Consider the following 57,671-nt stretch of genomic DNA (forward strand, 5'->3'; position numbering starts at 1 on the left):
AATGATATTTTAGTGACGCAAGATTACGGATTAGCCTCCCTAGTTCTGCCAAAGGGCGTTCGAGTGTTACATCAATTAGGCTATGAATATACAGGTGAAAATATGGACGGCTTGTTGGAACAGCGTTATTTTAGTGCAAAGGTTCGAAAAAGTGGCGGACGTACAAAAGGGCCAAAAGCCTTTACGCAAGCCGACCGTGACAAATTCAAGGAAAAACTTATCGAGTTAATCGAAGAGAAGCGTTAGCCAAGCTGTGATAAAAAAATAATGGTTGTTCTGCTCGGGTCTGGAAGCTAAAGCTATTACTAAGCGTGCGATCGCAGAATCAATCAGGTACAAAAGTCTGCTTTCAGCGGTACAGATAAATCAATAAAATAAACCTTTCTGCAATAAGGCATCCTTAATTGAATGTCTTATTTTTGTATCTAGTTGAGTCAATAAAAGGAACCAGAAAGCTTGGTAGAACAGCCTTGCTAAAATTTTTTGCTTGATTCATGATTTGTTTCTATTCGGACTAACGCTTTTATGCTAAAATATGGAAGAGCTATTTTGAATATCCTTGTTGAATGCAATAATAAAAATTATTTAGCTATATGGGCTAGTCGAAAAAAAGATGAAAATTGAATGTGACAAAGAGCATCACAGTCAATTTTTCCTATTTTCTTTTCAAGGCTAAATGAGCTCTTTCAGCTTTAAAAATTATCTAGCTTCAAGAGCTAGCCTCTCGGGAAAAAGATAAAAACTGAATGAGACAAAAAACGTCTCAGTCATTTTTTCCTATTTTCCATTCAAGGCTAAATGAGCTCTTTCAGCTTTAAAAATTAGGAGGAAAAGCATTTGAAGATTACATTACTATATGGTGGGAGAAGTGAAGAACACGATGTCTCTATATTATCTGCCTATTCTGTTTTAAATGCGATTTATTATAATTATTATCAAGTCCAGTTGGTCTTTATCAGTAAAGAAGGACAATGGGTTAAAGGTCCACTCTTGTCAGAAAAACCTGAAAGTAAGGACATTCTTAAGCTGACTTGGTCTGACGATGGGGAAATAGATAAATGGGGCGAATTTACTGGTAAAGTGATTCAACCTTGTGACATTCAAGAAGAAGAAGCGATCGTTTTTCCTGTTTTACATGGGCCTAACGGTGAAGATGGTACGATTCAAGGCTTTTTAGAAACGATCGGAATGCCTTATGTGGGAGCTGGCGTGTTGGCAAGTGCCAACGCAATGGACAAGATCATGACAAAATATCTATTACAAACAGCTGGGATTCCTCAAGTACCATTTGTACCCGTCCTAAAAAGTGATTGGAAAGAAAACCCTAAAAAAGTATTTGAGCAATGTGAAGGTTCATTGATTTATCCAGTATTTGTCAAACCTGCTAATATGGGTTCTAGCGTTGGAATCAGCAAAGCTGAAAATCGTGAAGAGCTGCAACATGCTTTAGAAGAAGCCTATCGTTATGATTCTAGAGCGATTGTTGAGCAAGGAATCGAAGCCCGCGAAATCGAAGTAGCAATTTTAGGTAATGAGGACGTCAGAACGACATTGCCGGGCGAGATCGTCAAAGATGTGGAATTTTATGATTATAATTCAAAATATATCGATAACCAAATTACGATGAAAATTCCAGCAGAAGTGCCGGAAGAAGTGCACCAAAAGGCACAGGAATTTGCCAAAAAAGCGTATACTATTTTAGATGGCAGTGGTTTAAGCCGTTGTGATTTCTTTTTGACTAGCAAAAACGAGCTATTTTTAAATGAACTGAATACAATGCCTGGATTTACAGAATTTAGTATGTACCCATTATTGTGGGAGAATATGGGTTTGAAATACAGTGATTTGATCGAAGAATTGATTCAGTTAGCCTTAAATCGCTTCAAACAAAGACAAAGCTTTTACGAAAGATAAGACATTAAAAGGGAGGAAGCAAAACGCAGCAGTTTTGTTTCAGCCCTTTTATGTATCGTTTAATGACAAGAGGTTAGAGCTAACTTAATTTTAAAGGAGAGAAACCAATGAAATTGACTTTTTGGGAAGCAGCTAAAGTGACAAAAGCTACGAATAATTGGAAACAATGGACAGATTTCGAATTGACTGGCATTGAATTTGACAGTCGACTGATTACACGAGGTAATTTGTTTGTTCCGTTAAAAGGTGAGAATGACGGGCATTCATTTATTGAAAGTGCAGTGAGCAAAGGTGCTGGAGCAGCATTTTGGAGTTCGACAAAAACAGCGCCTGACCAATTCCCAATTTTACAAGTGGCGGATAGTTTAAAAGCAATGCAGGATTTAGCTGTATATTATTTGAAAAAAATGACGCCCACAGTGATTGCAATCACAGGAAGCAATGGTAAAACAACAACGAAAGATATGACAGAAGCTGTTTTGGCGCAACAATTCAAAACATATAAAACCCAAGGGAATTACAATAACGACATCGGACTACCGTATACTATTTTACATATGCCTGATGCAACCGAAAAATTGATTTTAGAAATGGGCATGGACCATGCACACGAAATTGATTTTCTATCACAATTAGCTCAACCAGATGTGGCGGCTATCACCATGATCGGTGAAGCACATATTGAAAACCTTGGCTCAAGAGCCGGAATCGCACAAGCAAAAATGGAGATCACTGCTGGACTTGCTGTTAATGGCTTATTGATCATTCCAGCAGACGAACCGTTACTACTGCCTTTAACTAAGGAATTACCGCAAACAATCAGCACATTTGGTTTAGAGCAAGCGGACTGCAAAGCCACGATCATTGAAGCACAAAAAGAGTATACGACCTTTAACATCAGCGGCTCAGATACGTTATTTACGATCCCAGTTCCAGGTAAATACAATGTTGGAAACGCCTTGATTGCAATTAGTATTGGTCAATGGTTTAAGCTTACCGAAGAAAAAATCCAAGCTGGTTTAGCTGATTTTCAACTAACCAAAAATCGGACTGAATGGCTAAAAAATAACTTAGAAATCGAAATTTTAAGTGATGTATATAACGCCAATCCAACAGCAATGAATTTAGTTTTGGATAGTTTCAGTCAAATGCCCACACTAGGACATCGGGTAGCAGTTTTAGGAGACATGCTTGAGTTAGGACCAGATTCAGCTAGAATGCATGCCTCTGTCAGTGAACACTTAAACCCAACTGAAGTCACAGATGTTGTCTTATATGGCGAGCAGATGCAGGCCCTGTATAATGCGCTAACGAAAAAATACCCGGAAAGTCAACTTCATTACTTCAAAAAAGACGAAAAGGAACACTTGATCAATGCATTAAAATCAATTCTTAAACCAAAAGATATGGTTGTTTTAAAAGCAAGTAACGGTATGGGTTTAAATGAAGTCGTGACAAAACTTCTCGAAATGTAGTGAGCTTTCATAAAACTTGCTGAAAATATAAAACTATGCTAAAATTACCTATTGCCGAAAGATCGAAGTAGATAAATCGAAAGTACCTATTGAAGATACTTTTCTATCATATAAAGATTAAAAAAGCTAAACGAACTCGTTTGGCTTTTCTAGTGCCTGTAGCTTCATAAGGTGGATTTTTCGGTAACACTAATGAGAAAATAAACTAAACCTATGTAGAAGGTTTACTGACTCCATAAAACATTTTCAAAATTAGTGAAAGTCAAATCACCTGTAACACCATTTTTAGGAGAATCTATTTCTTCTGCAACAAACACTATTTAGGAGGATATCATTTGAAATTTAAAGAACTAGGCTTAGAACCAGACTTATTGGCAGCAATCGAGCGCTCAGGATTTGAAGAAGCAACACCGATTCAGGAGGAAACAATCCCTCTAGCATTACAAGGAAAAGACGTAATTGGACAAGCACAAACCGGAACTGGTAAAACAGCTGCCTTTGGTCTTCCAATGTTACAAAAAATCGATACATCAAAACGTATGTTGCAAGGAATCGTGATTGCGCCAACTCGTGAGTTAGCGATTCAAACACAAGAAGAATTATACCGTTTAGGCCGCGATAAAAAAATCCGCGTTCAAGCAGTTTATGGCGGAGCAGATATTGGCCGTCAAATCCGTGGACTAAAAGAAAACCCACATGTCGTTGTCGGAACACCTGGACGTTTATTGGATCACATCAATCGTCGCACGCTAAAACTAGATACAATCGAAACGTTAGTTTTAGATGAAGCAGACGAAATGTTAAACATGGGCTTCTTAGAAGATATTGAAAAAATTATCTCTAAAATCCCGTCAACTCGTCAAACATTGCTATTTTCAGCAACAATGCCGCCAGCAATCAAAAATATTGGCGTGAAATTCATGAAAGAACCAGAACACGTGAAGATCAAAGCAAAAGAAATGACAGCTGATTTAATTGATCAATACTATGTACGTTCAAAAGACTTTGAAAAATTCGATGTAATGACGCGCTTATTAGACGTTCAAACACCAGAATTGACAATCGTATTTGGTCGTACAAAACGTCGTGTAGACGAATTAGCTCGTGGTTTAGAAGCTCGTGGATACAAAGCTGAAGGCATTCACGGAGACTTGTCTCAACAAAAACGTATGAGCGTTTTACGTTCATTCAAGAGTGGCAACTTAGATATCTTAGTAGCGACAGACGTTGCAGCTCGTGGGTTAGATATCTCAGGTGTAACACATGTTTATAACTACGATATCCCTCAAGATCCAGAAAGCTATGTTCACCGTATCGGTCGGACTGGTCGTGCTGGAAAAGGCGGAATGTCCGTTACTTTCGTGACACCAAACGAAATGGGCTACTTGCATGTTATCGAAGAATTAACGAAAAAACGTATGACACCATTACGTCCACCAAATGAACAAGAAGCTTTTAAAGGACAACTAGGTGCAGCAATCGAAACGGTTGAAGAAAAAATGGCAGAAAATGGACTAGAAAACTACTTACCTGCTGCGAAAGATCTTTTAGAAAAATATTCTGCTGAAGATTTAGCAGCATTATTACTAAAAACTATTTCTAAAGACCCATCAGATGCTGTCCCAGTAAAAATTACACCAGAACGTCCATTACCATCAAATAAAAAAGGCTTCAATAAAAACAATCGCAGCGGTGGCGGTGGTAATAGCCGTAACCGTAATAAAACTGGCGGTGGCGGTTACCGTGGCAACAAAAATAACAAAGGTACTGGAGCTGGCGGCAGTGGAAACGGCGGCGGCTACAACAAGAGCAAAGACAATCGTTCAGCAAAACGTCATAACGATAAAAAACGTAGCTTTGTTATCAGAGACAACTCAAATTAATAAATTCGTAAAAAGTAGAAATAAGCAGAAGCTCGCTTCGGTTTAACTATTTATTGAATTTTAAGAGGGTAAAACAGAGCTTGCAGGCTTTGCTTTACCCTCTTTTGTTTATTTTGTTTAATCCAGCTTCAAGAGCTAGCCCTTCGGAAAAAAGGTGAAAATGGAACGAGTCCAAAAGCACCACGGTCAATTTTTCCTATTTTTACTTGAGATTGGATGAGCTCTTGCAGCTTTTTATTAATTTTTACATTATTATGTGGAAAAATTGTTAAAATTTGATAGAATAAGAGTAATTTATAAAATAAAGGAGAGGACTTGGAAGAATGATCAAAGGAATTGGTATAGACATGGTAGAACTTTCAAGAATCGAAAAAATTATCAATAACAAGTCTTCTTTTGTACAACGAGTTCTCACCAATGATGAATATGTCCTCTTTCAACAATTACCGCATAAACGTCAAGTTGAGTTTTTAGCAGGGCGTTTTGCCTGTAAAGAAGCATTCTCTAAGGCGTGGGGCACTGGAATCGGAAGTGTGGGATTACAGGATATCGAAATCTTAAAAGAAGATAACGGAGCGCCTAAAGTGACAAAGTCTCCCCATGAAGGAACGGTATTTGTTTCAATTTCACACACGGATACTTTTGCGGTCGCTCAAATCATTTTAGAAGTTGATTAAAAATTTACGGAATAAAGGTTGGAACGAAAGCTATAGTTCAGCGTTCACTGGAATTTTTACGATGTGACAAGTGAACTGCGATAGCTGAAGGATTTCCGTTTCGATCATAAAAGAAAGAAGGATACAATACATATGGCAGTAGGATGGCATCGTCCCACAAAATTAGTGATCGATACACAGGCAATTAAAGACAATGTTTACAGTGAGGTCAAACGAATGCCGCAGGGAACGGAATTATTTGCGGTAGTTAAAGCAAATGGCTATGGGCATGGAGCTATTCAAACGGCTAAGGCAGCCATTAAGGGGGGCGCTACCGGGTTTTGTGTAGCAATCTTAGATGAAGCAATAGAACTACGTGAAGCCGGCATTACAGAGCCAATACTCATTTTGAGTGTTGTGGATGTTTCTTACATAGACTTGCTGCTGAAATACGATCTATCTGTCACAGTGGCGACTCAAGAATGGCTGGAACAAGCAATTGAGCAGTTGAATCATATAGAGAGACAAACACCATTGAAAATACATATAAAAGTCGATACAGGTATGGGACGCATTGGTTTTACGACACCGAGCGCTGTAAAACAAATCGTTGAATTGGTACAATCAACGAAGTCACTCTTTTGGGAAGGGGTATTCACTCATTTTGCGACAGCTGATGAAAAAGATACAAACTATTTTGAAAAACAAGCGCAGCGTTTTAAGGAAGTCTTAGCAGTACTTTTTGAGTTGCCTAAATACGTTCATGTCAGTAATAGTGCAACAGCGCTTTGGCATCCTGATAATGTGGGGAATATGATTCGGTTTGGTATAGCGATGTATGGCTTGAATCCATCGGGGCAAGCGTTACCAGAGGTATATCCCTTGAAACCTGCGCTTAGTTTGGTATCCCAATTGATTCAGGTCAAAGAACTTTCCACAGGGGAAGGAATTGGTTATGGAAATACTTATACGACAACTAAAAATGAATGGGTTGGTACTGTCCCAATAGGGTATGCAGATGGTTGGTTGCGCCACTTACAAGGTTTTTCAGTTTTAGTAAATGGTAAAGAGTGTGAAATTATCGGAAGAATTTGTATGGACCAATGCATGATTCGCTTACCAGAAAAAATGACAGTGGGTACAAAAGTCACTCTGATTGGACACGATCATGGGGCAAATATCACAATGCAGATGGTGGCAGATCAATTAGAGACGATCCATTATGAAGTAGCATGTACGTTTTCTGAACGTATGCCAAGAGAGTATAAATAGAATAGGAGGTTTCAAATGGTCAAAAGGGGTGACATATATTTTGCAGACTTATCCCCTGTTGTAGGATCAGAACAAGGGGGAGTACGTCCAGTACTAGTCATACAAAATAATTTAGGAAATCATTTTAGTCCGACGATTATCGTAGCGGCGATTACAGCAAAAATGGCTAAACCAAAATTACCGACACATATAGGGATCAATTCTGAAGAAACTGGAATCGAGCGTGATTCTGTCATTTTATTAGAGCAGATCCGCACCATTGATAAAATACGATTAAAAGAAAAAGTTTGTCATTTAGGGATAGAAATCATGGATTCTGTCGACCGGGCTTTAGGAGTTAGCGTGGGAATTCATGAAGCAGAACTAGAAGAAGAAAATCTTGGTACATATCATTGAAAGTATCGGGTATTAATGAAAGAACATAAGACATAGTCGATTTTTGTCAGCAATGCCAAAAAAGATGCCTGAGACAATGAAATTATACGTGTAGTCACATTGTTACTTACTTATATTGTTATTTTTCATTATTTAGTCAACAGACGCTAAAATACTGATATCAAGCACAAAGATAGGAGAAACAACTAAATATAAATGATTTTACTCGATTCAAATAATAAAAAAATGCTAAAATTTATCAAGCGCCCTGCTGTTTTTATTGACTTTTTCATGAGTTTATAAAAAAAAGTTGGCAATAACGCAACGTAATGTTACAATAAACTATGTATAATTGGGTGGAAAGTGGATAACTTTCAAAAAATAGATATATTTAGTGTTTTTTTATTAAGGGATAAAGGAGTTTATATTTGATGACGATTTTCATGTTCGTGTTAGTAGTATTGTTGTTTCTTTTTTTCAGCTATCAGCTGTATGTTCGCTTCCAATTGGAGAGCTTAGATTCTGATAGTCCAAAGATGAAACGTAAGATCAATTTTTATAAGTATCAAGAGAACAACCGATCATTATTATTTTTGATGATTGCAGCAATTATTTTTTGCTTAATATTGTTTGGGGTATTGTACAATCAAGATACTTTGAGAAAAGATAATAAGGATTTAGAATTGAAGATAGAAGAAATCAAGGATGCCAGAGGCGGAGCTTCTGGTGCTGAAATTGAGAGCTACAAAGAAAATGCATTGAAATTGACTGAATTCCCTTGGAAAAAAGTCGTAGAAAGCCGAGATGCTCAAGCATTAGACAACTATGAACTTCAACTTATAAGAGATTGGCAGCCCTTTTTTGGAGAAGCGAATGTAGCGATTATGATCAGTCAAAAAACGGAAACAGTGACAGTTTCAGTTTTTCCAACAGCGTTGACATTTAATGATTTCCAAACAGCTGAAAAAAATATTGAGACCTTTCTCAAAGAGTTACAATCTGTAAAAGAAATCACAATGATCGATTTTAACTTTACATATCGAGATAAAACCAACAAACTTTCTAAAAAATCGATTGTTTATACAAGAGCATCGAAAGACAGTAACTTAGAAAAAGTAGAACTAAACAAATAGAGTAGGAAAGAACTAAAAGACGGGGTGTAAAAGCGCATGGCAAAGAGACGGCTAATCAAAAAAATAAATGAAGTATCTGAAGAAGAATTAACACAAGACGTAGATTTCAATTCAGATGATGAACAACAGCCTGTTGCAGTGACAACAGCAAATAATAGCAGCTTACTAGCTGAACAAGAACAAGAGATTACACGCTTAAGAGAACTGATTGAAGAATACAGAATGCAAGAATCTGAATTTGAACAAAACAAAGAAGAAAATTTCCGTTTATCTCAACAAAACAAACAATTAGTAATCAAGGTTGAAAGCAATCAAGATGAACTTGAACGATTGAAAGAGAAAAACGATGATCTAGCAACACAACTAAATCAAAAAGAAACAGAAGTCTTTGAACTAGAAGAAGCAACTGAAGCAGCTGATTCTTCAGAGGAAATCAATCGCTTGAAGGTACAGATCGAAGAATTGAAAAAAGAAAACGTGAGCGGACAAGAACAGATCGCTTATCTAGAAACTGCACTTATTGAAAAAGATAAAGCATTGGAAACACAAATTCTTGAAAAAGAAAAAGAAGTACAACAGTTAAAAGCTGATCTAGCAGCCCGAGGAACAATCGGAGAAAAACAAGAAGCATTGGAGACGGTGAAGATGGAATTAGAATCATTGAATGAAAAACTTCAAACAACTGATAAAGAAAATCAAGAATTAACACAAAAACTTGCTGATCTTCAAGAACAAATGCACCGCTTACAACAAGAAAACCAAGAGCTGAAAGAACAAGAAGTCACTTTAGCAACAAGTAGTGATGCTTCAGTTGATAACAGCCGTGTTGAAGAACTGAAAAAAGAATTAGAATCAGTTCTAAAAGATAAGAGTGAATTAGAAACAAACCTTGGACGTATCCAAGGCTTAAATGATAAGTACTCTATTCAAAAAAATGTGTTTGAATCTGAATTAGCTGGCTTAAGAAGTATCTATAAAGAAAAAGAAGAAGAATTAGAAACCTTAAATGCCGAACTAGAAACAATGCGTAGTATGTCTGCAACAGGTGAAGCCACAGGCAATCAATTAGCTGAACTATTACAAGCAAAACAACAAATCAATGACCTATTGTTGAAAAATCAATCGTTACAAGAAGAAGCATTGAAATCACAACAAGAGATCGGTGAAGTAATGGTTTCTGCTAAGAAAGAAGCCAATCGTATTATCAGTGAAGCACAAGTTGAAGCAAAACACATGGTTAACTCAGCTGAACTTGAAATGCTAAACATTGGAAACCGTGCGAAAAACATTTCGAATGAAGTAGAAGAGTCCAAAAATGAAATCATGACGATTTACCGCGAGCTAGAAGAACGTTTGAGTAAATTATCACGTTTAGATAAAACTGGAAAGTAAACGATCATAAAACGAATGAAGGGAAGAACAATATGAAAAAACGCATCAAAGAAAAACATCTGATACCGTTGGTTTTTTCTACAATATTGTTTAGTACTGCTATTTACTTTATGTCTGATTCGGTTGTATTAGGGGCATCAGTAGGTGGAACCGAAACTGCACCAGTAAATGCAGACACAACGGCTGTTATGCCTGAATCAGCTCCAGTAGCTCCGGAAGTAGAACAAACTACAGAGGAAGCAACCGCACAGAGCACTGCTACCGAAACTGAAAGCAAAGCGAATGAACCCCCTAAAGAAGTCTACGTTGTAAAAGATGGCCAGACATTATGGGAGATTGCTCAGGATTCCGGCTTATCAGTCCAAACATTAATGAATAAAAATCAGCTTAGTAGTAGCGTGATTGTTGAAGGACAGGAATTAGTCTTCGATCGTTAGTGAGTATTTATTTAGGTAGTGAGAAGTCACAGAGTGGATTTTAGGTGAGCAAAGCAAAACGCTAAAAGTTTTGTTTTGCTCACTTTTTTCATTAGAAGAGAACGCTGTGTTAAAAAGGATGCGGAAACTAAAGAGGCAAAGAAGATTTTATTGATAATCCGGCACAAGACGCTAGATAGCTTTTCGCCTATTTAGTTGGCTTTTCTTTTATATGGAAAAATACACAGCAGTCTGTTATTCTTAAAGAAGAGCATTAATCGGTATAATGAGGTGTATTATGGATGAAATAAGAGAGCGTTTTGAAACACTAAAACGACAATTAAAAAGGAAATTCAGTACAAACAATAAATCAAAAAATAAACGCAAAAATACGAATAGAAGACGTCCGCCATCAGGAGTTCAAAAGAAACGACCTCAATCAAGAGAACGAATTGAACCCGCTAGAGAAGAGCCAAGAAATAGGCCAAAAACAAAAGAAGAACAGTTCAGAAAAGTACCACCAACTAATAAAAAGAGAAAAAAGAAGAAATTAACGAAAGAAGAGTTTGAGAAAAGAAAAAGAAAAAAAAGAAAAGAAAACATTGTTGAGATCGTTAAATTTATGCTGCCAGTCCTATTATTTGCAGTCTTTGTTTTTTTCTTTATTTTAAATACTTCTCCTCATATGGTCGATGGCGATTCAATGAAACCAACACTTTTAAATGGTGACCGGGTCATTGTCCGTCGTACGAAAGAGCCAAAAAGATATGAGGTCATCACATTTAAGCCACCTGTAAAAAGTGATTTTCAATATGTAAAACGAATTATCGGGATGCCAGGAGATTTAGTTTGGACCGAAGGCAGTGACTTATTTATTAATCATCAAGCGGAAGCTTTACCGAAAGTTTCAGAATTATCTGCTGCAAATGAATTGCCGGATGGAACGATCAAAGTAAATGTATCCGAGGATAGTTTGGCTCAAATGTCACAATTGAAAAAAATTCCTAAAGGACATTATTTTGTGCTAGGGGACAACCGAAATAATTCCAGCGACAGTAGAGCTTTCGGTTTAGTAGATGGTCAGGCGATCGAAGGTGTTGTTTCTTTCAGGTTTGCGCCGTTTAACAATATTGGTTGGATAAAATAAAAACGATAAATTTTTATCGTTTTTTTATTTATTATTATTTATAATAAATAAAAAAACGAGTATAAATAAAATTATTGATATTTTATTGATCTCATTATTACTATTCTCATTAAATTTACTAGACACAAAGAAAACAGAGAACATCAAGAGGAGGTTCTCTGTTATAATTTCAGATAGTAGCACATATCACAAAGGCTATTTATTTTGTATCGATCAGCTGAATAATCAGTTTTTCGACCTCAGTCATATCATAGCTGTTACCAATGTCAGAAAAAATGTAGACTAATTCTTGTTTTTCAGAGATTGTCTCATTGAAGATATTGGAAAGCAAGATATCATAATGACTGTCTTCTTTGAATGCTTCTGCTTTGATCGGATATTTATGACCTAAAACATTCGTTAAATGTTGGATAACTAATTCACCGATAGAAGGATTTAGTGAATGGTAAACACCGATTGCAATTTTTTCTTCATTTAATTCAGCAATATGATTTAGGATGATTGTATAGTGAATCTCAGTAAATTTATTTTTATAACTTCCCTTGTCGCCATCTTGATCAAATTTTTTAGTAGCAATATCCATTAATTCAAAAACTTCATTACCCGAAAATGGATGTCGATGCGCATTGACAATCGATCGTATGGTCCAGCTGTCAAAAGGCAAGATGAAACCATCGAAATAATAGAGTTGTGAATGAAGCTGGAACAACAGATTTTCAATGTAAAGCAATCTAGCCGATGAAGCATAACTCGAGAGATAGCCTTGGTGCTTTAGGTACTTTAAGATAACTTTATTCATATAATTTAAGTAAGAACTTTCTCTACGCTGTTTTTCAGCCAATCTAAAAGCAAAGGAAGAGTTAGGCGAAAAATTATGCATAGAACAAAAAAAGTCATAAAACATATAAGCTTCATAAATAGTATATGGACGGTCGATTTTTTTCATATATGTATGTAAGGCTAAATTGATTTCTTCAAACAAAGGACGATCTGGATAATCATAGTTAGGACTGATGACTGGATTATATTCACTGGTCAGTCGCCGGAAGGATATTTTCATCCATAATTTTATCTGCAACACCTCAGTCGGATCAAAAACTAAATTAAGAGAATCCTTTAAAATATCCACAAAACCAAGATATTGATTGGCAGTTTCTTTTTCCAAGCTTGTTTTATCTTCAAAAAGAAACCAAAAGAAACTAAAGAAAAAATAACGGATCTGTTTTTCTTCTCCAATAAGTTTTCCTCGTTTGATTTGTAAGCGAAACTCTTTTAAAAGGTCATTAAGCTCAGTAATTTTACGATAATAAGTCGCAGAACTGATGGCGTAATTCAACTGGAAATAATCACAAGTCAATTCACCTTTAGTAAATAACTGATTGACCATTTGGAACTTAATTGATTTTTCTAGAAAAAGGACCACAACTTTCTTTAATGGAAAAGTTGGGTGTTTCTTCAAAGAGATATTTTCACCTTGTAAGGTTATTTCTACTTGTTCATTTACATGGTTTTCTTCAAGAAAACTTTGTAAGAAAGACAAATATTCATTTAATGTTGGCAAGCTAATTTGAAATTCACTGACTAGCTCGTTTTTTGTCGCATTGCCTTGATTGTTGTATAAAAATAATAGTATATCATTCATATAATCGAAGGGCTTCTCTAAAAAATCTCGTTTTAGCATAATAGACACCTCACTTTAAGGATACTTGATTCACATGAAAATGGCAATACGCAACTTATAAAAAGAAATTTACTAGTTATTATTATTTAAAAAAAGCGAAATTTTATATATAATGGAATTGAATGTTATTTTTATTTTGTGTTTATGTAATTATAACGATGCTTTAGTTGAGTGAAGGGAGAACGAACCTTAGTGAAAGTAGTCATTATCGGGGCCTCACATGGAGGGCTTCAAGCCGCATTAACATTAAAAAAATTGAATTCTCAAACTGAGGTTGTGCTAATTGAAAAAAGAAGTGAAATCAGCTTCGTTTCAAGCGGGATAGTATTGAGAATGAATCAATTAGTCGATGAATTAGACAAAGTGAGGTATCTTACCTTAGAAGAATTGGCTAGCAAAAACATAGAGGTTTTGCTTAATACAGCAGTTACTACAATCAATCCAGAGCAAAAAACGATTATCTATGAAGATACTTCAAAAAAAACATATGAAGTAAACTATGATAAATTGATCCTTGCAACAGGTTCAAATCAATTTTCAACAAATCTAACATTGCCAAGTAAAGATAAAGTAACGGTTTTTAAAAGTTATCTCAGTTCTGTAGAAGTATTGGAAAAATTGGAAAAAGCCCAAGCTGTTTCGATTATTGGAGGCGGATATATCGGAGTAGAATTGTGCGATGCCTTAAGAGGTCAAGGCAAGGAAATCAACCTGATCGAAAGTGCAGACTCTGTTCTTTTTCGTTATCTAGATAACGAAATTTCCTCACTGATCAAGCAAAAGATTATAGACTCTGGAGTGAAGCTTCATTTAGGCGAAAGTGTAATTGGTTTTTCAGACACAGAGGAAGAGCTATTTACTACAAAAACAACGAATGAAGAAATCAAAAATGATTATGTGATTGTAGCTGTGAACGCTCGACCAGATACCACATTAGTCAAAGATTTTTTAGATTTGAATACCAATGGAACAGTTCGGGTCAATGAATATATGCAGACCAGTGATGCCGATATTTATGCCTTGGGTGATGTTATTTCATATCCTGTGCGCAACAGTTACCGCAAGTCATTTATTCCTTTAGTGAACAATGTGGTCAGGAGTGCAACAGTCGCTGCTATGAATGTATTAGGGCATACGCTAAAATACAATATGACACAAAAAACAACAGCCACTAAAATTTTCAATAACTATGTTGCTAGTACTGGCTTAACTGCAGTAGAAGCAAAATTTGAAGGACTTGAAGTTGAAAGCATCTTTTTAACATTACCATGTCAATTACCTTATCTTGAACTTCAAGAAGAAGTACATATTAAGATGGTTTTTGAAAAAGGAACGCATAAGCTGATCGGCGGTCAATTGATGTCAGAAAAAGATATTACACAATCAATCAACACGTTATCTTTAGCGATTGACAAAGAAACAACCCTAGAAGAATTAGTCACGATGGATTTCTATTTTAATCCAGGGATCAATCAGCCGATGGGAATCATTAGTCGAGCAGCTTATGAATTTTTGATAGGAAAGTATAAAGCATAACTGAAGAGAAACATCGAGCAGTCTTGTTTGGAACCTGATGGATGTTTCAGTGACCTAAAAGTGCACAACAATCTTTTGCTTTAAAGAAAGACGACGTATGTCTAAACGGAGAATGTTTAAATAGAATTAAACGCAGTGAAACGAAGCTTTATTTTTTTATAAATATTCATTTTTTTGGATAAAAAGCAAAATACTACAACTTATTGTTATTTAAGCTTATAATAGAATAAAATTCTAGGAGGCATCGCTGATGAAAGCAGAAGAAAAGAAGTTTTATGACTTTATAATGGATCGAACAAAGTCGGATCATCAAGAAGACATGAAACATTTGCTGGCAGAATTGATGGAAAGAAAATCAACGAATAAACTCGATAAGATGTATCTTATGAGTGTGGTTCCTAGAGCGCTTTCTTATTTAGATCCTGATTCAGTAAATGAAGTAAAAAAAGTAGTATCAGAGTTTTCAGCAAAACTATAAGCAAAAATTCAAGACAAGCTGATTCAATTGGATGAGTTTGTCTTTTTTTAGGTGCTGGAAAGTAGCAAATTAAAATTGAAAAAAATCAGTTATATAGCTAGATAGCGAAACTAAAAGAAAATCTCTACGACAGTTTAAGAGACCTGTCGCAGAAATAGACAAAAAAAGCATTTTTCATTTGTTATTGATAAAAAAATTATGCTAAAGTATATCAGTCATTAAAAAGAGTGGGTGAGCAGGATGAAACATATAAAAAATACATTGAAGTTATTTAAATTAGATTGGCAACGCATTTTTAAAAACCCAATCGCAACATTTTTGATTATTGCACTGATGATTATTCCATCACTTTATGCATGGTTCAATATCAAAGCTTTGTGGGATCCATATGCGAATACAGGAGAGCTGCCGATTGCGGTCTATAGCGATGATCAAGCAGCGACTTTCAAAGACAAAAAAGTTAATATTGGTGAGGAAGTTTTGAAAAATCTCCATGAAAACAAGCAATTGGGGTGGCGGTTTGTCGACTCTAAACAAGAATTAGACAAAGGGGTACGATCTGGTAAATACTATGCCGGTATTTATTTGCCTAAAGATTTCTCTAAAGACTTATTAAGTTTCACGACAGGAGAAATCACCAAGCCTAAAATAGACTATTCAATCAATGAGAAAATCAATGCGATTGCACCAAAGATTGCGGAAAAAGGTGCATCTTCTTTGCAAGCGCAAATCACAGATGAATTTACTAAGACCGCAAGTAGTACATTAGTTGGTGTTTTTAATGACATTGGCTATAATTTAGATTCTAATCTAGTTAGCATTACCAAAGTCAAAGACATGATTCTTTCAACAGATGAGAATATTGACCAAATCGATAAGTATACGCAAGAGGTTGTTGCGCTACATGGTAAAATGCCAGAATTGAAAACGAAATTAGCAAAGGCGAATGAATTTGTTGATTATTTACCTCAAGTTGATGCCTTAGGGGCAAAACTAGTTGATTTAAATGACAAGATGCCGACGATCAAGGAGCAGGCAAAAGTTATTTTAACCTTGCAGGAGAAGATTCCAGAAATCCAAAATGCTGGCAAACAATTAGCGATGATCGATGAAGATTTTGCATCAGTCGAACAAACGATGACCGAGGGAATCGATGAAGCAAAACAAGGCTTAACGATTATTCAGCAAGTTCAAACAGCATTACCAGACATTGAAAAACTTGGGAACCAAGCAGACCAATTAGCGACTGCAACAAGTGAAGGTGCAGCAAAATTACAAGAAGCACTGCCAAGTATTACAAGCAGTATCAAAGTAACGTTGGAGTCTGTTCAAACGATTGGCTCAAATGTATCAGCTATTGCAGGACAAATCGATCAATTGCTAACAGACAACGAGCTGACACCAGAAGAGCGTGTAGCGTTAAAACAACTGTTACAGCAATTTAGCGACAGTCTAGGTAAACAACAAGCTGCTATTGATCAATTAGCTGTGATGTTGACCGATATTCAAAATTCATCAGGTAATCAAGAGCTTCAACCGATCATTGATAACCTAAATAATCTTAGTACCTTGATTAGTGGTTTAAAAGCTCGAGTAGATAGTATTGATGCAGACTCGATCTCAGTCGATCAGCTAAGAGCTGTTTTAGGTGAAATTGAAAGTATGGCCAACAATATTGCGTCAATTGCGGGAAGTATCAATGTTGATGCTGTTGCAACAGACGTGAATGATATTTTGACTAAACTAATCAATACGATAGCAACCGCTCAAGGACTACTTAACCAAGCGAAGCAAATCGATTTTGCTTCGTTACTAAGCTCAACCGAGGCAACAGTGTCTAATGCGATTGGGATCTTAGAAAAATACCAAGCAGAATTACCAGCAATTAAACAAGAAATCCATGATGCTAATGTTTTACTGAACGGTCATATGGAGACGATTGTAAATGGCATTAATAAAGGTGCAGAGCTTTATAATAATGAATTACCTATTATTGATGAAAAACTAGGATTAGCCGCAGATTTTATTAAAAATGATTATCCAGGCATCAAAGAAAATATCACTGGGACCTTAAAAACAGTCAATGAAAAAATGCCGGATTTAGAAGATGCTTTAAACAAAGCAAATGATTTAGTTCAAAATGACTGGCCCAACATTAAAACAGGACTTCATAAAGCGGCTGAAGCGATCCGCAAAGGTGAGAAGGATGTTGATCTTGGTCAAGTGATAAAATTGCTTAAATTAGACGCAAATGCAGAAAGTGACTTCTTTGCTAAGCCAGTTGAAGTTTCTGAAAATAAAATATATCCAATCGCCAACAACGGATCAGCTAGCACACCATTTTATACGGCACTTTGTTTGTGGGTTGGTGCAGTATTATTTTCAAGTGTTGCGACGACTGATTTCCACTTAGATGAAAAAGATCGTGGCAAATACTCTAAACGAGAACAATTTTCTGCAAGAATGTTAACATTCTTAGTCATGGGACTAGCTCAAGGGCTGATTGTTACTTTAGGGAACTATTTCTTATTGGGCGTGGATGTAAGACAACCATTTTATAGTGTCTTATTTGCTTTATTGATCGCCTTTGCTTTTATGATGATGGTCTATGTACTCGTGGCCTTGTTCGGCAATGTCGGAAAAGGTGCTGCGATTATTATCTTAGTATTGTCTATTTCCGGTGGTGGAGGAAACTATCCGATCCAAGTCTCTGGTAAATTCTTCCAATTTATCAATCCATTTTTACCGTTTACACATGCGGTGAATTTACTGCGGGAATCCGCTGGCGGAATCTACTGGCCGAATGCTTGGAAGGCAATCATCATCTTGACCTGTATTTCGATTGTCTTTTGTGTACTGGGGATTCTTTTATATCCTTATATCGAAGAAAAGACGAAGAAATTAGCGAAGGTCTCACATGAGAGTCATATTTTCCATTAAGCAATAATGAGACGAGCGATTTTGAAAGACTGTGAAGAAATGCAACATTTCTTCACAGTCTTTTTGTATAGTGCTGAAGATAAACGGAAGGATTATACTCTTTCTTGGTGCAAAATAAGATCGTTAGTAGTCGTTTTTCAAGGTATCCCTAACAAAAAAACAAATGAACCCAATCAATCAACTTGGGTCTTTCTAAACAATAAAAAGTCACTAAAAAAGGCCTCATTTTACTATACAAATCTATGAAATCATTTTATAGTCTTAAGATATGCTAAAAAACGAGGTAGGGATTATAAATGATAAATTTTTTAATAGATCGTTTTGAAAAAAGACAACAGAAAAAATCAGATATGCGGACAGGATTTGGAATTTTTGCCGGTATCGTCGGCTTAGTATCAAATCTGCTGCTTTTTGTCAGTAAATTATTGATTGGACTGATCTCTGGCAGTGTGTCAATCATGGCAGATGCAATGAATAATTTGTCAGATACAGTATCGTCAGTTTTGACCTTGGTTGGTTTTTATATTTCTGGGAAACCAGCAGATGAAGAGCATCCTTATGGGCACGAGCGTTTTGAGTATATTAGCGGAATGCTGGTTTCATTATTGATTACATTTGTCGGGTTTCAATTTTTTATGACCTCGATTGAGCGAATCAAAGATCCACAAAGTATTAAGGTGACGCCTGTGATCTTGATCGTGTTGTTATTATCCATTTTGATCAAAGTCTGGCAAAGTGTTTTTTACCAGCGTGTAGCTAAAAAGATTGATTCTAATACACTTGTTGCGACAGCAAAGGATAGCTTAAATGATGTGTTTACGACGATTGCTGTTTTAGTATCAGCGACAGTTGAAGGAATGACTGGATTAAAAATCGATGGGATTGTCGGCCTGTTGATTGCGTGTTACATTATTTTTAGCGGTTTGCAGCTGATTCGAGAATTTGTGAATGAGCTGATGGGGTTGCGACCTGATCAAGCTGCGATTGATCAGATGAAGTTATATTTGTCATCTGTTTCAGAGATTATAGGATATCATGATCTGCTGATTCATCAATACGGTCCCAATAAAACTTTTGCTTCTGTGCACATTGAAATTGACGACCGCTGGGATTTAACGCAAGCCCATGAAACAATCGATGGAATTGAAAAGAATTTTAAGGAGAAATTAGGTGTGGATCTTGTTTGCCATATTGATCCTGTGAACTTGCATGATCAAAGACAACAGTTTATCCATCAAGAGCTTAAAAAAATCATCAAGGGAATCAACAGTGAACTAAGAGGACACGATATTCGTCTCGTGGACCATGGTGAGAAGCCTCGTATTTTATTTGATTTGGTTGTCCCCAATCACTTTAAAGCAACCGATCAAGAATTAAAGATTCGCATTCAAGAGCAAGTCTATAGAAACATTGGGGACTACATGGTAGAAATAGTCTTTGACCATAATTATCTTCTTTAAAAATATATATAATGATATAAAAAATATATTATAGAAAAAGTTTCTCAAAAAAATATATAAACTAGCTGTTTTAACTAAAAAAATGAAAAAATACAACTCTCTAACGTGGTAACATAGGTATTGAATGTTAGGGGGAGTTAAAAGGATGGATGAAAACTTACTGCTTGTTTTATATTTTTTGGTGGTGGTTATTGTTGTTTTAACATTAGTTATTGTCAAAGATAAACAATTTTTACGAAGTCTATTGAGTAAAAAAGAGTTACAACAAGAAGAAATTACGGAGTTGATGTTAGAAAAAGTCCGTTTGAAACATATAATAAGAATGCAAGATGAAACAATTGCTCATATGCTGACAACGAATACTCCGGTAGAAATCAATTATTCAAAACAGAGTGTGCCTGAAGAACCAGTCGTACAAGAGTGGGATTTAGATCAGTTTAAGAGTATGAATCAGGAGTATTACCATTTATAACAAAGAATCAGCCAGTAAAACCAAAGTGACTGAAGAAGTGCGTGACTGCTCTTCTTTAGTTACTTTTTTTGTTTTCAAAGCGTAAATCAACCGTTCGCTAATTTTTTCTTGAATGTAGAGTGATAAAACCATATACTAAAACTGAAAAGAGGGATGCTATATGGAGGCTCAAGTGATTGTCCTTGGTTTTGTCGGACTAATTATTTTGATTATCACGGCAATGGAAATCTATAACCGTTTAAAATTAAGAGCAATGGTCAAAAGTAAGTGGGAAACTTTTCCTAGTGCTCGTTTTTTTGATAAAGAAAAGAGTTTAAAAGAAGCGTGGAAACAAGCGAAAGAGTATCGAACATATGATAGTGAGATTGATGATATTACTTGGTATGACCTAGATGGTTTTGCTTTGTTTGAACGAATTAACGCCACCTATTCAAGTGTCGGCTCTGAGGCCTTGTATCAACGACTACGCAATTTTAATTTCTCCGAGAAAAGTCATGAGCGTTTGGAACTATTGATTGAGTACTATAAACAAAATCCTACTATCAGGGAAGAGATCCAATTTCACTTTGCTTGTTTAGGCAAAAAAGACAGCAACCATGTAGAAAGTTATTTGAGCGAAACAAGAAGTCAAAAACTGCCGAATACTAAATTATATCTCGGGTTAGGCATATTGCCAATTGTTGCACTGATTTTGTTAGTAGTGTTTCCAGCGACACTGCCAGTGCTACTGCTGTTAGGCTCGATTTTATTCAATGTTGTCTACTATCTGATAAAAAAGGAAAAGCTGCAGCGTGAATTGGCTTCAATGGGATATTTAGTCCAAACAGTCGCTTGTGCAAAGAAATTAGCGAAAATAAAGACACCCTATCAAGAAGAGTTAACGAATAATCTCAAACCGCTTGCTTCGATGACAAAATTGGGTGTTTCTTTTAGAATGAAGTCGAACAGTGATGCTGAGTTGATGTTCGATTATTTAGCAATGATTTTTATGTTACCGTTTATTTCGTATAATTTTGTTTTGGAAAAGTTAAAAAACTACGAAGATCAAGCCAAAGAAATGTGGCGTTTGCTTGGAGAATTGGAAGTTGCCATTGCTGTGTTGAATTTTAGAACAGTAATGCCTGATACTAGTCAACCCGTTTTTTCTGAAGATATTCAAGTACAAGGAGAAGAAGTCTATCATCCTTTATTAGCGACGCCAGTACCAAATGACGTTAATTGGACCAAAAATACCCTTGTAACAGGTTCTAATGCCTCAGGCAAGTCAACCTATGTCAAGAGTGTAGCAATCAGCTGTATTCTATCTACAACGATTCACACTGCTTTAGCAACCAAGTTTCAATTGCCATTCGGACATATTTTAACTTCGATGGCTGTCGAAGACAATATTTTCGAAGGGGACAGCTATTTTGTTGCTGAAACTAAATCCGTCAAACGAGTGCTGGCTTTGTCGAAACAGGCGTTCCTTGCCTATGTTTTATTGACGAAATACTCAAAGGAACCAATACAATCGAACGAATATCAGCCTCATCCAGTATAGTCAATTGGCTAAAATCTTATCCATCGCTTGCTTTTGTTGCAACGCATGATATCGAGCTGACAGAAATTTTAAAGGCATCATGCTCAAATGTTCATTTTGAAGAACAAGTGACGAAAGAACGTGGTGTGACGTTTGATTATTGTTTGAGGGAAGGGCCTTCTACTACTAGGAATGCAATCCAGCTGTTGCATGTCTTGAATTATCCTGAAAAGGTTGTTGAGCAAGCGAAAAAAGAAGCTGATTATTTTGATGAACATCGTACGTGGCAAACAGTAGAATAATTAAATGTTGGGGCCAAAGCTGTTTTTGCTCGGTCGTTGATACGGATTTCATGTGATCAGGATCTGACTCGAAGAGTTATGTTCCGATCACATCTTTTTTTGTTGGAAGACAGAAGCAGGACGAAATATTTTTTTTGAAAAGCTAATCTTGCTAAAATGAAGAAAAGTTGCGGTCTAAGAATTTCTTTAATGGATAAAGAGGAGGGGGTAAATATTTAAATAGTTTAACAGGTAAATAATTGACAATCGTAAGTTAGAGGCGTAGCATATGTGATTGTTTGCGAAAAAAACATACTTTTTTCTGAAAATAGAACAGAAAAAAATTATAGAAGGGGAGATTAAAAAGTGGACTATTTAAAACGCTTGTTTATCGGAAAACCGTTAAAATCTACTGAAAATGATGAGCATAAACTGAGCCGATTTGCGGCGCTTGCCTTATTGTCATCCGATGCATTGTCTTCAATTGCTTACGGCACAGAACAAATCGTAGTTGTGCTCGTTACGTTATCCGCTGCCGCTATATGGTATTCGTTACCGATTGCTGCTTTTGTTATTATTTTACTTATTTCATTAACCTTATCTTATCGGCAAATCATCCATGCGTATCCTCATGGCGGCGGAGCGTATGTTGTCAGCAGTGAAAATTTAGGGAAGAATGCCGGGTTAGTGGCTGGCGGCTCGTTGTTGGTTGATTATATGCTGACAGTGGCTGTTTCGGTTTCTGCAGGAGCTGAGGCGATTATTTCAGCAGTCCCTGCGTTGTATGGTCATCAGGTAGCCATTTCGATCGTGATTGTTCTGTTGATCATGTTGATGAATCTGCGGGGATTAAGAGAGTCGGCTAGTTTTTTGATGTTTCCTGTGTATAGTTTTATTGCGGTGATTACATTGCTGATCGCGACAGGTTTATTTAAGATCGTTACAGGAGCCGTACCATTACATGCAACAGCAGTACCAGGAACCATTGTGCCAGGCATTACGATTGCCTTGATTTTACGAGCATTTTCTTCTGGTTCGTCTTCGTTGACAGGAGTTGAAGCAATTAGTAATGCAGTTCCTTTTTTCAAAAAGCCTAGAGCAAAAAATGCGGCAGGTACGTTAACTTTGATGGCAGTGATTTTGGGGTTTTTCTTTGTTGGAATCACATTTATCAACTATTGGTATGGGATTGTTCCGCAAACTGAAGTGACTGTGTTGGCTCAAATCGGAAAAGCGGTCTTCGGTCAAAATATTCTTTATTATGTATTGCAGTTTACAACGGCGTTGATTTTAGCTGTTGCTGCAAATACAGGATTTTCAGCTTTTCCAGTGCTCGCATATAACTTAGCAAAAGATAAATTTATGCCGCATATGTATATGGATCGTGGAGATCGATTAGGCTATTCAAATGGGATATTGACCTTGGCAGCAGGTTCTGTTGTATTGTTATTGATCTTTCAAGGATCGACCGAACGATTGATTCCGCTCTATTCAATTGGTGTATTTATTCCATTTGCATTATCTCAGACTGGGATGGTACTTAAATGGCGGAAAGAGACTGAAAAATGGTTGTCAAAATCAGTGGCTAACATTGTTGGAGCTTTCATTTCTTATGCGATCATCGTTATTTTATTCATGTATCGTTTAGGTGATATCTGGCCATTCTTTATTATTATGCCTGTTTTGATTTTTGTTTTTTACAGTATCCACGCACATTACCAAAACGTCGCAGAACAACTGCGTTTGGAAGAAACGGTGAAGCAGCAAGAATTTTATGGTAATACCGTCATTGTTTTAGTAGGAAATGCCACTCAAGCAAATGTGGGAGCCTTAAATTATGCTCGTTCGATCGGTGATTATGTTGTTGCGATGCATGTATCATTAGATGAAAATGTCGAGAAAGAAAAGGAAATCGAAGCTGAATTTAAACAACATTTTCCTGATATTCGTTTTTCTGTCGTTCATTCATCTTATCGTTCGATCACAAATCCAATTCTCCGTTATGTAGATTTGGTAAGTAAAAATTCAGCGAAACGAAATTACACGACAACAGTGTTGATTCCGCAGTTTGTCCCTAATCGGCGCTGGCAAAATATCTTGCATAATCAGACGAGTTTACGGTTACGTCTACGATTATCTTGGCGGGAAAATATTGTGGTTGCGACATATAGTTATCATTTGAAGAAATAGAAAAAAGTAGGTAAGAATTTTTTGAATTCTTACCTACTTTTTCTGTCAGAGCTAGACGGGCTCAATCCGCTTTTTAGTGATCTAGCTGCACAAAACAGCCTTTGAGGAAAATAGATAATCTTGATAGAGAATGAAAAGTGTTCTCTATCAAGATTCCTAATTTTCTCTAAGGCTAAACGTTTTGTTCCGCTTTTCTATGAATGTTTACTAGCCGGATCTAATCGACGTTCGATCATGCCTAATACCCAGTCTGTAATGATGGCCATTAAAGCCGTTGGCAATGCCCCGACAAGGATGATGGCTGTACCGTCTGTTGCATTGGTTCCGCGAATAATGATATCGCCAAGACCACCGGCACCAACGAAAGCACCGATAGCGGTGATTCCAATCGCTACAACTAAAGCATTACGGATACCTGCCATGATCACGGATACGGAAAGCGGCAATTCCACCATGTAAAGGCGTTGCCATTTCGTCATGCCCATTCCTTTACCGACATCTAAAATATTTTTATCTACCTGAATCATTCCAGTATAGGTATTCTTAATGATTGGTAAAAGCGAGTAGAGAAATACTGTTACGATAACAGTATTTACCCCAAGTCCAAGACCAAGCATTAAGATCGAAAGCATGGCAAGGGAAGGAACTGTTTGGATCAAGTTTGCGATACTCACGACCCAGCCAGCCATTTTTCTTCTGCGAGCTATGAAAATGCCAATTGGAATGCCGATGATTGCCGCAAATAATACACCGTAAATGGAAATTAGAAAATGTCGAACAAATTGACTTAACACATAACTGCCGTTTTGCTCAAAATAATAGAAAAACTGCTGCAGTAAATTCATATCTTGTAAATTCTGCATTATTTCCCACCTCCTTCAGATTCGAAGAAATGGTGTTCTTTTAAGAAATTATCAGCAACTGTTTCAGGTTCCATTAAATCGTTGTCTGCTTGATAATTTAGTTTTTGCATGGTTTCTGTTGAAATTTTTCCTGATAGTTTACCAAGGACATCATTCAATTCAGGATGTTTTTTTAAGAGTTCGTCCGTTGCAACTGCACAGGCATCATACGGCGGGAAGAAGTGAAGATCATCTTCTAAAATAACCAGATCATAACTGCCGATTCGGCCATCTGTTGAATACCCTAAAACAACATCCATCTTATTAGCCGCAACAGCATCATAAACTAAACCGATCTGCATCGGGAAGACACGTTTAAAGTCAAAGCCATAAGTTTCAGTAAACCCTTTATAGCCGTCACCTTTACGGTCAATCCAAGAAGTATCCACACCTGCGGTCAATTGATCACCAACTTTTTTTAGATCACTGATGGTTTTTAAATTATATTTTTTAGCAGTTTCTTGTGTGACCATAAAGGCATACGTATTGGCAAATCCGTAAGAGTTAAACCATTTTTGCTGAAATCTTTTCTGAAATTCTGATTGTACAACATCAAAGGCTTTTTTTGGTTCCTTGATCGGTTCTAGATTCAACGTAGTGGTCAAATCAGTCCCAGTATAGCGGGCAGCCGAAATTTGCGCATCACCATTCATCATTGCTTGATGGTTGATTGTGGTCGTTGCTAAGTTGTTGATAATCGTAGTTTTTTCATCAGTATAATGCTCGATCATTCCAGCGACTAAACTTGCTAATATCTGCGCTTCAGAGGTAATTCCTCCGGTAATAGAAATGGTCGAGTCATCAGAGTTAGAAGCTAGTCCAGGCAAAGAACAGCCTGACAATAATAAGATGCTACAAAATGTGATGAGGAACAATTTTAATTTTTGTTTCATGCTTATTCCGCCTCCCTTAATGCTTTAGGCGTTAATTTTTTCTCCAACAGCCCAAGTAATAAGTCTGCTGCTAAAGCCAAAATAGTAACAGGGATCGTTCCAGCAAAAATTAAATCTGGCTGATAATTGTTTAACCCACTAAAGATAAAGTCGCCAAGTCCGCCGGCACCAATATAAGAGGCCAACGTTGCCCAAGCAATAACATAGACTGCTGCTAGTCGAATCCCAGCCATGATCGTTGGCATTGCAATAGGCAATTCTACCATGAAAATCGACTGGACATTAGTCATCCCCATTCCTTTGGCAGCATCTTTATAATCAGGACTAACTTCTTTGATCCCAATATACGTATTTCGTAAAATAGGTAACAATGAGTAGATAAACAATGCGATGATTGCTGGAATTTTTCCAACACCAAAAATTGGAATCATCAACGCAAGTAATGCCAGAGAAGGAACGGTTTGTAACGCACTAGTTAAACCAATGACAATGGCCGCTGTTCGTTTGGTTCTTGTCAATAAAATACCGATCGGGACGGCAAACAAAATCCCTAAAATGAGTGCTACACCAGAGATAAAAATATGTTCTCCGATTTTAGTAACAAGTTCATTTCCTCTTTCTAAAAGAAACTGATTCATTTTCTTACACCTCCGCTTGAGGTTTTGGGGCGTCAGTTGTTTCTGGTTCACTTGAAGCAGGAGTCGCCTCTTCTGTTTCTTCTTCACCCCAGATAACATCGTAAACGATATCTACTAAAGAAGCCCGCGTTAAAATACCAACGACTTTTTGTTGGTCGTCCACAACTGGCACGTATTTTAAACCGCGTTTCAAAATTCGTTGTAAGGTATCACGTAATAAAGAAGATTTTTTTACAAAGAATACTTTTGGATTCATGATATCACTAACACTGGTTGCAGCTTTTCTACGGCGATCCAGCGTTTCGACATCGATAAAGCCTTTTAAGACACCTGTTCCATCAACAACTAGCAATGTATCAACACGTTTTTCTCTCATTAATTTGATTGCTTCAGATAGTGATTTTTCCGGTGTGATCGTAATTGCGTTGTTTAGCATCACTTCACCAACCGTAGTAATATCTGGTTTGGCTTGAATCAAGCGGTCTTCTCCAATCAATTCTTCAACAAACTCATTCACTGGGTGACGTAAAATATTATCGGGTGTATCAAACTGAATGACTTTTCCTTCACTCATGATAGCAATTCGGTTGGCTAATTTTAATGCTTCGTCCATGTCATGTGTAACGAAAACAATCGTTTTCCCTAAACGTTCTTGCAAATCTTTCACTAAATCTTGTAAAGAGTCTCTTGTAATCGGATCAAGCGCTCCGAACGGTTCATCCATCAAAATAATATCTTGATTTGCTGCAAGTGCTCGAACAACACCGATTCGTTGTTGTTGTCCACCGGAAAGCTCATTTGGATAACGATCCAGCATTTCTCTAGGTAATTCAACTAGATCAATCATTTTTTCAGCAATTTTATTCCGTTCGTCTAGATCAACTTTTAATAGCTTTGGTACAAGTACGATATTTTCTCTGATTGTCATGTGCGGCATCAAGCCAATACTTTGAATGACATAACCAATTTTCCGGCGTAATTCGACCGGATTGATTGTTTGAATGTCCTCACCATTGATTAAGATTTTTCCTTTTGATGGATCAGTCATTCGATTGATCATTCGCATAGAGGTTGTTTTACCGCTACCACTGGTTCCGATAAAGCAGACAAATTCACCTTTATCAAAAGACAGATTGATGTCATCTACAGCGATTTTACCGCCTTTGTAAATTTTTGAAACATGTTGAAATTCGATCAACTTTCTCACCCCAAATTCTTTTTTCTGTGTCTCATTTTCTAACTGACGTCAGTGTTTCCTACTAAATGTTTCTACTACTAGTATGCTACAAAACAGCGATTTCGACAAATCAGATGTTTTTTTTGTTTTTTAAGGTCAAAAATAATGAAGGAATAGTGACATTTTAATACTAAATATAATGAAAAAGTCAGAGAAGATTTTTTGAACAACTATTATTCTATTGACAATAGCTGGAAACCTTAGTATATTGTTGATTAGCTTCTACTATTTTATGAATAATAGAGAGTGAAAAGGAGAGCGTAATGGAAAAATTTGGGTTAGGTTACTTGGTATTTAGTTTAAGTTATTTGTTTGTGTTTTATCTTATTTCGAAAAAAAAGGAAGATTATCGGAAATTTGTACTAACTGGTTTTGTGATGATCCAGTTTGTTTACTTAGTATGGCGATTTTTTTATACGATTCCTACTGGAAATGTTACCGAGCTGATTGCAGGAAGTCTATTGTATTTGGCAGAGTTTATGGGATTTATTCAGGCCTTTACTTTGGTTGTCTTGTTTTGGAAACCATATAAACGAACTGAAAAATCATTGGCTGAATTAAAAGAATTACCCACAGTCGATATTTTAATCGCTACATATAATGAAAATATTGAGATCTTAGAAAGAACTGTTGTTGGGTGTTTATCGATTGATTATCCCAAAGAATTACTGAATATTTATCTTTGTGATGATGGGGACCGCTCGATGGTGCGAAAGTTAGCTGAAAAACATCATGTAAAAGTTATTGCCCGTCCGACACATGAGCATGCTAAAGCAGGTAATCTGAACTATGCTTTAACGAAAACGAATGGAGAAATCATCGTAACGCAAGATGCCGATATGGTACCTAAGCGAGAATTTCTGGAACGGACGTTGGGCTATTTTGCAGAAGAAAAGGTAGGGTTTATTCAAACACCTCAGACATTTTTTAATTCAGATATCTTTCAGCATAATCTATATTTAGACAGTGAGATCAATAACGAACAAGACTTTTTTATGCGTAGCTTAGAAGAGGGTAAAGATCAATTCAATGCGGTTCTTTATGTAGGAAGCAATGCATTGTTCAAGCGTAAGGCACTGGATTCGATTGGCGGATTTACAACAGGAGTGATCACAGAGGATATGGCTACAGGATTACTGTTGCAAAACAACGGCTGGCAAGGCGTGTTCGTCAATGAAGCCCTTGCTTCAGGTCTGTCACCAGAAACATTAGCAGATTATGTCAAACAGCGGGATCGCTGGGGACGAGGCAATGTGCAAGTTGCCAAAAAGTATACGTTGAAGAAGTTGAAGAATTTAACGTTTATTCAAAAATGGTTTTATCTGGATGGTGTGATGTATTGGTATTCTGGCATGTATAAATTGATTTATTTACTGTGCCCTTTTCTATATTTGGTTTTTAATATTTCAAGCTTGAAGACTACGCTACCACATCTAGTAGTTTTCTGGTTACCGGCATTTCTATCGGGGAGTTTGATGTATAAGTCCGTTGCTAGAAAAAAATACAATTCATTTATCAGTAATATTTATGAATTAGTTACTGCGCCGCAAGTTTCCTGGGCCGTTTGGAAAGAGACACTATTTAGTCCTAAAAAAAATAAAAAATTTCATGTAACGATCAAAGGAATTCAAGGAGAAAAAGGCTATTTTGACTGGCGCAATTGTAAAGTTCAGATCTTATTATTGGCTGCAAATTGTTTTGCCTTGATTTATTATATCGCGCAATTAGATTTTGCTCATCTGCAGTGGTGGAATGTTTTTTCTATCAATATTTATTGGTTGCTCTACAACATTGTCAGTTTGACGGTTGCAGTGTCTGTGGCGTATGAGCGTCCACGTTTACCAATGATTATACCGGTCGACTATGACGGAAAGCTGGTCAAAGAAGATCAAGTGATCCCTGTTAGAATTAATTATCTAGGTGAACGAAGTGTGACGATCACAGCTGATCCAAAAGATCCGTTCTTAAGTATATTGTTGAATCAAGAAGAGGGTCTTCTTTCTTTTCAAAAAATAAAAAATGTAAAAATGGTTCGTTCGCGTATAATTAATTTAACTGGAACAGTTGAAATTACGTTCAAGACCCAGAAATTTTCACGTAAGAATCACTATCGTTGGTTAGGTTTGATCTATTCAGACCCAAAATATGGTGTGGGTGATATCCATTCCATTAGAGTTAAGTTTTACACGATTTTCAAGTATATCTTCAAAAATAGAAAAGATGCACAAAAAAATCAACAGTTATTGTCATAAAAGGAGCCAATTAGACGTATGAAAAATAAGAGAATAATTATCATGTTAGCTTTTATAGTTGTTGTTTTTACGGGATGCGCGAAGAACGCTGATCCTAAAGATGTTGCTACAGCTTTCATCAATAATGTAATTTACGAGCGAGATAAAGAAGAAGCAGAAAAATATTTTTATCAATTAGATGCGCCAAGTCAAGCAGATTTGATTCAAGATTTCTCTGAGCTGTTCGATCTTTCAAAAGAGCAAGCGAAAGAATTGGTAACAATCTATCAGGAACAATTGGAAAAAGAAACCAGCTTTTCGGTAAAAATGAAAGACAGTCAAGCAAAAAAGCAAGAAGCAGAAGTAACGGTCACTGGATTGGATCAGACTAATTTCGATCAAATAATTGATCAAAAAACCGATGAAGAACTAGTACAATGGTTAAAGAATAAAGGCTATGAGACGATCAAACAGCTAGAGGATATCGATAAAATTTCTGATGAAAAGCAATTAAACGGGATTTTAAAAGAATTAAATGCATTAACAGACAAAGACCTTAATCAAATTCAGTTTGAAGCACTAAAAAAGACATTTAAAGAATTGAAAGCAGCGAAAGAACCGAGAACAATTCATTTTGAATTAGAGCTAGATAAAAAAGAGAAAAAATATTGGATCATTGTAGACGAGGAAAAACGGTTTAATGAATTGCTAGATGCTTTTCAAGGATAACTAGTAGGAAAGAAATATGTTGATTAAGGAGAAGTTAGAATGAAAAAATTTATAGTATTTTGCATAGCTTTTTTAATGATCGGTATTGGGACAACTCAGACAATAACTACCGCAGATGCGGCATTTTCTAAAGATGAAGCAGTTAGAGAACGTTTTGCCTTAAAAAGAGAACGATTAGCTGAGGTCGTATCAAAAAAAATCGCTCATGTTGAAAACTCAATCAAGAAAAAACTAAAAGACCAAGAAATAAAGAAAGCCCAAAAGCAAAAAGAAGAAAACGAACAAAAAGCCGCCGCAAAGAAAACTGAAGCTGAAGCGACAGCAAGTCAGGCTTCCGCTCAAGCGGCCCAAGCCGCTGAGGCAGCTCAAGCAGTCGCAGCAGAGCAAGCGGCAGTTCAACCACCGGTAGAAACACCAGCACCGCAAATACCAGAAAATGAAGCCACTGCTGACGTTGTTTCAGGAGCTTCAGCTAATGGCCAGGAACGAGGTCAAAGAAATCGTGAGTGGGGCGAGCAATTGGGAGATCCTAATTTGACACCAGAAGAGCGTCAAGGTATCATTCAAGAGAAAAAGAATTACAACCGCAATAACCACTAATAAAAGACTAAACAATATTTTGTTGTAAAGCATAAAGCACTTTGGTGCGTGGCTAATTTTGCGCTCGTTTAAAAACAGTTTTTTACGATTACAGTAAAATAGTCTGTTTGATGAGATGAACTTAGCCATAATTGTTCTTTTCATAGTCGTTTTATTTCAGTGGACATTTATAGAAACAGCGGGTAATTTGTCAATCAAAACTGTGATAAGGGGATTGAGCAATGAGGGCTTCTAGCCAATTTAAAAAAGGTGCTTTAGAAATGTGTGTACTTCATTTTATTGAAAAAGAAGATCGATATGGTTATGAGTTAACACAACGAGTGAATCAGTTTATACCAATTACCGAAGGGGCGCTTTACCCAGTTTTGCGTCGATTAGTTAAAGAATCGTATTGTGTCATTTATACAAAAGAATCGCCTGATGGTCCTTCCAGAAAGTATTACCAAATGACTGATAAAGGGAAAGAATATTTGGAACTTTTAGAGCGTGATTGGGATGAATTCGTTGAACAAGTACGTAAACTGAGGGAGGCAGATTAGTGAACACGATGGAAGAATATTTAAACCGACTAAAGGCTGCTTTTGCTGAAGAGGATATAGAAGATTTTAATGAGTTGAAAGAATACTTATTGGAGCAGTTGGACATTTGTTTGGAAGAAGGACAGACAGAAGCAGACGTCGTTTCTGGGCTTGCGCCACCAGAAGAGGTAGCAGCAGATTATTATGCAGATTTAAGCTTAGATGCTGCAATTAATGCTAAAACCTCTGTTGTTCCCAGAGAAGAAATCAAAGAGGTATTCATTCAATCACAGAAAAAAAGAATGCAAAAGCTTCTAAAAGCAGCGTTTAAAGTATTGAAACCGTTACTGCTTTTGCTACTAGTGGCATCCTTTGCTTTTTTCTTGGCCTATACGGTCAAAGAATTAAATGAAGAACGAAATTTAGCTGGGATTCCAACGATTTTATGTGTCTTATTGCTAGCGATTATTTTGCAAGTCATAAAAGGCTGGGCTTTTGAAAAACGGAAATTAATCAATGGTTTATCACTTGGATTACTGTTAGTAGGGACAATGATGTTATTGTTTTTTTCTGCCACAGGTCAATTAATGTATACAGGCAGACAATATTACAAAGAGATCAGCCTGTCTTCCAACAACCACGCTGCTTTCAGTTTGGATTCAGATGCAGATGTTGAAATCACGACTGTCGAAGTATCTAGTGCAGATAAACCAAGTTTGATGGTCAAAGGTAGATTTAAAGAGAGTGATATCAAGAAAATTGAAGCGGGTCTGTATGATAACAAGGTAAACTTGACATTAGACGAAGAGAATCTTTTTGATACATTCACTCGAACTGGACGTTCAGAAGTGATTTTCTTTATACCAAAAGGAACGATTCTTGACAATTTCCATTTAGGGTTAAGCCGGGGAGATTTGCGGTTACTGGATATTCAAACAAAGAATTTTGACTTAGATTTGATTTCAGGTGATGTCTATGCGAAAAATATTATTGCGGATGAAGGGAATATCAGAAGTGATTATGGTGATGTTATCATAGAAGAATCTGCTATGAACTTAAAAGTCAAAAGCGCCTCTGGAAAAACCGTTATCACTGGGATGTTAGGGGACTTAACAATTGAGGGCAATCAAGGCCTCTCTATTTTAAAATTCTTACGTTCAGATAATGTCGTGTTAAATAATCATTCAGGGCGGATGATTTTAGAAGATTCTGAAACAAAAAAACTTACCGCTACTGCAACAGATGGTCAAGTGATTGTTAAACGAACAAATGGAGATCTTTCATTAGTCAATGAGAGTGGGAAGATTGTCTCAGAAGAAAATAAAGGTATCTTAGCGTTGAAAAATGGTTCCGGTCCAACAATCGCTGTCCAAAGCAGCAAATTAAATGCACGTGTCTCTAGTCAATCAGGATTCATCAAGTGGTTACAAGACCCTAGCCAATCAGTTAAAGTCACTGCAAGTACAGAGACTGGTGAGCTGAAAAATGATTTCTCTGATGTATCAGGGAAGGAAAAGTATAAAATTGACGTAAAATCAAAAACGGGAGATGTCAAAATCTTGAAGAAAGTTGAATAAAATCAGCAGAAGGAACATTTAGACCGATCGTGGTAAATGTTTTGTTGGCTTGAGTTATTCAAAAGGAGAGCTAGGCGAAACGCTACGAGTTTTGTCTAGCTCTCCTTAAAAATGAAGTGACTGAGTAGCGAGAAGGTTGTTGGTTCGCTATTTTGTAGAAAAAAGAGGTTTAAAGGAGAAAAAATGTTTAATAAAAGGAAAATAAAGAAATGGTTTGAGCAGGCTCAGCAAGCTCTGAATGAAAATCAGATGCAGCAAGCGGTATATTTTTTGAAATTGGTCATTGAAACAAGTATAAAAAACGGCGGTATTCAATTAAATGAATGTTTTAGTTCGTTTGTTTTATTGGGAGATATTTATAACGAAGAGCAATGCTTTGAAGAAGCAGATCGACTGTATCGAATGGCTGCAAGCATGGATTTCTCAGCAAAATTTGTTTTACTAAAAAAAGAATTGTTCCATGATGATTCAAATTATGAAGTAGCTAGCAAAAACTGGCTGAAAAAAAATATGATTGATTCTACAGACATTATCCAAGCGAGCGACGGCAAAAACTGGACGTTTCTTATTGAAGAAGGGGAAATCAGTTATTCAGCAAGAGCCTCTTCTAAAGAATCAAATAAGGCAGCATTAGAGGAATTTGATGTGGAGTCTTTATGGACATATGAAGATTGTTTAGATTCACCTAGCATGTAAATAGTACCATTAAAGCAAATAAAATCCAGAGCCTGAAAATCGATGTTTCGACTTTCGCTCTGTTTTTTTGTTTCAATAAGCTACTAAAAAGTTAGAAAATATTGCTGTATTTTCATAATAAAACCAGATAAACAAAAAATTTTCTGACACTTTGTTGACTATGAAATTGTTTTTCTTTAAAATGAGTAGTAGATAGAAACGAATATAATAAAAAAGGCACTTCACAGATCAGTTGGCGCTGATCCATGAAGCCCTGAGAAGTCAGAGAATGCTGACCAATCAAGTTGCCCGTGTCAATGCGTAACATCGACATATTCCATTTTACTCAATTTTTGGAGAAATATCTAGAACTTTCTTTGCCAGAGTTGAAGATGGATAATGAGATGTCTATTTGTTGAACATGCAATGGTGTTGGTGTACTTTGCCAACGCCATTTTTTTATTTTGTTTCTATCTAAGGTAAAGGTTTGTATTTGCTGGTAGCTAAAGATTGAAGCCGACAAGCTTTAGCTATTTAGTAAATAGGAGCTTTGCTGTATTGAAGAGCCAAAGACCTGCAAATACTTGTAGAATCGTTAAAGTGGTAATGTTCTGTTTAGTAAAAAGTAGTCTTTGGTAGTTCAAGGTATATGAACAGGGGTGAGAGTCTAAATAAATTGATGGATTCTAGGTAAGTCAGTTTGTTTTTAGCTTGAGCGCCTGTTTGTATTTTTAGTAGGGAACATTCATCTGTGAACTGCTGAGTAAGAAGAATTAAATGAATTAAATTTTAGACATAGAAAAGCTGAAATAAGCGTGTTGATCCAAGGGCAAACCGCCTTTGATAGTATATCATCACTCTTATTTCAGCTTGTAACTGTTGGGTAGTTATATTTCTTTATAGATATTTGCTTCGATTTCAGAACGCTTATCTTCTAAAAAAGGCGGTAAAGCAAGGTGTTCACCTAAAGAGCTCAGTGGTTCATCTAGCGTAAAACCAGGTGTCAATGTCGCAAACTCAACTCGAATACCTCCAGGTTCTCTGATATAGAGACTTTTAAAGTAACCGCGATGGACGATTTTTTCAATGTTCCATCTTTGCTCTTTTGCTTTTACATAAAGCTCATCTAGCTTTTGTTCATCTTGGACTGAAAGGGCAACGTGATCCATACTTCCTCGACCCATGCGAGTTTTATCTGGTGTCGCAGTCGATAATAGTTGAATATAATCAGTTTCATTGAGTTGAATTTTTCCACGGTTGCTGTTCCAACCTATTAATCGATAAAAGAAGTCAGCTGTTTTTTTAGGGTCAGCAACGTGAAATTCAGTCGATAAAAGTCCCAGGATCTGTTTGTCGCCTGGAATAGAATTGTTCACCTGTAGCTCTTTAGCTAATGGTTCTTGCTCTACTTCAACCAAATGGAGACTTACCTGATCTTTGTCTTTAAAATGAAGACTGTTTTGTTTCTTAGTAAATTTAATTTTGGCATCAGTTAAGCGTTTCTCCCAAAAAAGCAGACTACCTTTAGGGATTTTTAATCCGATCGTACTTAAGAAATCAGCCTTATCATAGCGTTGTGCTAATGAAGGGACCACAAAAAAAGTGATCACAGAACCAGGTGTGCCGGCATAATCGCCATAGTAGTAGTGTAGCATTTTATGATTATCTTGATTGACCGTTTTCTTTACAAAACGCAATCCAAGGATCGTTGTATAAAAAAAGTGATTATCCTTAGCAAATCTTGTTAATAATGAGACATGATGAATCGGTGCGAACATTGAAAGTCCCCCTTTAATTTTATTTTCACTTACTAAAAGTAAGTTTATGCTATAGAAATAAGAAATTCAAGTATTTCGCTTTTAACAAGGGCTTTCTTCATAGCCAGATAGCGTAAAAAATGGTAGAATAGCCAAGACAAATCAAGTGGAGAGAGTGACCAATATGCTTAGTACAGAAGATTTTGATTTTGATTTACCAGAGGAACTGATTGCTCAGACGCCTTTGAAGGATCGGACAAGCTCGCGTCTTTTAGTTTTAGATCGAGAAACAAAAGAAATTGAAGATAAACATTTTCATGAAATCATTGATGAATTAAATGCGGGAGACGCCTTGGTCATGAATGATACACGGGTGCTGCCAGCTCGATTATATGGAGAAAAACCTGAAACTGGCGGACATTTAGAAGTGTTGCTTTTAACAAACACAGAAGGAGACACTTGGGAGACGTTGATTAAACCTGCCAAGCGGGCAAAAGTCGGTACCCAAATCAGTTTTGGTGATGGTCGTTTAACAGCTACTGTTGTTGAGGAACTAGAACATGGCGGACGAATCGTAACGTTTAAATACGAGGGCATCTTCTTAGAAATTTTAGAATCGCTGGGAGAAATGCCTTTACCACCATATATCAAAGAACGTTTAGAAGATCCTGAACGATATCAAACAGTCTATGCAAAAGAAAATGGCTCTGCAGCTGCCCCTACAGCGGGTTTACACTTTACACAGGAACTACTTGGTAAAATCCAGTCAAAGGGCGTGAAGCTTGTTTATTTGACCTTACACGTCGGTTTAGGAACTTTCCGGCCTGTTAGTGTGGATAATATTTCAGAACATGAAATGCATAGTGAGTTTTATCGATTAACAGAAGAAGCGGCGGCTCAACTAAATGACGTTCGCCAAAATGGTGGAAAAATCGTTGCTGTAGGAACAACATCTATTCGTACACTTGAAACGATCGGAACGAAATTTGACGGACAAATCAAAGCAGATAGCGGTTGGACAGACATTTTCATTACACCAGGTTATGAATTTAAAATCGTCCAAGCTTTTTCGACGAATTTTCATTTACCTAAATCAACCTTAGTAATGTTGGTCAGTGCATTTGCTGGGAGAGATTTGACACTTACTGCTTATCAGCATGCAATCGATGAACGCTATCGCTTCTTTAGCTTTGGTGATGCGATGTTTGTAAAATAATTTTAGATAATAAAAAAACTCGTTCTGCCTCTAACCCAAGCGGAGTGAGGGTAAATGTGTTCTAAGACATTTATCCCACTCGTTCAAGTTAGAAGAGAATGAGTTTTTTAGTGATTCTTTTAGATTCGAGGCAGTAACAGTTATAAACCGCTTAAAAGTAATGTTTGAGATAATTCTCTTTTACGAACTGATCTAGGCAGGAAACAGCGAATTTCATCTTCATTAAAACCAATCTGTAATCTTTTTTCATCGATCATAATGGGACGGCGGAGCAATCCTGGATTATCCTTAACCAATTCCAATAAGGCGTGTAAAGGTAATTCATTGATGTCTATATCTAGTTTTTGAAAGACTTTGGAACGAATCGAAATAATATCTTCTGTTCCTTCTTCTGTAAGAATTAATATATTTTTTAGTTCATCTAATGTTATAGGAGTAGTGCCAAAATTCTTTTCTTCAAATGGAATCTCATGATCGATTAGCCATCTCCGCGCTTTTCTACATGATGTGCAACTATTTGTCGTATACAATTTTAACATATTTTTCAATCCTTTCGAAAATATTGGTACATACCTCTTAATAACTATAATATACGAAAAGTAAAAAATTCACAAAATAAATGCTTACAAAATAGCTGTTTATTTCTATCAAAAGGTTGAAATAGCTCGAAATTCACAAAATTTTGTTATTTTTGCTGAACAAAATACAACAATTATCATGAGGTTGAGAAAACTACTTTGTTATGTAAGAATTTAACACCATACGGATATTTTATACGAACGATTACAAGCGCTTTCGGAAAAATGTAAATAGAAAGACAAGTTACTGAGTTGATTTTATTTCATAAAATATCGTTTGACTGTTGGGCGACCCGATAGTTTATGCTAGAACAAGATCACAGTGAGGAGGAGAGAAAAATAGAGACGTATTTAACTATGGGACAATTAGCGGAATTGATGTCTATCTCCAAACATCAGATTCGTTACAATGAGGAAAAAGGCTTATTAACTCCAGCATTGATAGATACTAATGGTTATCACAAGTATGGTATGGATCAGGTATATCAGCTGGCAAATATACTCTTGCTACGTAGTCTAGGTGTATCAACAGCTCAAATAGCGCAATTCATGACAAATCAGGATAATGTCTGGGCAAAAGAAACGTTAAAGGAAACCTTGAAAGCGACAGAAGCAAAATTACAGCAACTTCTCTCGGCTAAAGAGCAAATTGAAAATCTGTTGCCTGAAATTGAACAAAAAGATGAAAGCTATCTCGAATTACCTGAGAGAAAATTGAGTAAAATTTATTCGTACCCAATAACGGAGATGTTGGACATTCTAGAATTCTATAAAGCAATAAAAAATAAGCAAAGTAGTCATTCGTTATTTGGTGAATCGTTTTACTATCTAGTGAATGCTCGACAAATCGATGTATATGTCGAAGGTACATTTTCAACAAAACAGCGAATTTTACAGGCAGGGGACTATTTAGTCAAAAGAGTTTGGATTGAAACCGAAGAGGAGTTGTTAGAAGCACTCAACGTTTTTAGTAAAGAAGTCAACAGTCCATTTTTTGAGCTCTCTGAAATCATTGTTAAAGAGACTGCCTATTCTTCGATTTTGATGAATAATAAACTGTTATATGAATTACAGTATTTTATTTCAGTGAAAGGATGAGTATCAAATGAATCATAAAATAGCTGTAGTGGATCGAAATCAGTTGACTGAGTATGAAGTGAAAAATGTCCTACAGTTACTGTTAACGTCGTTTGCAGATAAGTTTTCCAAGGTTCATTTAACCACAACGGAGAAGTTGACGACGTTGCTCTATTTTGAACAACAGTATCCACCGTCGCAGACGGGTCCAACTGATTACATTGTGAAAAATGAACATGAAATCATCGGTGTTTTAAGCATTTCTAAAAAATCAGCAATGCCTAAAAAAATAGCGTATCCATTTGAATTATCTAGAACATATGGTTTTTTTACTATTTTTAAATATGTTGTATTGCTGACAGCTTTGGAGTATTCTCCTGGCGATAACGAGCATTATATAGAAAATATTGCTGTCCACCAAAAGTATCAAAAACAAGGCATTGCTAAAGCTTTAATCACAGTAGCACAAGCAGAAGTAAAAAAAGGGGAGAAGCTCACATTACTTGTTTCAGCTACTAATCAACACGCATTACGCTTGTATTTAAAGTGTGGTTTTTCCATTGTCAAGAAGAAAAGAAAGGTTATTTTAGGACTTTTAGCCAATGAGGCAAATTGGCTTTTTATGGAATGGGGTAGATAATATGCGGCGAGGTCGAAAATTTTTATTTGGGTTACTGGGTGTGATGATTGCATTAAGCATGTTTGTTTGGTATGAACATCGCTATGAGATGCAGGAGACGAGCAAATGGATTCCACTGTCTAAAGGGAAGCTCTCGGCTGTAGTGGTGGAGCCAGTCAAGCGACGTTCAAAGGGAATCGGGGTGCTTGTTCATGGCGATGCACCAGTTGATGCTACAAATGAGGGCGGCTATAGACCAATGATGGAACAATTTGCTAAAGCCGGATTTACGACCATCTCTTGGGCAAAGCTTGGCGTAGCTGGCTCTTATGGAAATTGGCTACATCAATCGATGGATGACCGAGCGGCAGAAGTAACCGAAGTAATCCAATGGGCAATGAATCAACCAGAGTTAAATACAGAAAAAATTATTTTATGGGGTGTAAGCCAAGGTGGCTGGGTCGTGCCAAAAGTGGCAGCACAAAAGAAAGTGCCGATTTCTAAGGTGATTTTAGTCTCTCCAGCAATTAATTGGCTGAGGCAAAATGATTATTACACAACCCAAAAACTAAAGCGTGAAGGTCAGACACAAGGTCAAATCCAGCAAGCTTTAGAACAGGAAGAGCAAATTATCTCATTAATGAAAAAGAACGTATCTTACCAAGAATATCTAGCGAATACACCAGAGCAAGAGCCGATGTCACAAGATCGTTGGATTTTTGCTAAAAAAAACCTATATTCAGATGTTCAATCGGACTTGGAGAAGATTGAAGTCCCAGTTGATTTGTTTCTTGCTGATCACGACGAAAATGTCGATGTTATAGATACTGAAAAAATCTATTCAAAAAAAATACCTAAAGAATTGTTGACCATATTTAAGATCAAAGATGCAGCGCATAGCATGGTCGATTCAACTATTGCCCAATCTGAAGTGTTGACAGTCGGGACTTATCTGTTGGCTCCTAAAGATTTTTTAATGAATAAATCGTTTTTACGGCAAAGTTATTTGTCAGTAGAATGACTGTGAGTAAGACTGGCATAAAAAGTGAGCGACAGGGCTAAATGAGGTTGGGACAGAAGCGTCTAATCTCGAAAAATAAGAAGGAATTCACGAAAATTGCTCTTCAAATTTTTGTGAATTTCAGCTTATTTCCGAAGGGATTGCTTCTGCTTCCACCGTTTATTCGGATAAAAAGATCTTGGGGCATAACTTGAAAAGTTATGTCCCAGGATCAAATTTTTGCTATAGAATATGCTGGGTAGAGGCCAGTGTATCAATCTAGAAGAGCTAAGGATTGAACGTTTCAGAACTAGGAATCTATTCTCTATTCCTTTTAAAAAAGCAAAAATAAAATTAGCGTAGTATTTTGACTATTTTTTTATTATTATAAAGAGAAGGGACAATGAATGCTAAAGGAGAGCTTATGATGATTGAAGAAGTGACATACAGTTACGCCGCAACACTGTCAGAAAGAATCGACTGCTGGAAGAATCAAACGATAGAAGCAGATAAAGAACGTTATTTGGAGCAATGGCAAGCACGTAAAAGCTTGTTGAAAGCACCAGATTATCAGAAAATGTTCCAGCATTATCATTGGGATGAAGCAACTTTTAGTGTGGGACTGATGCCATTTACTGAAGAACGAGCGCAATTGTTATTACCAATGATCGAAAAAAGTGACTGGTTTCAATTACATAGGCGATTATTTTCAGCTGAGATTCCAATCAAAGATCTCAGCTTGACCGCTGCCTTACGTTTTCACCTAGATTACTATAAGCAGCATATTCAGACATTGCTACAAAAATTTCCATTGATTCAGCTCTCGGCAGTAGTAATCGAGGATCTGATCGCTCAACTATCCGATGAATTCTTTTTCATCGCCCAAAAAACATTGGCTTGGGATGTTCATCAGATGATTGAAGAGTATCAACTACAAGCTGAATCAAAAGAAGAAGAATTCGCTAACTATATCAAGGAGTTTCTTGGTGATAAACAACGTACCTATCTTTTTTATGGTGAATACCCCACCCTGGCTAGAATTCTTGCTACCAGATTGACATTTGCCTGTGAAATGATCGAGGCGTTTTTCTCCTCTTTGAATGATGCTACTGAACAATTGGCAGAGGTATTTGCTATCACGACACCAATGAACCTCACTCAAATAAAGCTAGGGCAAGGCGATAGCCATGAACGTGGCAAAACAGTGATTCAGTTTCAAGTGCAAGAAAAGGCATTGATTTTTAAATTTAAGAATCTTGAGATTGGTGAGCGCTTTAATACCTTGTTGACGTATATTGAAGAACTAAATCCAACGGTTTCTTTTTATAAAATCAAACGGATCGTGCAACCAACCTTTACCATTGAGGAAAAAGTTGCGTATGAAGAGTGTTTAGAAGAAAGTGAAGTAATAGATTTTTATCACAATTATGGTCAGTTGCTAGCGATTGTTTATTGGTTAGGGGCAACGGATTTGCATATGGAAAATTTAATTGCTAACGGACCTCATCCTGTGTTGATCGATGTTGAGACGTTGATTCGTCCTGAAATGTTTAAACTGACCAAAAAAATGGCGAGACAAACTCGAATAGAAAAGCATTCAGTCATTGTTGCAGGCTTGCTGCCGCAAAAAAAACAATGGAAGCGTGAGTTGGAGATGGATGCATTATCCGGCACAAAACAGAAATTACCGAAAAAGGTCAGAAGGCTGAGAAATGATCGTTCTAGTGATATTGCTTTTCAACTAGAAGAAGCTTATATGGATGGTGCTCAAAATATTCCACGCCTGGCAGGTAAAGAAGTCGATTATCAAGACTACCGCCATGTGATCCAACATGCATTTAAGGAGATGAACCAGCTACTATTAGCAAATAAAACGGAATTTATCGAGAAAGTCAAAGCGTTATTTGCAAATACAACGATTCGGCTAATCTATAGAGATACTCAAGATTATGGCAATTTATTGAACTTTACCTTGCACACAGAGAGTATGTCTAATTATATTGAGCGGGAAAAGATCATTGAAAACTTATGGGCCAGTCAAATCATTCCAGAAGTGCTGATTCCATTTGAAATTCAAGTGATGTTAGATCACGATGTTCCCCTGATTACAGCGAATACTTCTTTAACGAATGTCTATACAGATGGTCACGAGCTACTTCAAGTATTAGCAAAGTCACCTTTGCAGGATACAGTGGAGCATATGGAAAAAATAACGGAGAAAACCAGTCACTTTTCCTATCTTCTATTAAAAGAAAGTTTAGGTACGCTAGAATATAATACCCAAGAAATAACAATTCCAACGAGAAACGGATCAATTGACGAACCGTTAGTACAAAAAGCTGCCGATATTGGAGATAAAATCCTTGATCAGCTTGTTCTGGAGCCAGAACATGGTGAAGTAGATTGGATGTCAGTGCTTCCAGAGTCTGATGACGAGATCAGCATTGTTTATCCTGATACTGACCTTTACGGAGGAAGTGCAGGTGTGTATTTATTTTTCGTTTATCTAAATCATTTGGTTCCTAAAGAGAGCTATCAAGAAGTGATCGACTTACTGGAAAAAGAAATCTTTTTAGGCGAGGGCAAAAAAGATACTTACGAGAGCGCTTTTTTTGATGAAGGGATGCGCGTGACTGTCGCTTTTTATGTGACAAGATTGCTCAATGATGCCAAGCATCGGATCTATCTGGAAACCAGTTTACAAGCCTTAAAAGCACGTCAAATCGTAACGGAAAATCAATCCAATGAATGGCTTTACGGCAAAGCTAGTTTATTAGCCGTTTTAGCAGCTATCTACCAAACCTATGCTAGCACAGATGCATACGAAGTACTTTTAGCCTATTCACAAGCCGTGACTTGTAAAGAAATGGAAGACAATAGTTTTGCTCACGGCTACGCTGGTGTCTGCTATGGTTTAAGCAAGGCAAATCAAGTCCTTAACGAGACAAAGACTAAAGAAAAACTAAACTGGTATCAACAAGCATTTGAAAAAAGGCTTGAAGAAAACAAGCAGCTGAATAATTCTTGGTGTAAAGGAACTACTGGGATCAAAGAAGTGTGCGAATTGCTGAATATCAAGTTCCCTGATGAAAAGTTCAAAAAAATAGATGAAATGAGTAGGGCAGATGATTGTCTGTGTCATGGCACATATGGAAATAAAGACAATTATTTAGGTGATATTTTTATATTAAATGATGGTGTTATTAAATTGAAGACTGATCCAGCAAGTGTCCCTGTAGGGTTATTCTGTGGATTAGCTGGAGTTGGGTTTCAAGTGCTAAGAGCATACGAGCCGTCCCATGTTCACTCCTTGTTATTTATTAAGTAACACAATCTGAAAAAAGAACTTTACTTATTTGAGAGAACGTTTTATAATCTAAGTATTAACGCAAGGGGGAGAAATAATATCATGAGAAAATTATCGATTGAAAAAATGGAAGCAGCAAAAGATTTGAAAAAAGTGGATGCAGTTGTAGGGGCTTCGTTTGAAAGAAGTAAACGTTCTGACGATATAATGAAAGACACTGAAGAATCTAGCGCAGCTATTGGCTGGTATACAGTACTTATTTGTTTCTAAAAAAAAAGAACTAGGTTTATCCTAGTTCTTTTTTTTTAATTTGATTTCTTTAAAATCATAATACCGAATGCTTCAGTTCCAGATATAAGTAATAAAACTAAATTTATCATCCAATAATAAGAAACTTGGTTATAGGCTACCACATCATAAAGAGTTGTACCTAAAATAAACAGTAGAATTATAGTAACGATAAATGAAATAAAACTTGCTGTTGAAATAATTTTCTTTCCTCGTTCATCTTTTCCTTCTTTACTAAAGAAAAAGTAGACTGAGTAAATAATAAATATCAACGAAAGTCCAATAATTAAAAAACTAGACCAGTGATTTACAGGCAAGTTATCAAAAAAAGATTTAAGTGATTCAGTCATAATTTATCCTTTCCTTCCGTTAGTCGGTTTCTTCGTTCGTTTGCTCGTCTTCTGTCAATTTTTTGAAAGTGAAGATTTGTTCAATCGGCACTTCGAAAACGTCTGCTATGTCATGAGCCAGTAAAAGGGAAGGATTATACCTATTTCTTTCTAACTGAATAATTGTTTGTCTAGATACTCCCACCTTGTCAGCAAGTTCCTGTTGGGTCATGCGTTTCATGGCTCTGTAGACGTGAATGGAACTCTCAAAAGATGAGTTCTTCTTTTTTGGCAATGCAAATCCCTCCAATAGTCTAATTTATGTATTAAATAAAAAGCGCATAGTCAATATACCATATCTTACTTTCACTTACAAATATCATGCAGATAAAATATAAAGAAAAAAGCCAAGCTTCTCGATTAGCTTGGCTCTTGTTTCTGGAAGGAATCAGTGTATTGAATGATCATTTTTTACTTTTAGTTATACATGTAAAGTAATTAGTTGAATTTCTTGTTCATAAACCAAATCTTGTCTTCATTACATTTTCTACATTTCTTTTCTTAAATTTTTTTCAATCAAACTATCTTTATACGTGTTTTTTTACTTTATTTGGATTGATTGTCCAACTTTTCACACATATTCACTATTTTCTAAAGATGTTTTTATGATTTTTATACTTTACACATACATCGGGATGAAAGGTGAATCGTGTTCTGCTAACAATTTTGTGTTTATTTTTGTCTGCTTCGAGAAATTCTTCAATACAACTGATATTTCCTCCTTCCTTCTATAAGTATAGTAACATATGTGGTAAGCGTTTTCAAGTTGGAAGACTCAGGTATTTACAACTTTTTTTATTGATTGGCAGGTTCTCTACGGAAAAAAATGCCAGAAAAAAATAAAAATTTAGCCATTTTTATTGAAGTTTGAAAAAAAAACATGGTATAGTGAATATAGATACTATATTAATAGAAGGAAAAAAATAAGAATGGGGGGATAGGATGGAAGCATACAAACAACCTATCGAGACAATTATCAAAGAAGTGAACACAAATAAAGAGCACGGCTTATCAGGGCAAGAGGTAAAGAATCGACTTGCTGAACATGGTGCCAATAAGTTCCATGAAGCCAAAAAAGAATCTGTATTGAAGAAGTTTCTTCATAGTTTATCTGATTTTACAACAATTATTTTATTAGTTGCAGCAGCTATTTCCTTTTACACAGCAATTGCTACAGATCATGGGGATTATTTTGAAGGGATTTTGATTATCGCCATCGTGATCATCAATGCAGTATTAGCGATCGTTCAAGAAGGAAACGCTGAAAAATCGTTGGCTGCGTTGCAGGATATGAACAAACAAAGCAGCTCAGTTTTACGTGATGGCAAAGTTGAGACCATCGATGCAGAAGATGTTGTTGTTGGCGATATACTAGTATTAGAATCAGGGTCGATGATCACAGCGGATGCCCGCTTGATTCAAGCATCCCAACTCAGAGTAGAAGAATCTGCACTGACTGGAGAAAGTGAACCTGTCGAAAAAGATTCGGAGTACATAGGAAAAGAAGATGCACCGATCGGTGATCAGATCAATATGGTCTTTAAAGGTTGTACAGTAGCAAATGGTCGTGGGCGAGCGATTGTTACAGCAACTGGGATGCAAACTGAAATGGGTAAAATCGCTGGTTTGTTAAATGACGATGTGACTCAACAAACGCCTTTACAAAAACGTTTGAACCAATTAGGAAAGCGAATTAGTTTCATTGCACTTGGTGCTGCAGCATTAGTCTTTATCATTGGTGAATTACAAGGTGAGCCGATCTTAGAAATGTTTATGACGGCAGTCTCGTTAGCTGTTGCAGCTGTACCTGAAACCTTGATGGTGATTGTGACATTGACATTGGCTTACGGTGTACAGAAAATGGCTAAAAAACATGCGATTATTCGTCGTCTGCCAGCGGTTGAGACATTAGGAACAGCTAACGTGATTTGTTCCGACAAAACAGGAACCTTGACGCAAAATAAAATGCGCGTCAGACGAGTTTGGTCTCGTGGAGATGAAGTAACGGACACTGAAGATGCGATGACAGATGAAGCGATGGAAGTCCTAAAAATGGCTTCACTTTGTACAGACGTTATCGTAGATAAAGATGGCGATGATTTAGTCATCAAAGGAAATCCTACAGAAGCTGCGATTGTTCGTGCAGTAGAAGAAAATTATCATACCAAAGCTGAATTAGAAGAAAAATACCCGAGAATCGGTGAAATTCCTTTCGATTCAGAGCGTAAGATGATGACGACTGTGCATAAAATGGGGAAAAAATATATCTCTGTAACTAAAGGCGCGTTCGATGTTTTGTTGACTCGTTTCCGTTTTGGAGACGTTGAACAAGCTGCTGTGGTAAATGACCGCTTTGGAAAACGTGCTTTACGTGTAATAGCAGTGGGTTATGCCATCTATGATGAAGAACCTACAGAAATCACTTCAGAGGCGTTAGAGAAGAATTTACGGCTATTAGGATTGATTGGCATGATCGATCCGCCAAGACCAGAGAGTAAGGGCGCAATTGCTAGAGCGAAAAAAGCAGGGATCAAAACAGTCATGATCACAGGAGATCATGTAGTGACCGCTGGAGCGATTGCCAAGGAATTAGGTATTTTAACGGATAAAAGTGAAGCATTAACAGGGTCAGAATTGCAAAAAATATCTGATGAAGAATTGGATTCACGAGTGAAATCACTCTCTGTTTATGCTCGAGTAACGCCTGAAGACAAAATCCGTATCGTTAAATCTTGGCAGCGGACGGGTGCTGTTGTTGCGATGACAGGAGACGGTGTTAATGATGCACCGGCCTTAAAAGCGAGTGATGTTGGTTGTGCTATGGGGATCACTGGAACAGATGTCGCCCAAGGTGCAGCAGACATGATTTTGACTGATGATAACTTTGCGACAATTGTTGATGCGGTTGCCCAAGGGCGTGCTGTTTATCGAAATATCCGTAAAGCAGTCAACTTTTTGCTAAGCTGTAATATTTCGGAGATATTTATTGTCCTGATCGCTATGTTGCTTGGTTGGGGAGCACCGTTTACAGCCGTTCAATTATTGTTTGTAAACGTTGTTGCTGATGGTTTGCCTGGTTTTGCTTTAGGAAAAGAACCTGCTGAAAAAGGCATCATGGATGAAGCACCGATTCCAAGAAATGAAGGGATTTTTGCACGTGGCTTGTGGCAAAAAATTGGAATCAATGCCTTTGTCTTTACGGTAATCACCTTGTTTGGATTCTACTTAGGTGCAAATGTCGATTCAGTTTCTTACTTTTTCGAAGCAAGCCATGAAATTGGTCAAACAGTAGCATTCTTAATTTTAGCTTATTCATCAATTTTACATGTGTTTAATGTGAGAAGTACAGAATCTATTTTTAGAGTAAAACTATCGACAAATAAATCATTGTTTGAAATGGCTGTATTGGCTGTCATTATTACAACGGTCATTGCTTTATTACCGTTCACACAAGATCTGTTTGGCTTAGTTCCGATTGGGATGAATCATTGGTTATTAGTAATGGGTCTATCGATCATACCGATTTTTGTCAATGAAATGATCAAATTCCATTATTCAACGGAAGAAGACGTAGAATAAAATCGTAACAAAGAGAACGCTTGACGTGTTGATTTCTTAGTAGGAATCTATACGTTAAGCGTTCTTTTTCAACACTCCTGATGGATTGAAAGAATATCTTGAAAATACTATTGAATTTATTTACATAAAAGACTTGCTAAAATGATGAAGGAGTATTATAGTTGTTATCAAAATCAGTTGTTTTATTTTTTAGCTGGTGTTTTTTTAAATTTAATTATAATTAACAACCAATATTTTTATTTGGATGCCCAAATAAAAATCTTAGGGGAGTAGCAGCATAGTTTATCTATGTTTTTAGATCAACAGCAAGTGTGCAAACACTGGTCTAAGAATGAAATTGCGAGACCTAAGTGTAAGGGCCGAGTGTCGTTTCACTTAGGTCTCTTGTTTTACTTAAAAAGCGGGATTAGGGGAATGTTCAGTCGAACCTGATCGAGCCTGTTCAGCTTTTAGTATCGTTTAGCTTCAAGAGCTAGCCTCTCGGGAAAAAGATAAAATCTGCCTGTGACAAAGAGCGCCACAAACAAATTTTCCTATTTTTCAGTCAGAGCAAGACAAGCCCACTACGCTTTTAGCACTATCTAGCTTCGCAGGCTAACCTTTCGGGAAAAAGATAAAAAATGAATGAGCCAAAAAGCGTCTCAGTCATTTTTTCCTATTTTCCTGTCAAGGTTGACCGAGCCTGTTCAGCTTTTAAATTGGAGGAGAATTTTTTGGTAGAGAAATCGAAAGTTTCGCATCATCAGAAATTGACCGCTGCTGGTCTTTTGGTAGCAATGGGGGTCGTTTATGGCGATATCGGAACAAGTCCGCTTTATGTAATGAAAGCGATCGTTGGGGACAATGGCGGTCTTCAAAATGTTTCAGAGAATTTCATTATTGGTGCGGTATCATTAATATTTTGGACATTAACGATTTTAACAACGATCAAATATGTTGTGATTGCTTTGAATGCGGATAATCATGGTGAAGGTGGAATTTTTTCTTTGTACACGCTTGTACGTAAAAAAGGAAAATATTTGATCATTCCAGCGATGATTGGTGGGGCAGCGTTATTAGCGGATGGTGTATTAACACCTGCAGTAACGGTAACAACGGCAATTGAAGGGCTGCGGGGAATTCCGGTGTTTTTTGATCGGTTCGGTAGTGATCAAAATATTATTGTGATGATTACGCTAGTCATTATTCTTATTTTATTTTCTGTTCAGCGTTTTGGAACGGATGCAGTAGGTAAGGCTTTTGGACCGATCATGTTTGCTTGGTTTACATTTTTAGGCGTGATGGGGCTGATTAATTTCGGACAAGATTGGACGGTGCTTCGTGCGTTGAATCCTTATTATGCGATTCATCTCTTGCTTAGTCCTGAAAATAAACTAGGAATCTTTGTTTTAGGAAATGTCTTTTTAGCAACAACTGGGGCAGAAGCACTATATTCTGATTTAGGTCATGTTGGAAAACACAATATTCGTGCTAGTTGGCCGTATATCAAAGTTTGTTTGATCCTTAACTATTTGGGACAAGCAGCGTGGATCTTAAGTGCAAAAAATGATCCATCGATTTTAGCGATTGAAAATCTAAATCCATTTTTCCAAATGATGCCAAACAGTATAATGCTGATTGGAGTGGTTTTTGCTACAGTTGCGGCCGTTATCGCTTCTCAAGCACTGATTTCAGGGTCCTTCACATTAGTTTCTGAAGCGATCAAATTAAAACTTTTGCCTAGATTAAAAATCATCTATCCAGGTGCAAATATCGGACAAATGTACATTCCAGCCGTTAATATGATGTTATGGATCGTGTGTTCACTGATCGTTATTACCTTTAGAACATCTACACACATGGAAGCCGCATATGGTCTTTCAATCACTGTGACGATGCTGATGACCACTATATTATTAATGTTTTATCTATTACAAAAAGGTGCACCAAGATGGGTTGCGTATCTTGTTACGTTGTTCTTTGGGAGTATTGAATCGATCTTTTTTGTTTCAAGTATTGCGAAATTTTTCCACGGCGGTTATGTAGCGGTTGGGATTGCTCTATTGATTTTGGCTGTGATGACAATTTGGGAATGGGGCAATATCATCAAAGAGAAAACATCTGATACAGTTCCGCTAAATCAATACGTAGAACAATTACGGATGTTAAAAGATGATACAACTGTTCCGAAATCTCAGACAAATGTTGTGTTTATGACGCCAGATACAATAGGAGATGAAATTGGTCGTCAAATTATTTATTCGATTTTAGACAAACAGCCAAAAAGAGCCAATGTTTACTGGTTTGTCAATGTTGAAGTAACAGATGAGCCTTTTACTAAGGAATATTCTGTTGATATGATGGGCACAGATTTTATTGTTCAAGTACAGCTATACCTAGGGTTTCATGTCGCTCAGGAAGTGAATGTCTATATTCGTCAGATCGTTTACGATTTAATGAAAGAAGGACGCTTGCCTAAGCAACCACAGAAATATTCATTGACCCCTGGGCGTGAAGTGGGTGACTTCCAATTCATTATTATTCGTGAAGAATTATCGAAAGTAACAGAATTGAAGAAGTGGGATCGTCAAATCATGCAGTTGAAATTGGCAATCAAAAAAAGAACCACAACTCCAGAAAACTGGTTTGGTTTGGAATATAGTGAAGTGAAATACGAATCGGTTCCGCTGATTATTGGAGATGCTCGCAAAACAAGATTGAGAGAAAGAAAAACTTTGGTATAAAGGGAAATGAGGTTGGGACGGAAGTATTTAGCTCAGAAAGAGTTGCTTTTGAGCCCACTGATTATCTGTATTCCATGAGACTGGAGCATAACTCAAAGAGTTATAGCCAGTCTCATTTTTTCTGCTGTTCAATAGCTTCTATTCGCTCTATTGGATTAGGACAAGTATAATAAATAAGAAGAGAAGAAAAAGAGGTGTAAACTATGCTTGCAATAAATTTTTTAATCCTATTTTTAATGATTGCAATCACGGCGTTTTTTGTAGCAAGTGAATTTGCTTTAGTGAAAATTCGTATGTCCAGATTGGAACAATTGAAAAAGGACAATGTGAAAAATGCGGAACTGGCGATCCATGTTACTCACCATTTAGATGCTTATCTGTCCGCTAGTCAATTGGGCATTACTTTGACTGGACTAATTATTGGGTGGGTCGGCGAAGGGTCTGTGGCAGCTCTGTTGCATCCTTTGATTGGAAATCTGCCAATCAGTGCGGCGCTTAGCCGGACGATCTCAGTTATTTTAGGTTTTGCCATTGTGACCTATGTTGATGTCGTTGTAGGTGAACTATTACCGAAAAGTTATAGTATCGCGCAGACTGAAAAAGTGGTTCTAGCAATTGTTAAACCCTTGCACTATTTTTATAAAGTAATGTATCCATTTATTTGGTTATTGAATCACTCAGCCGCAAAATTAGGTAAATTATTGGGAATAAAGCTGGTTTCTGAAGGGGAAGAAACGCTGACCCAAGAAGAGCTATTATTTGTAGCTGTGGATTCCTATAAAAAAGGTGAATTAACAAAAGAAGAATATCATTATATGGAAAATGTGTTTGAATTTGATGATACTTTAGCTAAAGAGATTCAGGTCGATCGGACTTCTATGGAAGTATTTGAAGTAGACGAAACGGTAGAACAAGCGATTCAGCACTCTTTAAAACGAGGACATTCACGTTATCCTGTGATCGAAGAATCTAAGGATAATGTACTAGGTTATGTGACGCTACCTGCGTTGATCAAAGAATCATTTATCGACAATCAAAGAAAAGTTAGCGAGTTAGTGGAAGAGCCGATCGTTGCATTAGCGACTACTCCAATCAAGAGTTTATTGACCATGATGAGAAAAGAAGGCAAGCATATTGCGATTTTGAAGGATGAATACGGTGGAACCACTGGTATGGTCACGATAGAAGATATTTTAGAAGAGTTAGTTGGTGATATTCGAGATGAGACGGATTTAGAAAATGCCTTGATTGCTAAAGAGTCGGATCATTCTTATATCGTCTCAGGCAAGATTACTCTCGATGATTTTGAACGGTATTTTAAAGTCAAGATTGCCGCATTTGAGGAATCTGAAATGTCCACATTAGCTGGTTTTATTGTAGAAAGAAAAAATAATCAAATTGCTGTAGGAGATACAATCGAGATCGATGGTTTTACTTTTGAAGTGATGGATTATGAACATGCACATATTGATTATTTTAAAGTGAAAAAAATAGCTGAATAAAATCGTAAATCGAGGTTGAGATGTGAGTCGAAGAGTGATGTCTCAACCTCGTTTTTTAGTGGGGTGATTTCTTTGTGTGAAGTGGCAAAAAGGATTGACGGAAATCGATTATTCAGCTAGGATTAAGAAAAAATGAAATAGAAGGTGTTTGAATGCGTAAAGTAGGAATTATTGGATTAGGTCATGTTGGTGCCACACTTGCTTATACCTTAGTCACTGAAAACTTAGTTGACGAACTTGTTTTGATTGATAAGGATGAAAAATTGGCAATTTCTGAACAATATGATCTCTTAGATGCACAAGTTTTTTTAACAGGTAAAACAACGATCATCATTCAGGACTATCAGGCATTAAGAGACGCCTCAGTTATTGTTTTTTGTGCCGGACAAATCAGTGCGCTGGGAGATGACGGGGATCGTTTTAAAGAACTTGAAATCACAAGTAAAATAGTAGAAGATACCGCACCTCAAATCAAGCAATCTGGGTTTGACGGCATTATTGTGACTATCACAAATCCATGTGATGTCATTGCCGCTTATATGCAAAAATTAACAGGCTTTGAGACAAATAAAGTCTTTGGAACAGGGACGATGCTGGATACAGCACGAATGAAACAGGCAGTAAGCCGCAATCTAGCAATCGACAGTCGCAATGTCGGTGGGTATGTCTACGGTGAGCATGGAGATTCTCAATTTGTTGCTTGGTCAAGTGTGACTGTGGGGGATCGACCGCTTTTATCTTGGAATCGTGAACTGGATTTAGAGACATTAGATGAGGATGTTCGGGCTGGAGGCTGGAATGCATTTGCTGGAAAAGGCTACACAAGTTATGGTATTGCAACCTGTGCTGCTCGTCTGATTCGGATGATTTTGAATGATTCTAAAACGATCGTACCAGTTTCAGCTTACAACAAACAAGCAGATGTTTATTATGGACAACCAGTAGTGATTGGGAAAAATGGTATAGAATCATTTGTTGATTGTCCGCTGACTGACAAAGAAAATGATTCCTTAACATGTTCTATTGAAATTATCAAAAATGGACTGGCTAATTTACCATTTAAGCCGTAAAATAAGAGACGTGATTTTACTAAATATGGAGGCAATCTATTGATAAATTTAACAGAAATAACGGAGAAGATGTCTCCAAATCAAAAAATAAACTATGACCGTGTTTTACAAAAAGTGATTGCAGAGTGGGGAAAATCAGCTATCCGTCCTACTATTTTGCTCCACAGTTGTTGTGCACCTTGCAGTACGTACTCACTTGAATATTTGACACAATATGCAGATGTTACGATTTTCTTTGCCAATTCCAATATTCATCCTAGAGCTGAATATCAGCGTCGAGAAATCGTTCAAAAAAAGTTCGTAGAGGATTTTAATGAACAGACCAATAATCAGGTACAATTTTTAGCGGCACCCTATGAACCAAATAAATTTATCCAAATGGTGCAGGAAAAAGAACTGACAGAAGAGCCAGAAGGTGGCAAACGTTGTTCAGCATGTTTCCAAATGCGTTTAGATATCGTTGCGGAAAAAGCACAAGAATTAGGGTATGATTATTTTGGAAGTGCGCTAACGCTATCACCAAAGAAAAATAGCCAATTGATCAACGAGATCGGAATCGATATTCAAAAATTTTATGCAACCAATTATTTGCCCAGTGATTTTAAGAAAAATAATGGTTATAAACGTTCGATTGAGCTGTGTAAAGAATATGATGTATACCGACAATGCTATTGTGGCTGTATGTTTGCGGCGACAAAACAAGGTGTTAATCTAAAAACTGTGAACAAAGAAGCTAAAGAATTTTTAGCGGAATGTAAAAAATAGTTAAATAAGACGAGGTCAGGACAGAAGTGTTTAACTCCAAGAACCAAGTTCTTCAATTCTTAGTGTCTTTGACACTTATAAGTTGATGAGATCGGAACGCAATGTAGTAGGTACTGTGCAACATCAATTCATACTTCGCTGTATTTTACAGCAAATTCAGCTTATTTCCGAAGGAGTTAATGATGCTCCCACCGTTTATTCGGATTCCTTGAGGCTGGAATGTAACTCGTAGAGTTATGTTCCAGCCTCGTTTTTTTGTTGTAATGTCTCATTTTAGTATATAGTTTTAAACTATAGATAATGATAGGAAATAAGTTCTATTCTATATTTCTTCCTCGTGGTAAAGTAGTTGAAATACCTTACTGAAGGAGGAAAAGTATGAAAACATCGATTATCGGGTTCCCGCGGGTAGGAGAATCAAGAGAGCTAAAATTTGCAACAGAGAAGTATTTTAGAAAGGAAATCACCGAAGAAGAATTAGAAGCAAAAGGCAAAGAATTACGCCACAAACATTGGCAACTTTTAGTCGATCAGGGAATCGATTTTATACCAAGCGGGGATTTTTCTTTCTTTGATACAACGTTGGATACGGCACTTTTATTGAATCTTGTACCTGAGAAATATCAGTCTTTACAGTTATCACCATTAGAAACGTATTTTGCATTAGCTAGAGGCTATCAAGGCGCTGCGGGGGACGTTACAGCTTTAGCTATGAAAAAGTGGTTCAATACCAATTATCATTATATGGTTCCAGAAATTGATGATACTACGGAGCTTAAACTTGTTGGAGATAGTCTATTTAAGGCTTTTAATGAAGCAAAAGAGCACGATATCATTACTCGACCAACAATTTTAGGCCCGTTTACCTTATTAAAATTGGCAACTTACCATGGTTCAAAGCAGGCAGCTGATTTTTATGAGGACGCTATTATAGCTTATGGGCAAATTTTTGATCAATTAGCTGCATCAGGCTGTGAATGGCTTCAGATCGATGAGCCAGCTTTAGTTTTAGATTTATCGCCTGCGGAAGTTCAACAATTTAAAGGATTGTACCAACGATTATTGGCTAAAAAAGGTCACCTGAATATACTAGTACAAACCTATTTCGGAGACGTTCGAGATACTTATCAGGAATTGATTGAATTGCCATTTGATGGGATTGGCTTGGATTTTGTTGAAGGTAGAAAAACAGTAAGTTTGCTTGAAGAATATGGTTTCCCAAAAGGGACACTTTTATTTGCGGGAATCGTGAATGGGAAAAACATTTGGAAAAATAATTACCAAGAAACACTGTCACTCCTAGAAAAAATTCAACCGTTCGGCACTATTGTGTTGAATACCTCATGCTCATTACTCCATGTGCCTTTCACACTGGCTAATGAATCGGCTTTAGAAACAACAGTAACAAACCATTTTGCTTTTGCAGTTGAAAAATTAGCTGAATTAAATGAATTAAAGAAAATAGTTGCGGATAAACAGACGCATCATGAGTTACTGAAGGGCAATACAGCGCTATTTGTTCAAGAGCGTTTTTCTAAAAACAAGCATGTTGCTCAACAGATCGAAGCATTGACAGAAAGAGATTTTATTCGGTTACCGGTGTTGGCTGAACGGGCAACGATCCAAAAAGAAAAGTTACAATTGCCGATTTTGCCGACGACTACGATCGGTTCTTTTCCACAAACAAAAGAAGTCAAACAAAATCGTGCTAAATTTAAAAAAGGTGAAATCACGGAAGCGGAATATACAGCTTTTAATCAGGAGAAAATTGCGGAATGTGTTGGTTTTCAAGAAGAGATTGGTTTAGATGTTCTAGTTCACGGTGAATTTGAACGCAATGATATGGTTGAATATTTTGGTGAGAGTCTGGATGGCTATTTATTTACTGAAAAAGCTTGGGTTCAGTCATATGGCACTCGCTGTGTCAAACCTCCGATTATCTGGGGAGATGTTTCACGTTCACAACCAATCACGGTAGCCTACTCAAAATATGCCCAAACCTTGACGGACAAACCGATGAAAGGAATGCTGACAGGGCCTGTAACGATATTGAATTGGTCGTTCCCTCGTGAAGATATCAGTTTAAGAGAGTCAACCTTGCAATTAGCATTAGCTATTCAAGAAGAAGTGCTGGATTTAGAAACGAATGGAATTGAAATTATTCAAATCGATGAAGCGGCATTACGTGAAAAATTACCCTTACGTCAAACGGATTGGCATTGTGAATACCTAGCTTGGGCGATCCCCGCTTTCCGCTTAGTGCATAGCAAGGTCCAGCCGACAACTCAAATTCACACGCATATGTGTTATAGCGAGTTTGCAGATATCATTCAGGATATCGACAACATGGACGCAGATGTTATTTCATTTGAGGCCTCTCGTTCAAATTTAGATATTTTAGATGCTTTAAAGGCTATTGATTTTCAAACTCAAGTTGGGCCAGGAGTTTATGATATTCATTCGCCTCGTGTACCATCAGTAGAAGAAATTGAAACAACGATTCATAACATTTTAACCAAATTACCGATCGAAAAAGTTTGGGTCAATCCTGATTGTGGGTTAAAAACGCGTGGAGTACCAGAAACAAAAGCAAGTTTGAAAAATTTGGTCCTTGCAGCTAAAAAGGTACGTGGAGGGGTGTAAATGAGGACAGATACCTTGTTCAAAGAAAAGACCGTCTTTTCCTACGAAATTTTTCCACCTAGACGAACAGCACCAGTCGATACGATATACCATACCTTGGATCGTTTGAAAGGGCAACAGCCTGATTTTATCAGCGTGACTTTAGGAGCTGGCGGTATTGGCGCTAACTTAAGCACCGTAGATATTGCTCAGAAAATTCAAGATGAGCAATTTTTGCCAAGTGTGGCCCATTTACCAGCTGTAAATTTTTCAAAAGATGAGATCGTGGTGATTTTAGAAGAATTGAAACAAAAAAAGGTAGAAAATGTATTAGCTTTAAGAGGGGATCTTTTACCGGATAAAGAGCCAAAGAAAGATTTTTCTTATGCGAATGATCTAGTCGCGTTTATCCAGGAACAAGGTGATTTTAATATTATAGGTGCTTGTTATCCTGAAACCCATAGTGATGCAGCAAATTCAGTGGAGGATATTAGAAACTTAAAAAGGAAAGTGGAATCAGGAACGAATCAATTGATCTCACAATTGTTTTTTGATAATAATTACTTTTATACGTTCAAAGAAAAATGCGATATTGCTACTATCGAGGTGCCGATTCAAGCTGGGATCATGCCTGTCGTCAATAAAAAGCAAATTGAACGTATGGTCAAGATGTCTAATGTGACACTGCCAACAAAGTTTTTAAAAATGATGGAACGTTATGAACATAATCCAGAAGCCATTCGAGATGCAGGTATTGCTTACGCTATCAATCAAATTGTTGATTTAGTCGCACAAGGCGTTGATGGGATTCACTTATATACAATGAATAATCCTTATGTAGCACAAAAAATCAGAGAAGCTACACGTAGTTTATTTGACGCATAGTTGAAGAAATAGGGAGCTAGCAAACTTAAGAAATGTTGAAAAATAGACTGGGCTGATAGCCTGTGTGTGATTGA

45 protein-coding genes and 1 pseudogene (1 of these 46 only partly in view) are annotated in these 57,671 nt (G+C 36.8%); 37 read left to right on the forward strand and 9 right to left on the reverse strand.

The features are described 5' to 3' along the window. The 11 genes from RV15_RS08545 to lepB form a co-directional block, all read left to right on the forward strand. On the forward strand, nt 1-246 hold the 3' portion of the coding sequence (locus tag RV15_RS08545) for a YaiI/YqxD family protein (protein ID WP_071877640.1). 201 nt of this gene lie to the left of the window's left edge; only the last 246 of its 447 coding nucleotides appear in the window; its start codon lies beyond the left edge, outside the window; the stop codon is at nt 244-246. 591 nt (nt 247-837) lie between these two features. Then, a complete protein-coding gene (locus RV15_RS08550) occupies nt 838-1,914 on the forward strand; it encodes a D-alanine--D-alanine ligase (RefSeq protein WP_071877641.1) in 1,077 nt (358 codons plus the stop codon). Nucleotides 1,915-2,021: 107 nt separating this feature from the next. After that, on the forward strand, nt 2,022-3,389 hold the full coding sequence (locus tag RV15_RS08555; protein ID WP_071877642.1) for a UDP-N-acetylmuramoyl-tripeptide--D-alanyl-D-alanine ligase: 1,368 nt from the start codon (nt 2,022-2,024) through the stop codon (nt 3,387-3,389). Between the two features lie 335 nt (nt 3,390-3,724). Then, a complete protein-coding gene (gene cshA, locus RV15_RS08560) occupies nt 3,725-5,272 on the forward strand; it encodes a degradosome RNA helicase CshA (RefSeq protein WP_071877643.1) in 1,548 nt (515 codons plus the stop codon). A gap of 323 nt (nt 5,273-5,595) precedes the next feature. Beyond that, nucleotides 5,596-5,949: a holo-ACP synthase gene (gene acpS / locus RV15_RS08565; protein ID WP_071877644.1), complete on the forward strand. Its 354-nt coding sequence runs from the start codon at nt 5,596-5,598 to the stop codon at nt 5,947-5,949. A 132-nt stretch (nt 5,950-6,081) separates the two neighbouring features. Beyond that, nucleotides 6,082-7,200: an alanine racemase gene (gene alr, locus RV15_RS08570; protein WP_071877645.1), complete on the forward strand. Its 1,119-nt coding sequence runs from the start codon at nt 6,082-6,084 to the stop codon at nt 7,198-7,200. A gap of 15 nt (nt 7,201-7,215) precedes the next feature. Then, nucleotides 7,216-7,596, forward strand: coding sequence for a type II toxin-antitoxin system PemK/MazF family toxin (locus RV15_RS08575; RefSeq protein ID WP_071877646.1), 381 nt, complete (start codon nt 7,216-7,218; stop codon nt 7,594-7,596). A gap of 410 nt (nt 7,597-8,006) precedes the next feature. Further along, nucleotides 8,007-8,708: a hypothetical protein gene (locus tag RV15_RS08580; protein WP_071877647.1), complete on the forward strand. Its 702-nt coding sequence runs from the start codon at nt 8,007-8,009 to the stop codon at nt 8,706-8,708. Between the two features lie 36 nt (nt 8,709-8,744). Then, a complete protein-coding gene (locus RV15_RS08585; RefSeq protein WP_071877648.1) occupies nt 8,745-10,100 on the forward strand; it encodes a hypothetical protein in 1,356 nt (451 codons plus the stop codon). Nucleotides 10,101-10,132: 32 nt separating this feature from the next. Beyond that, entirely contained in the window at nt 10,133-10,537 is a 405-nt protein-coding gene (locus RV15_RS08590; protein ID WP_071877649.1) for a LysM peptidoglycan-binding domain-containing protein, read from the forward strand. A gap of 277 nt (nt 10,538-10,814) precedes the next feature. Next, nucleotides 10,815-11,663 (forward strand): signal peptidase I, encoded by an 849-nt coding sequence (gene lepB / locus RV15_RS08595; protein ID WP_083429138.1) that lies wholly within the window; start codon nt 10,815-10,817, stop codon nt 11,661-11,663. Between the two features lie 199 nt (nt 11,664-11,862). Here the strand turns inward: lepB and RV15_RS08600 are convergent, their stop codons facing one another. Then, entirely contained in the window at nt 11,863-13,344 is a 1,482-nt protein-coding gene (locus tag RV15_RS08600; RefSeq protein WP_071877650.1) for an AcpB/EbpR/MafR family transcriptional regulator, read from the reverse strand. Nucleotides 13,345-13,536: 192 nt separating this feature from the next. Here RV15_RS08600 and RV15_RS08605 point away from each other — a divergent pair, with 192 nt between their 5' ends. From RV15_RS08605 to RV15_RS08640, 7 genes and pseudogenes are all read left to right on the forward strand, one after another. Continuing rightward, nucleotides 13,537-14,880: an FAD-dependent oxidoreductase gene (locus RV15_RS08605; RefSeq protein ID WP_071877651.1), complete on the forward strand. Its 1,344-nt coding sequence runs from the start codon at nt 13,537-13,539 to the stop codon at nt 14,878-14,880. A 250-nt stretch (nt 14,881-15,130) separates the two neighbouring features. After that, nucleotides 15,131-15,358: a hypothetical protein gene (locus RV15_RS08610; RefSeq protein ID WP_071877652.1), complete on the forward strand. Its 228-nt coding sequence runs from the start codon at nt 15,131-15,133 to the stop codon at nt 15,356-15,358. 240 nt (nt 15,359-15,598) lie between these two features. After that, nucleotides 15,599-18,298: a YhgE/Pip domain-containing protein gene (locus RV15_RS08615; RefSeq protein ID WP_071877653.1), complete on the forward strand. Its 2,700-nt coding sequence runs from the start codon at nt 15,599-15,601 to the stop codon at nt 18,296-18,298. Nucleotides 18,299-18,594: 296 nt separating this feature from the next. After that, nucleotides 18,595-19,758, forward strand: coding sequence for a cation diffusion facilitator family transporter (locus tag RV15_RS08625; protein ID WP_071877655.1), 1,164 nt, complete (start codon nt 18,595-18,597; stop codon nt 19,756-19,758). A 145-nt stretch (nt 19,759-19,903) separates the two neighbouring features. Further along, nucleotides 19,904-20,230 carry a hypothetical protein gene (locus tag RV15_RS08630; protein WP_071877656.1) on the forward strand — a complete coding sequence of 109 codons (327 nt, stop codon included), beginning with the start codon at nt 19,904-19,906 and terminating at the stop codon, nt 20,228-20,230. Between the two features lie 160 nt (nt 20,231-20,390). Continuing rightward, a pseudogene (locus RV15_RS19060) lies at nt 20,391-22,051 on the forward strand (MutS-related protein). A gap of 345 nt (nt 22,052-22,396) precedes the next feature. Beyond that, the gene (locus tag RV15_RS08640) at nt 22,397-24,220 is read left to right on the forward strand and encodes an APC family permease (protein ID WP_071877657.1); all 1,824 of its coding nucleotides are present in this window, start codon (nt 22,397-22,399) and stop codon (nt 24,218-24,220) included. Between the two features lie 194 nt (nt 24,221-24,414). Here the strand turns inward: RV15_RS08640 and RV15_RS08645 are convergent, their stop codons facing one another. Genes RV15_RS08645 through RV15_RS08660 form a run of 4 tightly spaced genes read right to left on the reverse strand, consistent with a single transcriptional unit; the run spans nt 24,415 to nt 27,851 of the window. Beyond that, nucleotides 24,415-25,083, reverse strand: coding sequence for an ABC transporter permease (locus RV15_RS08645; protein ID WP_071877658.1), 669 nt, complete (start codon nt 25,081-25,083; stop codon nt 24,415-24,417). Continuing rightward, the gene (locus RV15_RS08650; RefSeq protein ID WP_071877659.1) at nt 25,083-26,015 is read right to left on the reverse strand and encodes an osmoprotectant ABC transporter substrate-binding protein; all 933 of its coding nucleotides are present in this window, start codon (nt 26,013-26,015) and stop codon (nt 25,083-25,085) included. Before RV15_RS08650 ends, RV15_RS08645 begins: the two co-directional genes overlap by 1 nt. A 2-nt stretch (nt 26,016-26,017) precedes the next feature. Then, a complete protein-coding gene (locus RV15_RS08655; protein ID WP_071877660.1) occupies nt 26,018-26,653 on the reverse strand; it encodes an ABC transporter permease in 636 nt (211 codons plus the stop codon). 4 nt (nt 26,654-26,657) lie between these two features. Next, complete coding sequence (locus RV15_RS08660; RefSeq protein ID WP_245791291.1) at nt 26,658-27,851, reverse strand: betaine/proline/choline family ABC transporter ATP-binding protein; 1,194 nt, start codon at nt 27,849-27,851, stop codon at nt 26,658-26,660. A gap of 302 nt (nt 27,852-28,153) precedes the next feature. Between RV15_RS08660 and RV15_RS08665 the strand changes: the two genes are divergently transcribed. The 6 genes from RV15_RS08665 (at nt 28,154) to RV15_RS08690 (ending at nt 34,241) form a co-directional block, all read left to right on the forward strand. After that, a complete protein-coding gene (locus tag RV15_RS08665; protein ID WP_071877662.1) occupies nt 28,154-30,142 on the forward strand; it encodes a glycosyltransferase family 2 protein in 1,989 nt (662 codons plus the stop codon). Nucleotides 30,143-30,184: 42 nt separating this feature from the next. Continuing rightward, nucleotides 30,185-30,850 (forward strand): hypothetical protein, encoded by a 666-nt coding sequence (locus RV15_RS08670; RefSeq protein ID WP_245791293.1) that lies wholly within the window; start codon nt 30,185-30,187, stop codon nt 30,848-30,850. A gap of 39 nt (nt 30,851-30,889) precedes the next feature. Further along, a complete protein-coding gene (locus RV15_RS08675; protein ID WP_071877664.1) occupies nt 30,890-31,450 on the forward strand; it encodes a hypothetical protein in 561 nt (186 codons plus the stop codon). Nucleotides 31,451-31,671: 221 nt separating this feature from the next. Next, nucleotides 31,672-31,989 (forward strand): PadR family transcriptional regulator, encoded by a 318-nt coding sequence (locus RV15_RS08680; RefSeq protein ID WP_071877665.1) that lies wholly within the window; start codon nt 31,672-31,674, stop codon nt 31,987-31,989. An 8-nt stretch (nt 31,990-31,997) separates the two neighbouring features. After that, entirely contained in the window at nt 31,998-33,545 is a 1,548-nt protein-coding gene (locus RV15_RS08685) for a DUF4097 family beta strand repeat-containing protein (protein ID WP_245791295.1), read from the forward strand. A gap of 183 nt (nt 33,546-33,728) precedes the next feature. After that, nucleotides 33,729-34,241: a hypothetical protein gene (locus tag RV15_RS08690; RefSeq protein ID WP_071877667.1), complete on the forward strand. Its 513-nt coding sequence runs from the start codon at nt 33,729-33,731 to the stop codon at nt 34,239-34,241. A gap of 866 nt (nt 34,242-35,107) precedes the next feature. On the opposite strand, the gene RV15_RS08700 is transcribed toward RV15_RS08690, so the two are convergent. After that, complete coding sequence (locus RV15_RS08700) at nt 35,108-35,998, reverse strand: VOC family protein (RefSeq protein ID WP_071877669.1); 891 nt, start codon at nt 35,996-35,998, stop codon at nt 35,108-35,110. Nucleotides 35,999-36,161: 163 nt separating this feature from the next. Between RV15_RS08700 and queA the strand changes: the two genes are divergently transcribed. Continuing rightward, entirely contained in the window at nt 36,162-37,193 is a 1,032-nt protein-coding gene (gene queA, locus RV15_RS08705; protein WP_071877670.1) for a tRNA preQ1(34) S-adenosylmethionine ribosyltransferase-isomerase QueA, read from the forward strand. Nucleotides 37,194-37,333: 140 nt separating this feature from the next. On the opposite strand, the gene spxA is transcribed toward queA, so the two are convergent. Beyond that, nucleotides 37,334-37,732: a transcriptional regulator SpxA gene (spxA, locus tag RV15_RS08710; RefSeq protein WP_025873200.1), complete on the reverse strand. Its 399-nt coding sequence runs from the start codon at nt 37,730-37,732 to the stop codon at nt 37,334-37,336. Between the two features lie 396 nt (nt 37,733-38,128). Between spxA and RV15_RS08715 the strand changes: the two genes are divergently transcribed. The 5 genes from RV15_RS08715 to RV15_RS18715 all read left to right on the forward strand — a co-directional run bounded on the left by RV15_RS08715 (nt 38,129) and on the right by RV15_RS18715 (nt 44,044). Continuing rightward, a complete protein-coding gene (locus RV15_RS08715; RefSeq protein WP_071877671.1) occupies nt 38,129-38,869 on the forward strand; it encodes a helix-turn-helix domain-containing protein in 741 nt (246 codons plus the stop codon). A gap of 7 nt (nt 38,870-38,876) precedes the next feature. Further along, nucleotides 38,877-39,488: a GNAT family N-acetyltransferase gene (locus tag RV15_RS08720; RefSeq protein WP_071877672.1), complete on the forward strand. Its 612-nt coding sequence runs from the start codon at nt 38,877-38,879 to the stop codon at nt 39,486-39,488. After that, complete coding sequence (locus RV15_RS08725; RefSeq protein WP_245791297.1) at nt 39,451-40,488, forward strand: alpha/beta hydrolase family protein; 1,038 nt, start codon at nt 39,451-39,453, stop codon at nt 40,486-40,488. The genes RV15_RS08720 and RV15_RS08725 overlap by 38 nt, the downstream gene beginning before the upstream one ends. 406 nt (nt 40,489-40,894) lie before the next feature. Further along, nucleotides 40,895-43,795: a type 2 lanthipeptide synthetase LanM gene (lanM, locus tag RV15_RS08730; RefSeq protein ID WP_071877688.1), complete on the forward strand. Its 2,901-nt coding sequence runs from the start codon at nt 40,895-40,897 to the stop codon at nt 43,793-43,795. A gap of 81 nt (nt 43,796-43,876) precedes the next feature. Continuing rightward, nucleotides 43,877-44,044 (forward strand): hypothetical protein, encoded by a 168-nt coding sequence (locus tag RV15_RS18715; protein ID WP_167364086.1) that lies wholly within the window; start codon nt 43,877-43,879, stop codon nt 44,042-44,044. 35 nt (nt 44,045-44,079) lie between these two features. On the opposite strand, the gene RV15_RS08735 is transcribed toward RV15_RS18715, so the two are convergent. Next, nucleotides 44,080-44,412 carry a hypothetical protein gene (locus tag RV15_RS08735; protein ID WP_071877674.1) on the reverse strand — a complete coding sequence of 111 codons (333 nt, stop codon included), beginning with the start codon at nt 44,410-44,412 and terminating at the stop codon, nt 44,080-44,082. Nucleotides 44,413-44,431: 19 nt separating this feature from the next. Next, nucleotides 44,432-44,686: a helix-turn-helix transcriptional regulator gene (locus RV15_RS08740; RefSeq protein WP_010762625.1), complete on the reverse strand. Its 255-nt coding sequence runs from the start codon at nt 44,684-44,686 to the stop codon at nt 44,432-44,434. A gap of 707 nt (nt 44,687-45,393) precedes the next feature. On the opposite strand from RV15_RS08740, the gene RV15_RS08745 reads away from it, so the two are divergent. From RV15_RS08745 to metF, 7 genes are all read left to right on the forward strand, one after another. After that, nucleotides 45,394-48,030 carry a calcium-translocating P-type ATPase, PMCA-type gene (locus tag RV15_RS08745; RefSeq protein ID WP_071877675.1) on the forward strand — a complete coding sequence of 879 codons (2,637 nt, stop codon included), beginning with the start codon at nt 45,394-45,396 and terminating at the stop codon, nt 48,028-48,030. 776 nt (nt 48,031-48,806) lie between these two features. Next, nucleotides 48,807-50,753 (forward strand): KUP/HAK/KT family potassium transporter, encoded by a 1,947-nt coding sequence (locus tag RV15_RS08750; protein WP_167331083.1) that lies wholly within the window; start codon nt 48,807-48,809, stop codon nt 50,751-50,753. A 203-nt stretch (nt 50,754-50,956) separates the two neighbouring features. Beyond that, entirely contained in the window at nt 50,957-52,255 is a 1,299-nt protein-coding gene (locus tag RV15_RS08755) for a hemolysin family protein (protein ID WP_071877676.1), read from the forward strand. A 152-nt stretch (nt 52,256-52,407) separates the two neighbouring features. After that, on the forward strand, nt 52,408-53,325 hold the full coding sequence (locus RV15_RS08760; RefSeq protein ID WP_071877677.1) for an L-lactate dehydrogenase: 918 nt from the start codon (nt 52,408-52,410) through the stop codon (nt 53,323-53,325). Nucleotides 53,326-53,364: 39 nt separating this feature from the next. After that, nucleotides 53,365-54,090 carry an epoxyqueuosine reductase QueH gene (locus RV15_RS08765; protein WP_071877678.1) on the forward strand — a complete coding sequence of 242 codons (726 nt, stop codon included), beginning with the start codon at nt 53,365-53,367 and terminating at the stop codon, nt 54,088-54,090. 378 nt (nt 54,091-54,468) lie between these two features. Next, nucleotides 54,469-56,733 carry a 5-methyltetrahydropteroyltriglutamate--homocysteine S-methyltransferase gene (gene metE / locus RV15_RS08770; protein ID WP_071877679.1) on the forward strand — a complete coding sequence of 755 codons (2,265 nt, stop codon included), beginning with the start codon at nt 54,469-54,471 and terminating at the stop codon, nt 56,731-56,733. After that, entirely contained in the window at nt 56,734-57,597 is an 864-nt protein-coding gene (gene metF / locus RV15_RS08775) for a methylenetetrahydrofolate reductase [NAD(P)H] (RefSeq protein ID WP_071877680.1), read from the forward strand. It abuts the gene before it with no gap. The last annotated feature ends 74 nt before the right edge of the window (nt 57,598-57,671 follow it).

Origin of the sequence: Enterococcus silesiacus, from assembly GCF_001886225.1 — a bacterium.
Classification (GTDB): Bacteria; Bacillota; Bacilli; order Lactobacillales; family Enterococcaceae; genus Enterococcus_L; species Enterococcus_L silesiacus.

Coding starts and splice junctions, on each gene's coding strand:
- RV15_RS08555 (WP_071877642.1), top strand. CDS start 2,022: ATGAAATTGACTTTTTGGGAAGCAGCTAAAGTGACAAAAGCTACGAAT.
- acpS (WP_071877644.1), top strand. CDS start 5,596: ATGATCAAAGGAATTGGTATAGACATGGTAGAACTTTCAAGAATCGAA.
- alr (WP_071877645.1), top strand. CDS start 6,082: ATGGCAGTAGGATGGCATCGTCCCACAAAATTAGTGATCGATACACAG.
- RV15_RS08575 (WP_071877646.1), top strand. CDS start 7,216: ATGGTCAAAAGGGGTGACATATATTTTGCAGACTTATCCCCTGTTGTA.
- RV15_RS08580 (WP_071877647.1), top strand. CDS start 8,007: ATGACGATTTTCATGTTCGTGTTAGTAGTATTGTTGTTTCTTTTTTTC.
- RV15_RS08585 (WP_071877648.1), top strand. CDS start 8,745: ATGGCAAAGAGACGGCTAATCAAAAAAATAAATGAAGTATCTGAAGAA.
- RV15_RS08590 (WP_071877649.1), top strand. CDS start 10,133: ATGAAAAAACGCATCAAAGAAAAACATCTGATACCGTTGGTTTTTTCT.
- lepB (WP_083429138.1), top strand. CDS start 10,815: ATGGATGAAATAAGAGAGCGTTTTGAAACACTAAAACGACAATTAAAA.
- RV15_RS08600 (WP_071877650.1), bottom strand. CDS start 13,344: ATGCTAAAACGAGATTTTTTAGAGAAGCCCTTCGATTATATGAATGAT.
- RV15_RS08610 (WP_071877652.1), top strand. CDS start 15,131: ATGAAAGCAGAAGAAAAGAAGTTTTATGACTTTATAATGGATCGAACA.
- RV15_RS08615 (WP_071877653.1), top strand. CDS start 15,599: ATGAAACATATAAAAAATACATTGAAGTTATTTAAATTAGATTGGCAA.
- RV15_RS08625 (WP_071877655.1), top strand. CDS start 18,595: ATGATAAATTTTTTAATAGATCGTTTTGAAAAAAGACAACAGAAAAAA.
- RV15_RS08630 (WP_071877656.1), top strand. CDS start 19,904: ATGGATGAAAACTTACTGCTTGTTTTATATTTTTTGGTGGTGGTTATT.
- RV15_RS08645 (WP_071877658.1), bottom strand. CDS start 25,083: ATGCAGAATTTACAAGATATGAATTTACTGCAGCAGTTTTTCTATTAT.
- RV15_RS08650 (WP_071877659.1), bottom strand. CDS start 26,015: ATGAAACAAAAATTAAAATTGTTCCTCATCACATTTTGTAGCATCTTA.
- RV15_RS08655 (WP_071877660.1), bottom strand. CDS start 26,653: ATGAATCAGTTTCTTTTAGAAAGAGGAAATGAACTTGTTACTAAAATC.
- RV15_RS08665 (WP_071877662.1), top strand. CDS start 28,154: ATGGAAAAATTTGGGTTAGGTTACTTGGTATTTAGTTTAAGTTATTTG.
- RV15_RS08670 (WP_245791293.1), top strand. CDS start 30,185: ATGTTAGCTTTTATAGTTGTTGTTTTTACGGGATGCGCGAAGAACGCT.
- RV15_RS08675 (WP_071877664.1), top strand. CDS start 30,890: ATGAAAAAATTTATAGTATTTTGCATAGCTTTTTTAATGATCGGTATT.
- RV15_RS08680 (WP_071877665.1), top strand. CDS start 31,672: ATGAGGGCTTCTAGCCAATTTAAAAAAGGTGCTTTAGAAATGTGTGTA.
- RV15_RS08685 (WP_245791295.1), top strand. CDS start 31,998: ATGGAAGAATATTTAAACCGACTAAAGGCTGCTTTTGCTGAAGAGGAT.
- RV15_RS08690 (WP_071877667.1), top strand. CDS start 33,729: ATGTTTAATAAAAGGAAAATAAAGAAATGGTTTGAGCAGGCTCAGCAA.
- RV15_RS08700 (WP_071877669.1), bottom strand. CDS start 35,998: ATGTTCGCACCGATTCATCATGTCTCATTATTAACAAGATTTGCTAAG.
- queA (WP_071877670.1), top strand. CDS start 36,162: ATGCTTAGTACAGAAGATTTTGATTTTGATTTACCAGAGGAACTGATT.
- spxA (WP_025873200.1), bottom strand. CDS start 37,732: ATGTTAAAATTGTATACGACAAATAGTTGCACATCATGTAGAAAAGCG.
- RV15_RS08715 (WP_071877671.1), top strand. CDS start 38,129: ATGGGACAATTAGCGGAATTGATGTCTATCTCCAAACATCAGATTCGT.
- RV15_RS08720 (WP_071877672.1), top strand. CDS start 38,877: ATGAATCATAAAATAGCTGTAGTGGATCGAAATCAGTTGACTGAGTAT.
- RV15_RS08725 (WP_245791297.1), top strand. CDS start 39,451: ATGAGGCAAATTGGCTTTTTATGGAATGGGGTAGATAATATGCGGCGA.
- lanM (WP_071877688.1), top strand. CDS start 40,895: ATGATTGAAGAAGTGACATACAGTTACGCCGCAACACTGTCAGAAAGA.
- RV15_RS18715 (WP_167364086.1), top strand. CDS start 43,877: ATGAGAAAATTATCGATTGAAAAAATGGAAGCAGCAAAAGATTTGAAA.
- RV15_RS08735 (WP_071877674.1), bottom strand. CDS start 44,412: ATGACTGAATCACTTAAATCTTTTTTTGATAACTTGCCTGTAAATCAC.
- RV15_RS08745 (WP_071877675.1), top strand. CDS start 45,394: ATGGAAGCATACAAACAACCTATCGAGACAATTATCAAAGAAGTGAAC.
- RV15_RS08750 (WP_167331083.1), top strand. CDS start 48,807: ATGGGGGTCGTTTATGGCGATATCGGAACAAGTCCGCTTTATGTAATG.
- RV15_RS08755 (WP_071877676.1), top strand. CDS start 50,957: ATGCTTGCAATAAATTTTTTAATCCTATTTTTAATGATTGCAATCACG.
- RV15_RS08760 (WP_071877677.1), top strand. CDS start 52,408: ATGCGTAAAGTAGGAATTATTGGATTAGGTCATGTTGGTGCCACACTT.
- metE (WP_071877679.1), top strand. CDS start 54,469: ATGAAAACATCGATTATCGGGTTCCCGCGGGTAGGAGAATCAAGAGAG.
- metF (WP_071877680.1), top strand. CDS start 56,734: ATGAGGACAGATACCTTGTTCAAAGAAAAGACCGTCTTTTCCTACGAA.